Here is a 55,402-nt window from a genome sequence, read left to right as displayed (position 1 = left end):
GTCCATTTCCACCGACCCCGCCTATAACGCGCAGGTAGATCAGGCCGCCGACTGGTTGGTTGCCGACTTGCAAAGTATTGGCATCGCAGCCGAAAAGCGCCAGACATCCGGCCACCCGATGGTTGTTGGCCATGTCGGAGAAGACGGCAACACGCCACATGTCCTGTTCTACGGGCATTATGACGTACAGCCGGTCGACCCGCTGGAACTGTGGAATCGCGACCCTTTCGACCCGGCCATCGAAGACACCGACAAAGGCCCCGTCATTCGCGGTCGCGGTTCATCGGATGACAAAGGCCAGTTGATGACTTTTGTCGAAGCCTGCCGGGCGTGGAAAGCGGTGCACGGCACCCTGCCTTGCCGCATCACCTTTTTCTTCGAAGGCGAAGAGGAGTCGGGCTCTCCGTCCCTGGTGCCGTTCCTGCGTGAAAACGCGGCCGAGCTAAAAGCTGACCTGGCTCTGGTCTGCGATACCTCAATGGTGTCGCGTGGCGTGCCGTCGATTGCCTCGCAACTGCGCGGGATGCTCAAGGACGAATTCACTGTAATTGGTCCGCGGATCGACCTGCACTCGGGCCATTATGGCGGCCCCGGCCTGAACCCGCTGCGGGAACTGTCCAAGATTGTCGCCTCGTTCTATGACGACGAAACCGGGCGCGTGGCGGTCGAAGGCTTCTATGAAGGTGTTCACGAAGTGCCCGCCGACCAGCTGCGCCAATGGGAAAGCTGCGGTTTCAACGAGACCGAATACCTGAACTCGGTCGGATACTCCCAGCCACATGGCGAAAGAGGTTATTCGACGCTGGAACAGCAATGGGCCCGCCCGACGCTTGAGGTCAACGGCCTGTGGGGCGGCTATAACGGCGCAGGCTCGAAGACCGTGATCCCGTCGCAGGCGCATTGCAAGATAACCTGCCGTCTGGTCGGTGACATGGACCCGGACGCCCTGCGCGACAAGGTCCGCAAACATGTTGAGGACCGCCTGTCGCCCGACGCAAAAGTCGAATGGGACAATGACTTGGAAGGGTCCCCTGCCTCGGTCATGAACCTCGATCGCCCCGAGTTCGAAGCCGCCCGTGGCGCGCTGTCCGACGAATGGGGTCGTGAGGCCGTGTTCACCGGTATGGGCGGCTCGATCCCTGTCGTGGGCTATTTCAACACAGAACTCGGACTGGATTCGATGCTGGTCGGCTTTGCCAATGACGACGACGCCATCCACTCGCCAAACGAGAAATACGACGTGAAGAGCTTTCACAAAGGCATCCGGTCCTGGGCCCGCATTCTGGAAGCTCTGACCCGCTAAAGAAAAAAGGCACCGCCGAAATGGCGGTGCCTTTTACTCGGGCAGTTGCCCCTGATCACATATGGATAACCTTCCCATATGCGTCCAGAACGCTTTCATGCATCATTTCCGATAGTGTCGGGTGCGGGAAGACCGTATTCATCAGGTCTTCTTCCGTGGTCTCCAACTGTCGGCCAACGATATAACCCTGAATCAGTTCGGTCACTTCCGCGCCAATCATATGCGCACCCAGCAGTTCGCCCGTTTTGGCATCAAAGACCGTCTTGATCAGCCCTTCGGGCTCACCCAGCGCGATGGCCTTGCCGTTTCCGATGAACGGAAAACGGCCCACTTTGATGTCAAAACCCAGTTCTTTGGCTTTCGCTTCGGTGTACCCAACCGACGCGACCTGCGGCTGGCAATAAGTGCAGCCTGCGATGCTTTCCGGTTTCACCGGATGCGCATGTTTGCCTGCGATCAATTCCGCCACCATGACACCTTCATGGCTTGCTTTGTGTGCCAGCCACGGCGCACCAGCGATGTCGCCGATGGCATACAGACCTTCAACGCCGGTACGGCAGAATTCATCTGTGACCACATGGGTGCGGTCGATTTTGACACCCAGAGCCTCAAGCCCCAGGTTTTCGACGTTGCCCACAATCCCGACGGCCGAGATCACGGTGTCAAAGTCGTGTTTCTCGACCTTCCCTTTTACCTCTATATGCGCGGTGACCCTGCCTTTGGCGCGGTCCAGTTGCTTGACCATCGCCTTTTCCATGATGGTCATGCCCTGCTTGGTAAACGCCTTCTTGGCCAAACCGCTGATCTCGGCGTCTTCGACCGGCAGCACGCGGTCCATGACCTCGACCACGGTCGTATCGGCGCCCAGCGTGTTGTAGAAGCTGGCGAATTCGATGCCGATCGCGCCCGAGCCGATGACCAGCAGTTTCTTGGGCATCCGCGGCGGTTGCAGCGCGTGCTTGTAGGTCCAGACCAGATCGCCATCCGCCTCTAGTCCCGGCAACTCGCGCGCCCGGGCACCAGTAGCCAGAACGATGTTCTTAGCGGTCAGCTCTTCGGTCCCCTTGTCGGTTTTGACCGAAACCTTTCCCTTGGCGGGGATTGTCGCCTCACCCATCACCACAGTGACTTTGTTTTTCTTCAGCAGATGACCGATACCACCTGAAAGCTGTGCCGCCACACCGCGCGAGCGCTTGACGACCGCGTCCAGATCGTAACCGATCTTGTCCGCCTTCAGGCCGAAATCCTTGGCGCGTTCCATCAGGTGGAATACTTCGGATGACCGCAGCAGCGCCTTGGTCGGGATGCAGCCCCAGTTCAGACAGATACCACCCAGATGCTCACGCTCAACCACGGCTGTTTTCAGGCCCAGCTGTGCAGCCCTGATTGCCGCGACATAGCCGCCCGGACCGGCGCCGATTACGATCAGATCAAAAGATTGTGCAGCCATGGTTTCCTCTCGGCACAGGTCGAATGAAATTTAGTTTACCATTAAACTAAATTTCACAACGCATCAACACACCATCCCCGCGACAAAAGCGACGCAGGGTCAACGGCATCTGTTTCTGCAGCTTTCAGCCTATACCGAGCACTTCTCAATGGCTAGAACATAGGTATCGGGCCCGCCCGCTCATTCCTTAACACAAGTCATTCGAAAGGCTTACCATGGCCAAAACACTCAAGGATCTGCTGCTTGCTCTGCTCAACGCCACCCTCATTCTGGTGGCGCTCTGCCTATTTCTGGGGTGGAAACTGGCATCGACCGTGGAAGGTATCACCACGGTCTTTGAAGAAAAAATAGAGATCGTCGCGCCTCTCAAGGATGAAATCCGCGGTGTTCGGGGTGAACTTGCCGCCCTGCGCAGCGATCTTACCAATCTTCAAACAGGCGGCAATGTGACAGACATCGCCGAGAAAGTGCGGATTTCCACGGCATTGGTAACGCTGGAAAATCTGGAAGCCAGAATGCAGGAATCGCAATCCCGCATCGCGGAAATCACCGAGTCTCCGGATGCACTGATCAACACTGCCATAGAAAAATCGGCCGACGTGATTGCCAACCGAATTATTGCTGTTCGGGGATGCGTGCCGTCGTCCTAGCCAGCGGACTGCAGTTCCCGCACGGTGGCACCGTACCCGCCCATATCGACATAGGCCGCTTCGTGCGCGGTCATCGGGCGTTCAAGCGCTTCGTTGCGATAAGGGAACCGCCCGAACTTGCGGATCACCTCGCGATGGGCCCGTGCGTGTAACAGGTTGCTTGGATCGCTGTCCTTCATATTCTGGCACATCAGACGGACACAACGTTCCTGATCGCACAGGTTTTCCGAGTGCATCATCGGCAGATAGAAGAACTGCCGCGCTGGTTCGTCAATCTTGAGGTCCCACCCCTTGTCCACCGCGCATTTGGCCGACGACAAGGCCGCGCGGTCCGTCGAGAATGCCTTGGCGCTGCCGCGGAACATGTTTCGCGGGAACTGATCCATCAGAATGATGTAAGCCAGTGACCCGCTGGGATAGGTTAGCCAAAGAGAAAACTTGCCTTCACTCGCGGCTTCCCAGGTGGTCAAAAACCGTTCGCGAATGTCTGCATCCAAGGCGTCGTCTTGTAGATACCACCCCTCGGGGCCAACCTCATCTAACCAAAAACTCAATACGTCTTCAGGCCCTACCATTGCCCTAACTCCGTCGTGTTGCCCTCCCCAGGGACGTAAGGTTATTTAATGACGTTTTACAGATTTGTAACAGTAAAAAATTGCAACACTTGCGTCATAATCTTGTGTCCTAGGCAACATCTTGCGTTTCCTGCTCGGCTTCGGCCGCCTCGATGGCTACTTCTTGGGCTACTTCAAGAGCGACCGGAGAGGCCGTCGGATAGAACGTCGACATCGTTCCGGTCTCATAAACGGGGATCGCGGCACGCTGCGTCGTACGATAAAGCGCGTAGACCGCCATCGTGACCAACAGGGTTGCGATGAACAGGAAAAAGCCCGAAGGGCCAAAAACCGCGTCCCCCATGAGCCAGCCAGTGATAAGCGGACCGGCGATGGCCCCAAGTCCGTTGATGAACAGCAGACCACCTGAGGCCGCGGCCATGTCTTCGTGGCTCAGAAAGTCATTCACGTGGGCGATCAGCAGCGAGTAGAGCGGGTTCGACATGCCGCCAATCACAAAGGCCGCACCCAGCAGGATCGGGAAAGTGACGCCGAACAGCATACCCGCTGCAGCAGCGCAGGCCCCTACCCCTGCAGCCAGCATGATCAGAAAACGACGATCCATTCGGTCTGACATCCAGCCCAGCGGGTACTGCAGCACCAATGCACCGACGTAGAAAGCAGCAATAAACGTGGAAATCTCAACAAGCGTCAGACCTGCGCGAGCGCCGTATACCGACGCCATACCGAACTGCGCCGAGAACACACCCCCCAGAAGGAACATGCCCACGCAGCCCAGCGGCGAACTATTGAACAGTTCGCGCAGTGTCATCGGCTTGGTCGTGTCGAAGGCCGGCGTTGGTGAGATCGATAGCAGAATGGGCGCAAAGGACACTGAAACCAAAATGGACGCGACGACGAATGTGTCAAATCCAGCCGGGTCGCCCAACACGACCAACCCCTGTGCAGTGATGATGCCAATCATCTGAAAAATCATGTACAGCGACAGGGCCTGACCTCGGTTTTCGTTGCTGGCAGCGTTGTTCAACCAGCTTTCCGCGGTGACATACACACCAGAAAAACAGAACCCGATTACAAAGCGTCCAAGAATCCAAACAAGTGGGTTGGTCATCAACGGATACAGGATCATGACCGCTGAAATGAACGAGGCCAGTGCCGCAAACACCCGTACATGCCCCACTCTTCGGATCATCTCGGGCGCAAAGCGTGAACCGCCTAGAAAACCCAAAAAATAGGCCGACATCACAAATGACATCTCAAGGGTTGAAAACCCCTCAATCTCGCCCCGAACACCCAGGATTGTACCCTGCAGGCCGTTGCCGACCATCAGAAGCCCCATACCAAGAAGAAGCGCCCACGCGCTGGAAAGGACCTGAAGCATTGGGGTCTCCGTATTATTTGCCGACCGGCATTAAGGATTCGTTTTATATGAAAAACGGCTCAGAACCCGCTTGTCTACGACATTGCGGGCGCGCGATCCCGCCATCGCGCCGTTTAGGGGATTAAAAGCGACGCATCCCCGTAGGAGAAGAACCGATATTTCCGTTCTATCGCATGGATATAGACATCGCGCATACGATCCCGCCCCATCAAGGCCGAAACCAGCATCAATAATGTGGATTTCGGCAGGTGGAAATTGGTCATCAGCGCATCCGCGACATGAAACTGGAAGCCGGGATAGATGAAAATGTCCGTTTCGCCTTCCCACGGCTCGATCTGACCCGAACGCGCTGCGCTTTCGATCAGCCGCAACGCCGTGGTTCCAACCGGAATGACCCGCCTGCCAGCTGCCTTGGTGGCGCGTATTTCTTCGGCTGCGGTGGCGCTGACCCGGCCCCATTCGGCGTGCATCTTATGCGTGGTTACGTCCTCGACCTTGACCGGCAGGAAGGTGCCAGCGCCCACATGCAAGGTCACATGACTGAACGTGACGCCGCGCGCGTGAAGCGCTTGCATCAGCGCCTGATCGAAATGCAACGAGGCTGTGGGGGCCGCAACCGCGCCCGAGTTGCGCGCCCAGATCGTCTGGTAATCAGTTTTGTCCTGCTCATCCGCCGGGCGTTTGGCGGCGATATAGGGCGGCAGTGGCATAGCACCCGCCTGCTCCAGGGCGGTGTCGAAATCATCACCCGTCAGGTTAAACCGTAGAAAAGCCTGCCCGTCCTCGACACGATCCAGCATGGCGCTAAGGTCGTCGGAAAACTGTATCTCTTCGCCCAGCTTGACCTTTTTCAGCGGTTTGATCAACGCTGCCCATGTGCCGTCGGCCTGCGGGTCCAGCAAGGTGGACTCAATCGCAGCAGACACCGGACCTTGCACGCTGTCGCGGTGACGGCGGCCATTCAGGCGAGCAGGGATGACGCGGGTGTCGTTCAACACCAGCCGGTCGCCGGGTTGTAGCCAGTCTGGCAGATCGAAGACACGCGCGTCCGACACCGCATCACCGTTGGCCACCAACATACGCGCCGAAGACCGCGGGTTGGCGGGCCGCGTGGCAATCAGGTCTTCGGGCAGGTGGAAATCAAAATCGCTGAGTTTCATGGCCGCGCCATACAGCGCCCGACTTCCCAGTTCAACGGTCTGATGCGGGTGCTCCGAAAGTTCGTTTCGGTTCATCCGGTTTGATCGGCAGCGCGTTTGGTCCGTCAGTGACTTTGGGTGCCGGCGGCCTCAGCAGGTTGCGCAGGAACAGCGGCGCCAATCCGGATAGTGGGTTGACCGACACTTTCGGCTGCCGCAGCGGCCCGGTCAGGGTATAGTTAAAGCCAATGATGCCCTCGCCCTTCTTGGTAAAGACACTACCAATCGCATTGACCAGATAGATCGGAGAGATTGCGCCGCGTAAGTTCAGCAATCCGTTGACCGTGTCGATGGTGCCGTCAAAGGACAAGCCCATCGACGGCCCGACCGCACTGCCGCTGAGAACCTTGACCTGCGTTGGCGTGATACGCATCCGGCTTTCGATGGTTCCGAAAAAGATTCCCTGCCCGGCCATTTCATCCAACAGACCAACAAGGCTGATGGCATTCAGCAGCGCGGCCATCGCAGGGGCGTCCTTGATACGCGTGTCGGAGATTTTCAGGTTTACATCGTAGTTGCCAGGGCCCGCGACCGGTTCCAGTTGCAGGTTCATCGATCCGCCGCGGGCCTGCGTGATCATACCGGCAGATCGCAAAACCGAACCCGCATCACCCGAAGTCAGCGTTACCGCACTGCGGCCTGCGCGCGGCGAGACCTGTCCACGCACCGCAGCCCCGCCGTTGACATTGGCAGTGAAGGCACCGTTAACGCCCCCGGTGGTCTGAAACGCGCCTTTGAACCCGGTCAGGGCTATGGTCTCGGTGACCTGAAGGCGATCCAGCGTCACATCAAGACGGGGGCCGGGTCCGGAGGTTCCGCCACTGCCGCCACTGCCAAATGTCGCGCGTCCAAGATTCATCACCCCGCCCAGCACACGGATATCCGGCACCACACCGCCGCTATTGACCAGTTCGGCCGGAACCGCCAGCCAATCGCCCAAGTCGAAGGAGCTGAACTGCACACGGTCGAAATCCCCGTCCCGGAACGAGATCGACGCGGTGGTGCGCAACCCGGCGGCGTCCAGCTTGAGTTCATCCACGCGCAGGTTGCTGCCCAGCGTCGCCGCAACGGTCATCGAACCGGTTGATCCCGCCCCCTTGCGCCAGCCCAACTCTGGAACGGCCAGCACGACACCTGCCAGATTGGACGACGCCGTCAGTTTCGGCGGTGTTCCCGCCCCAATACCCAGCGCGATTTCTGCGGTACCCTGCCCGGTCAGCATCCCCTTCGGAAGACCGGCCTTCAACTCGGTCATCAGGCGGGGGGACAGTTCGATCTGCCCCGTCAACTCGCTGCGTTGCGGTTCGGTGCCACCGATGGGTTGCCGCCATGTGGCCCGAAGCGGAACATCGCCAAACAGCCCCTCGCCCGAAACCACGACCGCCGTCTGATCACCCTGAAGATCAAGCCGATCCGCACTGACCGAAAACCCCGGAACAAGCTTGTCGCTTTGCACGTCATCAATCTCGCCCAGGAAATGGAATTCGGTGTCTTCGAATTTCAAGCCCTTCTTCATCGGCAGAGAAAGCGTTCCGGTCAGGCTCACCTCGCCGTCCGTCAAATCAACCGGCAGGTTAGCCTTGGTGAGCAACTCCAACGGCGGCCGGTCAAGAAGTGACAGCGCCGCCGTGGCACTGCCTTTGGCGGCGATCCGCGTGACCGACGGCGATATCCCCTTGATGCCGGTATCAGGGATGATGAAAGAAGTGCCGGTGGCATCAATCGCGCCGCCCTGATCGGCGATGACGTGACCCGATTCCGCCGTGGCAGTGAACCTGCGATTGATAAGGCTGGCCTGCCCCTGGGCGTCAACAAGTGGCGGCAAGGTTTTGGCAAATTTAATTTTTGCCTGATCGAACCCGAAATCCAGATAGATTTCCGGCTTGTTCTCGGGCTGCAGACGCAAGGCAAAATCAACGTCCGAGAACTGACCCTCATAGAGGTTCTCCGCAACCCATGTCCGCGGCTTCGGCGCCAGACGGTCTGGCCAGTAGTTCAACAGCTGATCCGCGTTCATGTGGTCCAGATGCGCATCCACTTGTACCGCCCAGCCTTCCGGCTCTCCGGTCAGCTTGCCCGAGCCCAGCAGCCGGTAGTTGGCATCTTGGACCATGATCTGTCCCAGGCGCAGATCGAAAGGCGCTAGTTTCATCTGCATATCCAGTTCGGCCCGTGCCAGCTTCAGCGACTCGGGGAACAGATTGGCCGGGTTGATATTGATGCTGCTGAAACTCAGCTGCGAGGTCAGGCTTTCCAGCGCACCGTTTTCTATCCCGTTCAAAAAGGCCTTGCCCTCGCCCTGAAACGCCCCCCAGGCGGAAACCACCGACACCTCGTTGAAATCCAGTTCCTGACGGCTGGGGGTGTAGGTGAAATAAGTGCTGGCGGACTCGAACGGGATCGGGCGCGTTTCCTGTGTCGGCTGCACCGCACCTGCCCCCAGATTCAAAGTCGCGAATACTGGCCCCAGCGCCGAGTTACTATCGACGCTGCCGCGCAGCGCGCCTGAGATCGGAGCTTTGAGAACCTGCAGCCAGGACAACGCGAGTGTCTGGCCAGCAAGGTCTTCGGCGGGCAAATCAGTGATCGCAACGCCAAACCGTGCCTCTGGCGTGCCCAGGACGCTGGTGTAGTTCGCCTCGATCGAGCTGGCATAGTCCCTCCCGGTCAGGACTGAGAACCCGGTAGCCAAGTGCATTTCATCACCGTTGCGGGTGGCCGTAATGTGGCCGCCGTCAAACACCCAGGCGCGGCCCAATCGCAGGTCTTTGTAGTCAAGCGTCAGGGATTCCAAATCGACCGAACGCAGCCCCGACAACAATGGCGAAAGAAACACATCGTCCGATTGCTCGATCAGTTGCGCCAGATCTGGTGCCTTCTGCACCGGGGCGCTTCCCGACCCGACGGTCAGCGATAGGGCGCCGTCCAGACCCCTGGTCAGGTCGAATTGCGCGCCCCGCACAGTAATGCGGCGCGGACGAATCTGCCCCCGCAGCAAACCGCGCATCGACAGCCGGGTCCGCAAATCCGAAACCCGCGCGATCTGCTGCCCGGCGGCGTCGCTGATCGTCACATCCGTCAGTTTCAGACGGGGGCGCCATTCTTCGTTGACGATGAAGCTGGCATCGCCAAAGCGGAACTTCAGACCGCCCAAGCTCTGTTCCAGCCGCTGCTCGACCTTTTTTCGCACCCATTCCGGCGCGTGCAGGTTCTGACCGAACAAAAAGAACCAGCCCGCGAACACCAGCAAACCCAGCGACAGACATGTCCAGATGGAAAAATGTGCAGCGATACGACGCTTCGAGCGACGGCGCCGGGGTTTCCCGGGCTGCGTCGCACTTTTGTCTTCGTGCTGCACCAATTTTCTATCCACGCCTTCCAACCCGCTTGCGCTGCCCTATGATCTCGGGCAGCCCTTAAAAAACTTTAGCGGAGTTTCCAATGCCCGACGTTTCAGACATCGCCCCTGATTTCACTTTGCCCCGCGACGGAGGCGGCGAGGTCACCTTGTCGGCCCTGCGCGGTGGCACAGTGGTTCTGTTCTTCTATCCCCGTGATGATACGCCGGGCTGCACCAAGGAATCCATCGGTTTCTCGGAACAACTTCAAGCCTTTGCCGATGCCGGTGCTCACGTTTTCGGCATCTCGCGCGACAGCGTCGCAAAGCACGACAAATTCGTCGCCAAGCACAACCTGACCACACCGCTTTTGTCGGATGAGAGCTCCTCGACGTGCGAGGATTATGGCGTTTGGGTGGAAAAGAACATGTACGGGCGAAAGTCGATGGGGATCGAGCGTTCGACCTTCCTCATCGACGCCGAGGGCAAGATCGCCCGTGTCTGGCGCAAGGTCAAAGTACCCGGCCACGTGGACGAGGTGCTGGAGGCCGTGCGCGCCCTGTGACCCCTCTCGACCACGGTCGCCATCCGGTCTAAGACCCGCACACCTGACCAAGCGGAGAGACCCGGTGTCGAAAACACTGACCCAGATGGCGACCGAAGTTCTGACCACGGCGGACGGGCGGGAAAAAACCGCCCTGTCCAAACGCCATGCGGCGGCGTGGTTCGCCTCGCGTAAGGAGGGCGTGCCCGCGATTGCGATCGGTACCGCGACACCTCCGCTGCAACCAGCGCGACCGGGCAGGCCGGAACTGCTGTCTCCGCGCGAGGTTCCGAAACGCAAGCCCGGAACCGAGGCGGGACGCATCGCCCTGCTGCACGCGGTCGCGCATATCGAACTGAACGCGGTGGACCTGCATTGGGACATCATCGCCCGCTTTGGTCATGTACCAATGCCGATTGGATTCTATGACGACTGGGTCAAATGCGCCGAGGAAGAATCGCGCCATTTCGAGATGATCTGCGATTGTCTGGAAGGCATGAGCAGCCACTATGGCGCCCTGCCCGCCCATGCCGGCATGTGGCGCGCAGCCGAGGACACCGCCGAAGACCTGATGGGTCGACTGGCCGTAGTGCCCATGGTGCTTGAGGCGCGCGGGCTGGACGTCACCCCCGGCATGATCGACATCTTCCGCAAGGCAAAGGACGAGAGGGCCATCGCGGCGTTGGAAGTCATCTATGCCGAAGAAGTGGGCCATGTTGCCTATGGCTCGAAATGGTTCCATTTCTTGTGCGGGCGTCAAAATGCCGACCCAAAGGACGTGTTTCACAAATTGGTGCGGTGCTACTTCCACGGGGCGCTGAAACCCCCGTTCAACGAGGAGAAACGCGCCGAGGCCGGGCTGCCGCCCGACTTCTATTGGCCGCTGACTGAAGACCTGCCACCAGCCGGTGCCGCGCAATAGGCCTGCTCAAGTTGACGTCATCGGCAATTTCCCGCCGAGAATTGGCGGGAATTACCTGCTTTGTTGTGTGAACTAGTTAACAAACTTGCCCAACGCACAAGTGCCCTCTATGCAGTTCGCCCAAGGGACGGACATCACTCACAACCGGTCCCGATCTTGGGGATGAGAGGTGAAGACGCGTGCGAACTCGTCTGGCAATCAAACTACACTCACTGCTCGAGCGGCAATTCCCGGAACGCCGGGTTTTCCTGAAATCTGACAACGACACGCGGTTCATCCGGCTCAGCTCGGAAACTCAGATCGCAGCCGTCGCCGGTGTGGCGGTGATCGTCGGCTGGACAGCGGTCGCCACGGCGATCCTGCTTATGGACAGCATCGGATCGGGCAACTTCCGCGAACAGGCCAAGCGGGATCAGGCGACTTATCAGGAACGCCTGAACATCCTGTCCGTCGAACGCGACGCGCGCGCTCAAGAAGCACTGGCCGCGCAGGATCGGTTCAACGCTGCGCTGAAACAAATTTCGGCAATGCAGTCTGAGCTGCTGGCCTCGGAAAACCGTCGTCGCGAGCTTGAGACCGGGATCGAAGTGATCCAGACCACTTTACGCGCTACGATGAAACAGCGCGAAGAAGCCCGTACCGAACTGGCCAGCGTCCAGGTCGAGGCAGATGACGGCGACATGTACGTGACCGCCGTGGCCACCCCCGAACAGATGACATTCATGACCGCGGCACTGGCCCGCACCGCGCAAGAGCGCGACCAGATCGCGGCCGATGCCAAGGACGCGCTGCACCAGCGCGATGAACTTGAGCTGGAAATCCAGCTGATGCAGGAACGCAGCGACGAGATATTCCGCCAGCTGGAAGAGGCGATGGTGATCTCGGTCGAACCACTGGACAAGATGTTCCGTCAGGCCGGTATGCCTACCGACCGTATCATTGAAGAGGTCCGCCGCGGTTACAGCGGTATGGGCGGACCCCTGACCCCTATCTCTTTCAGCACGCGCGGCGAGGACCTGACCCCCGACGAGATTCGCGCAAATGTTTTGCTGCAACAGATGGATCAGTTGAACCTGTACCGCCTTGCCGCCGAGAAAGCGCCGTTCGCCAATCCGGTGAAGTCCGTGGTGCGGTTTACCAGCGGATTCGGCAGCCGCCGGGATCCTAAAACCGGCGGGCGGCGCATGCATAATGGTGTCGATTTCGCCGGCGCTCAGGGCACGGATATCTTTGCCACCGCAGATGGTGTCGTCACACATGCTGGCTGGCAATCCGGTTTCGGGCGGCTGGTCAAGATCCGTCACGCCTTCGGGATTGAGACACTTTATGCCCATAACACCAAGATCCGCGTCAAGGTTGGTCAAAGGGTCTCGCGCGGGGATCATATTGCTGATATGGGTAGCACCGGACGGTCTACCGGCACGCATCTGCACTATGAGGTGCGCGTAAACGGAAAACCTGTAAACCCAATGACTTACATCAAGGCTGCGAGAAATGTTTTCTAAGAGCCGTAGTATCTGATTTATAAGGACTTTTCAGGCTGATCTCCTAAGTTATTGGGAGTAAAGCCGAATGTCATTGAAGCACAAGTTCACTGTCTCGTTTGTGAAGACAGCCAAAATCCCCGCCAAAGGCGAGGTAACTTACACAGCGACAGACCAGCCGGGGCTAACTTTGAGGGTGCTCGCCTCCGGTCAGCGCACCTTCTACGCTCGTATCTGGGATAGCCGCACACAACGCACCAAGCGCATCAAGATCGGGGATGCTTCCCTTGTCACTCTGGCCCACGCAAAACGGACTGTGAGCGCCCTGAGGACCGACGTCGAGACCGGACGACACACTGTCACCCAGAGGATATTCCTCCTATCAGACGCCTTCTCTGCGTACTGTGCGACCCTGCGCGCCAAGAACGTGTCGAGGGGCTATGAGTACCAGAATGATCGGGCATGGGCGCAAGTGCCGAAGGAGATGCGAGCTACCCCGCTGGACGAGATCACGCACTCGGAACTCTCTTCCCTGATCCAAACTCTATACCAGAAGCAACCCGGCACCGCTTACAGCCTGAGACGCCTCCTGCGAGGCTGCTGGCGCACTGCCCTGCGCGACCGCATGTGCATCTATGATCCTACCGCCGACTTACCTAAGACCAAGATCGAACCCAGACGAGAAGTGCTGTCCGACGCAGACCTACAAACGATCCTCTCCACCGTCCGCTCTGATGCTGCTGAGTTCCCCGAGCGCTCTGCGTGCTTCCTCCTGCTCGCGGCCACAGGCTAGAGGACGAACGAGGTCCGCACCCTTGAGTGGCGTGACGTGCATCCTGACCGCATTGTATTCCCCGGCCACAGACGCAAGCAGGGAACCGAGCACACAGTCTACCGCAGTCCATTGGCCGATGAGGCGCTATCTCATTTGCCCAGAGGTATCGGGGCAACGAAGCTGTTCCCTGTCGGCGGTCGGGGCTGGATGGCCTCCTATGCTGCTCGGCTCACTGAAAGGACGGGCATACCGTTTCACATGCACTTATTGCGCAAGACGCTCATCAGCCAGATGCTACGGGATGGAGTGCCTGTGCATATCGTGGCGGGCAAGCGCATGGGAACCCGCGCTGCTGCCGGGACCGAGGCATTCACCACAGAGATGAACACTGGCTATCTAGGCAGTCGCATCGGCGGCAAGTTGTATCTGGCGCATCGCGTCATCTGGGCGCTGACCTATGGTGAGTGGCCACAGAACCATATCGACCACATCGACCTCAATCGGCAGAACAACGCGATTGAGAACCTGCGTGACGTAACGCAAGCAGAGAACAACCAGAACAAGTCGATCTACAAGAACGGCAAGCTGGGCATCCCCGGCGTCTGCCAGCGGGACAACGGCACGTTCAAGGCACAGATAAATATCAAGGATCAGCGCGTCTATGTTGGCACGTTCGGAACCTTGGTCGAAGCTATCGCTGCGCGAACTGCCGCTGAGACTGTCAAGGAACTCATGGCTGCTTGACCGGACCACAGACACAGGGCATACACAGGGTTGAGAGATCGGCCCTGAAAGCCCTTACTATTAAGTCAAAAGGCTGCGAGAAATGTTTTCTAAGAGCAAAATCAACGAGCCCGGATCCAATGCACCCGAGGCGGCGAAACCTGCCGCTCCGGCCACACCGGCGACCCCTGCACCGGCAGAAAACAAGGCCAGCACCGCGCCCAAGCCCAAGCCTCCGGCGTCGGTACTGTCCTCGGACCTGCACATCACTGGTAACCTGAAAACCACCGGCGACATTCAGGTCGAAGGCACAGTCGAAGGCGACATCCGCGCGCATCTGCTGACCATCGGTGAAACCGCCACCATCAAGGGCGAAGTCACCGCTGATGATGTCGTGATCAACGGCCGCATCGTGGGCCGGGTGCGTGGTCTGAAAGTCCGCCTGACTTCGACCGCGCGTGTCGAAGGCGACATCATCCACAAGACCATCGCCATCGAAAGCGGCGCCCATTTCGAAGGTTCGGTGCAGCGGCAGGACGACCCGCTGAACCCGGGCCGCAGCGCCAAGGCTGGCGCCAACCCGGCGGCCGAGGTCAAGCAGTAACGCTGATCCGACAACCGAATGATCAAACGCCGCAGGTCATCCTGCGGCGTTTTTCTTTTGCTCTTGCCGCCGGGACCGGTCGGTATAGGGTTCTGACATGCTGATCTTTTTCTCGATCCTCCTGCTGATCGCGGTTTTTTTCCTGTACCGCCACTGGTCCAAGTCGCAGGCGCGACAAGAGTTGCTGGCCACCCCCCTGACCGACCACCAGCGCAGAGTGATCGAACAACAGGTGCCATTGATCCGCCGCTTGCCCCCTGATCTGCGGGCCAATCTGGACGGCAAGGTGAACCTGTTTCTAGATCAGGTCCAATTCCACGGGTGCGACGGGCTGGACGTCACCGAAGAGATGGAACTGGCCATCGCCGCGCAGGCCAGCCTGCTGCTGGTGAACAGCGACCTTTGGTATGATCACCTGACGACGATCCTGATCTATCCAAGCGCCTTTAAGTCCCGCCAACGCAGGCAGGACGGCTATGTTGTCAGCGAGAAGGAAATCGTGCGCACCGGCGAAAGCTGGGATCGTGGGCCGGTAATCCTGTCGTGGTCGCACAGCCGGAAAGGCGCCGCAAACGACCATGACGGGCAAAATGTTGTCCTGCACGAGTTTGCGCACCAGATCGACGACCTTTCCGGCGGTACTAACGGCGTTCCGATCCTCAGCAACGGGCAGAGCTTTGCCGAGTGGGAGCGCGTCTTTCTAACCGCATACGACGCCCATGTGCGCGCCGTGGAACACGGCCAGCACACTGTTATTGATCCCTATGGCGCGGTGGGTCACGAAGAGTTTTTTGCAGTCTCGGTCGAGGTGTTCTTCGAACAGCCACGGCAATTGAAAGCCGCCGTACCTGAGGTATACGAACAATTGTCGAAACTGTTCCGGCTGGACCCGGTCAGTTGGGGATAGCCGCCCGGCCAACATCGCCAGTTCATTTCTGAACAGCCGGTTTGAAATTTCCCCGTGCCCTGACGTTTCACAAAATGCGATTTTTAAATTAACCTTAAATCAGTGTTTTCAGGAGGGATTTTCATGTCATCAAAACTCATGGCCGAGTTTTTCGGCACATTCTGGCTGGTGCTGGGCGGGTGCGGCAGCGCCGTATTGGCGGCAGGAGTCGCGGATGTGGGCATCGGCTGGCTGGGCGTTTCCTTTGCCTTCGGCCTGACGGTTCTGACCATGGCTTATGCGGTCGGGCATATCTCGGGCGGGCATTTCAACCCGGCCGTCAGTCTTGGCCTGATGATGGGCGGTAGGTTTCCTGCCAGGGACTTGATCCCCTATTGGATCGCGCAGGTGATCGGCGCGATTGCCGCCGCGGCTGTCCTGTATCTGATCGTCAGCGGTGCTCCGGGATTCGAGGGTGTCGGCGGATTTGCCTCGAACGGGTATGGCGAAGCATCGCCCGAGGGCTATTCATTGATGTCCGCATTGGTGATCGAGATCGTGATGACCGCATTCTTCATCATCGTCATTCTTGGCGCGACATCCAACTTTGCGCCCGACGGCTTCGCCCCGATCGCCAGTGGTCTGTGCCTGACGCTGATCCACCTGATCTCGATCCCGGTGACAAACACGTCGGTCAACCCGGCGCGGTCCACCGGTGTGGCCCTGTTTGCGGATGCGCCGGCCCTTGGTCAGCTTTGGCTGTTTTGGGTCGCCCCACTGATCGGCGCCGCCATCGGAGCGCTGATCTGGCAGGCGATGGGCGACGACTGATCCTGAAAAAGCCCCGACGCTAAGCGTCGGGGCTTTTTAACTTATTCGGTGACGGTGACTTTTTTCATCATGTCGGGCTGACCGATCACAGCACCGTTGGGGCCATCGCCCCGCTTGATAGCATCGACCACGTCCATGCCCTCGGTCACCTGACCAACAACCGTGTACTGGCCGTTCAGGAATGGGCCCGGTTCGAACATGATGAAGAACTGCGAATTCGCGCTGTCGGGGTCCTGTGCACGGGCCATGCCCACGACACCACGGTCATAGTTGTAATCCGAGAACTCGGCAGGCAGATCAGGGCGATCCGACCCGCCGGTACCGGCACGGCGCATATCGCCGCCAATACGACCGAATTCAACGTCACCGGTCTGAGCCATGAAGCCGTCAATCACGCGGTGAAACACCACGCCATCATATTTGCCTTCAGCGGCCAAAGCACTGATCTGTTCGACATGTTGGGGAGCCAGGTCTTCGAATAGGTCGACGTTGACGATGCCATTGGCGCCCTCACCTTCGATCTCGATCTGAAGCCCGGTGGCCAACACAGGGCTGGCCAAAAGGGTGAAAGCTGCGGCCAGTTTATACATCCGAAGCCACCTTGACGCTGATCATGCGATCCGGGTTCGCAGGCGGCTCACCACGTACGATTGCGTCCACATGCTCCATGCCGTCAATGACGCGGCCGTAAACGGTATACTGACCATTCAGGAAGTGGTTGTCCTTGAAGTTGATGAAGAACTGCGAGTTGGCCGAGTCCGGGTTCTGCGACCGCGCCGCGCCCAGCGTGCCACGGTCATGCGGCAGTTTCGAAAACTCAGCCGGAACGTTCGGCAGCGACGAGCCACCGGTGCCCGCCATACGCAGGTTGAACCCGTCTTCCATATCGCCGTGCTGCACGTCGCCGGTCTGCGCCATGAAACCGTCGATCACACGGTGGAAGGCCACGTTGTCATACTCACCACCGCGCGCCAGTTCTTTCATTCGTGCGCTGTGCTGCGGTGCCACGTCCGGCAGCAGCTCGATGACGACATTGCCGCCCTTCAGTTCGATTATGATAGTGTTTTCGGGATCCTTGATCTCGGCCATGAGGCCCTCCTGTCGTTTGGTCTTGCGCAAATACCTATTCGCCACGCGCATGAATGCCAAGTGACGCATTGACCTGAGGGCAAAATGCAGGAAAAGAACCGCCTAAATCTGTTTCACATTTCCGAGGATTGCACGATGGGCTGGAAAACTCTCGACGACATGGACCTGAACGGCAAACGCGTGCTGGTGCGCGTCGATATCAACGTGCCCGTGGTGGACGGGGTCGTGACCGATGCAACCCGTATTCAGCGCATTGTGCCGACCGTCCGCGATATTCTGGCGGCCGGAGGTAAGCCCATCTTGCTGGCACATTTCGGGCGTCCGGGTGGTGAGCGCCGCGAGAACCTGTCGCTGAAGCAACTTATTCCCACGCTTCAGGATGCCTTTGGCACCACAGTTCTGTTCGCGGCCGATTGTGTCGGCACCGAGGCCGAACTGGCCGCTGAAGCACTGCAACCCGGTCAGGTTCTGCTGCTTGAAAACACACGCTTCCACGCAGCCGAAACCAGGAATGACACCGATTTGGCTGCGGGCATGGCCAAGCTGGGAGAGGTCTATTGCAACGATGCGTTCTCGGCCGCCCACCGCGCGCACAGCTCGACCGAGGCCATCGCGCGCCTGCTGCCCTCGTGCGCTGGCCGCCTGATGCAAGCCGAGTTGGAGGCACTGGAAGGTGCTCTGGGCGCACCCAAGCGTCCTGTAACCGCCGTGGTCGGTGGTGCGAAGGTTTCGACCAAGCTGGAACTGCTGGGCAATCTGATCACCAAGGTGGACTATCTGGTGATCGGCGGTGGCATGGCAAACACGTTCCTTGTCGCTCAGGGCCTGAACGTGGGCAAATCGCTAGCCGAAACAGCGATGAAAGACACTGCGGCCGAAATCCTGGGCAAAGCCGAAAGCGCGGGCTGCACCATCGTTCTGCCCACGGACATCGTTGTTGCGGAAAAGTTCGAGGCCAACGCCCCGCATCAGATCCTGCCCGCCGATCAATGCACCGATGACGGCATGATCCTGGACGCAGGCCCCCAAAGCGTTGCAGCCATCAACGAGATTTTCGCCAAAAGCCAGACCCTGATCTGGAATGGCCCGCTGGGCGCGTTTGAAATCGAACCCTTTGACGCCGCCACCAATGCCGCAGCACTGAAAGCCGCCGCGCTGACCCGCTCGGGCCAGTTGGTGTCAGTCGCGGGTGGTGGTGACACTGTCGCCGCGCTGAACGCCTCGGGTGCGGCCAAGGACTTTTCGTATATCTCGACCGCCGGTGGCGCATTCCTTGAATGGATGGAAGGCAAAACCCTGCCCGGCGTCGCAGCTCTGGAAGGTTAAGCCTCGCGCAAATTGGCCGGTTGTCGGAACACGTGGTAATCTCTCCGCTTACCGGTGGAGAGTATTGCCATGAGAGTTTTTGCGTGCCTGATCGTTGCCCTGTATCCCCTGCCCGCTGTTGCCCAATCCAGTTGCGGCGGGCAGACCCAGCTGGACGCAAATTTCTGCGCTAAGGAGAAATGGGAAATCGCCGACCGCGAGCTCAACCGGATCTGGAAAGAAGTCAAGCCGAGGGCGGACGCACGCGGAGACGGTCAGGCCCTGCTGAATGAACAGCGCGCTTGGCTGCAAACCCGCGATGCCACCTGCGAGCCCGAGTTGAAAAGCGACGGCAGTGCAGCGCCATTGTTCTACTGGGCGTGCATGGAAGAGCAGACCCTGACACGCAATCAAGTCCTTGAGGCATTGCGCTGACAAAGGCTGTCCAACATTTCCAAAAAAGTAGGAGCCAAGGGATTCACAACCCGAATCACCTGTGACATAGTGTGATCAGATGCTCGCAAAGGGCACATTATTGAGGCAATTCATACGGCGGTAAACAGAGTGTCCCGTTCCCATCGGCCCGGTTTGGGCGCAGTCGTTTTCTTCATGGTGGCATTTATGCTGGGTGTGTATTTCACCTTTGCCGCCGTGCAGGGCGACTATGGCCTGTTCCGACGGGTCGAGATTGCCGCGGAACGGGACGCCCTGTCACGCGACCTGGCCACACTCAAGGCCGAGATCGCCGAAATGGAAAACCTGACCCGTCGACTTTCGGACTCCTATCTGGATCTCGACCTACTGGATCAGCAGGCACGCTCGGTTCTAGGCATGATCCGCTCGGACGAGATTGTCATTCGCTGATCCGGATCAGGTTTTTCGACAAGAAATCTCGGCCCGACAGCATCTTACACAACAAGTATTTGGCCTGTTTCCGCAGGATCGGACGCTGCGTCACATTTACCCTCGCCAGAAAGCCGCAAATGCTTTATGAGATAGTTTAACGCTAAACTATCTGTCCGGAAGGGGGAGATCGCCACGATGGCTGCGCGAAAAACCACAAAGAAACCAAATGTTTCTGCGGAAGAGCTTAAAACCTACTACCGCGAAATGCTTCTGATCCGCCGATTCGAGGAAAAGGCCGGTCAGCTTTATGGCATGGGTCTGATCGGTGGATTCTGCCACCTCTACATCGGGCAGGAAGCCGTTGTTGTCGGCCTCGAGGCCGCGGCCAAGGAAGGCGACAAGCGTATCACTTCGTATCGCGATCACGGACACATGCTGGCCTGCGGGATGGAGCCGGGCGGCGTGATGGCCGAATTGACCGGGCGCATCGGGGGGCTGTCCAAGGGTAAGGGCGGCTCGATGCACATGTTCTCGAAAGAGAAGCATTTCTACGGCGGCCACGGCATCGTTGGCGCGCAGGTTCCGCTGGGCGCCGGTCTGGCTTTTGCCGACAAGTACAAGGAAAACGGCGGTGTGACCTTCACATATTTCGGTGACGGCGCGGCGAACCAGGGTCAGGTCTACGAGACCTTCAACATGGCCGCCCTCTGGGATCTGCCGGTGGTCTTCGTGATCGAGAACAACCAATACGCGATGGGCACCGCTCAGGCGCGTTCGACCTCGACCAAGGACATCTACCATCGCGGCGAGGCCTTCGGCATCCCCGGCGAGATCGTCAACGGCATGGATGTTCTGGCAGTCAAGGAAGCCGGCGAGAAAGCCGTCGCCCACTGCCGCGCGGGCAAAGGCCCTTATATCCTGGAGATCAAGACCTACCGCTACCGCGGCCACTCGATGTCCGACCCGGCCAAGTACCGCACCCGCGAGGAGGTTCAGAAGGTTCGCGAACAAAGCGACCCGATCGAACACGTGCGCGAGTTGTTGCTGACCGGCAAACACGCCACTGAAGATGACCTGAAGGCGATCGACAAGGAAATCAAAGAGGTCGTCAATCAGGCCGCTGAATTCTCGAAAGAAAGCCCCGAGCCTTCGGTTGAAGAGCTTTGGACTGACATTTACGCCTGAGAGGACGAATAAGACATGGCAACCGAAATTCTCATGCCCGCCCTTTCACCCACGATGGAAGAAGGCACACTGGCCAAGTGGCTGGTAAAAGAAGGCGACACCGTATCCTCGGGCGATATCCTGGCCGAGATCGAAACCGACAAGGCAACGATGGAATTCGAAGCGGTCGATGAAGGTATCGTCGGCAAGATCCTGATCGTCGAGGGCACCGAAGGGGTCAAGGTCAACACCCCCATCGCGGTGATGGTCGAAGACGGCGAAGACGCCTCCGCTCTGCCTGCAGCTGCCCCCGCAACCGCTGCGGTGGCCGAGGCTGCCCCGGCGGCGGTTGAGGCCCCTGCTCCTGCAGCAACTCCCGCTGCTCCGGTCGTGGACCTATCGCCCGATTGGCCCTCAGATTCCGAAATGAAATCCGAAACCGTCCGCGAAGCTCTACGCGACGCGATGGCCGAAGAAATGCGTGGCGACGAAGATGTCTACCTGATGGGTGAAGAAGTCGCCGAATATCAGGGCGCCTACAAAATCTCACAAGGCCTGCTGGACGAGTTTGGCCCTAAAAGGGTGATCGACACCCCGATCACCGAGCACGGTTTTGCCGGCATCGCGGTTGGCTCGGCCTTTGGTGGCCTGAAACCGATTGTCGAGTTCATGACCTTCAACTTCGCCATGCAGGCGATTGACCACATCATCAACTCCGCCGCCAAGACGCTTTATATGTCCGGCGGTCAGATGGGCTGCCCCATCGTGTTCCGTGGTCCCAACGGTGCTGCGGCCCGCGTGGCGGCACAGCACAGCCAGGACTACGCGGCTTGGTACATGCAAATCCCCGGCCTGAAAGTTGTGATGCCCTATTCGGCCGCCGACGCCAAAGGTCTGTTGAAATCGGCGATCCGCGACCCCAACCCGGTGATCTTCCTGGAAAATGAAATCCTCTATGGCCGCTCATTCGACGTGCCGCAGGTGGACGACCTGACCATCCCGCTGGGCAAGGCCCGCATATGGCGTGAAGGCTCGGACGTGACCATCGTCAGCTTCGGCATCGGTATGCAATACGCTCTGGAAGCCGCCGACAAGCTGGCCGAGGAAGGCATCAGCGCCGAGGTGATCGACCTGCGCACCATCCGCCCGATGGACACCGGCGCGATCATCAACTCGGTGATGAAAACCAACCGTCTGGTGACCGTCGAAGAGGGCTGGCCGCAAGGCTCGGTCGGCAGCTACATCTCGTCCGTCGTGATGCAAGAGGCGTTCGATTACCTCGACGCGCCGGTCATTAACTGCACCGGCAAGGATGTTCCGATGCCCTACGCCGCGAACCTCGAAAAGCTGGCGCTGATCACCACCGAAGAGGTGATCGCCGCCGTCAAACAAGTGACCTACCGGTAAGGAGCGACAGACAGATGCCCACCGAAATTCTGATGCCCGCCCTTTCACCGACCATGGAGGAAGGCACGCTGGCCAAATGGCTGGTCAAGGAAGGCGACACTGTCTCCTCCGGAGACCTGCTGGCCGAGATTGAAACCGACAAGGCCACGATGGAGTTTGAGGCCGTCGACGAAGGCACCATCGGCAAGATCCTGATCCCCGAAGGATCGGAAGGGGTCAAGGTCAACACCGCCATTGCGGTTCTGCTGGAAGATGGAGAAAGCGCCGATGATATCGCGGCTGCACCTGCCTCAGCTCCCGCGGCTGCCCCCGCAGCCGCTGCGGGCAACGAGGTTGTCGCGCCAGCGGCGTCCGAGGCGCCCGCCCCTGCCCCGGCAGCTCCGGTCAAGGCAGATGGTGGTCGGATCTTTGCCTCGCCTCTGGCCCGTCGGATCGCAGCGCAAAAAGGCCTCGACCTGTCGCAGATAACCGGCACAGGTCCGCATGGCCGCATTGTCAAAGCGGATGTTGAAGGCGCGACTGCGACTGCACCGGCAGCAGCACCTGCCTCGGCGGCTGCAGCACCTGCACCCGCAGCCGCTCCGTCGGGTCCATCAGCGGACGCGGTGGCCAAGATGTATGAAGGTCGGGAATTCGAGGAAATCAAGCTCGACGGTATGCGCAAGACCATTGCCGCGCGCCTCAGCGAAGCCAAGCAGACCATCCCGCATTTCTACCTGCGCCGCGACATCAAGTTGGACGCGCTGCTGAAATTCCGCAGCCAGTTGAACAAGCAACTGGAAGGCCGTGGAGTGAAGCTGAGCGTCAACGACTTCATCATCAAGGCCGTCGCCAACGCGCTGCAACAGGTCCCAGCCTGCAACGCGGTTTGGGCTGGGGATCGCGTTCTGCAACTGAAGCCGTCGGATGTGGCGGTCGCCGTAGCGATCGAAGGCGGTCTGTTCACACCAGTCCTGCAGGATGCCGACACAAAATCCCTGTCCGCACTGTCGACCGAGATGAAAGACCTCGCCTCCCGCGCCCGCGAGCGCAAGCTGGCACCGCACGAATATCAGGGCGGCACGTTTGCGATCTCGAACCTCGGCATGTTTGGCATCGACAATTTCGACGCCATCGTGAACCCGCCCCATGCCGGTATTCTGGCCGTGGGTTCCGGTGTCAAAAAGCCGGTTGTTGGCGATGACGGAGAGCTGACCGTGGCCACCGTCATGTCGGTTACCATGTCGGTCGATCACCGAGTGATTGACGGTGCGCTTGGTGCAGAGCTGCTGCAGGCCATCGTCGACAATCTGGAAAACCCGATGGTCATGCTGGCCTGATCCATCGCTAACAAAAAAGCCGCCTCAGCCCCGAGGCGGCTTTTTTCGTTCATTAGTACCGGTTTACTTGTCTTTGCCCAGCATGTGATCCATCGAGATCGACGGCTGATCGCACCCGGCTTCGCCCACGATCTTGGCCGGTATACCGGCAACTGTCGTGCAGGCGGGCACCTCTTGCAGAACTACTGAACCGGCAGCAATGCGGCTGCAATGGCCGACCTCGATATTGCCCAGAACCTTGGCCCCGGCCCCGATCAGAACACCGTCGCCGATCGTGGGGTGGCGCTGCTCTTCTTCCTTGCCGGTTCCGCCCAGCGTAACCGAATGCAGCATCGAGACGTTATCGCCTACCACGGCCGTTTCGCCGATCACGATAGAGTGGGCATGGTCGATCATGATGCCCTTGCCGATACGAGCAGCGGGATGAATGTCGATCCCGAAAATCTCGGACGAGCGCATCTGGAAGAAATACGCCAGATCATGGCGGCCTTTGGTCCACAGCCAATGTGCCACACGATAGGCCTGCATCGCCTGATACCCTTTGAAGTATAGGATTGGCTGCAGCAAACGGTGGCATGCCGGGTCGCGCTCATAGACAGCCATCAGGTCCGCGCGCGCGGCCTCAATCAGCGACAGGTCATCTGCATAGGCTTCGTCCACGATTTCGCGCAGTACCATCATCGACATTTCGTTCGAGCACAGCTTGGCCGACACCCGATAGGACAGGGCCCGCTCGAGGCTGCGGTGGTGCAGGATACAGGCGTGTACCAGACCGCCCATCAACGGCTCATTCTCGACGGCTGCCTGAGCTTCGGTCGTGATACGGGTCCAGACCGGATCAACCGGTCTCACGTGACTGCGCTTTTCCAACATGGTTTTTGATCCTTTGCTGCGCCTAGAATGCCATTTAGTGGTAAAAACACCAAACGCAAACCCGTGATCTGCAGGGTAACGAAAATGAATGACACTGAATTGGCAGGCTTTACGGCAAGGATAAAGGCGCGATTGGCCGAGATTGCAGATCACTCGGCAACGGAAAAAGACGCGCAGGCCATTGTTGAACTGGACCAGCAGGCCGTCGGGCGCCTCAGCAGAATGGACGCGCTGCAGAATCAGGCGATGGCCAAGGCGCAGCAGGCCAATCGGGATATCGAAACGTGGCGTTTGCAGGCCGCGCTGATCCGCATTCAAGAAGGGGATTTTGGGTATTGCGAGGATTGCGGCGACGAGATTCCCAAAGGCCGGCTGAACCTCGATCTCGCCGCGACCAAGTGCGTCAGCTGTGCGTCCGGCTAATCTGAAACCGGATCAGATGGTGCAGAACCGTCTCAAAACACTGACAATATTGCAGGTCGTCAAAACCCGGCTCATCCGCCAACCGCCTGTTGCGCGCCGCTGCCATCAACGAGCCATTGCCGAACAATGGATGAAGCCGCCCGGTCTGGCCGACATGTTTGTCGGCCAGTTCCGCTTCGTGGATCATGCGGGTGCAGAGACGATCTCGGTCCAGCGGCGGCGTGGCCAGCAGGACACGCGCTGCGGCGCTGACATCTCCGTGCAAGACAGGGCGCATGACGTGGATTACCCGACTGTCAGGTTGGTGGTCAGCCCCGGTCCATAGCTGGCCGAGACCTGAGCCACCCGGACCTCATAGGCCCCGCTTACCCCATCCGCCGCTTGTGCCGCGGTCGAATAGAACCACGACGGTTCACTCACAACCTGTTCCCGCACAAGCGTGCCGTTGACGCGAATTTGAACAAAGTAGGATTCGCTCTCTTCCGCCAGTGGCACGTCCAGACCCGCCCAATCGTCCCCGTCCAGCCGGGTGCGGCGTATCCATGACACCTGGTCGCCTATGCCCGAGCGAACCGCCCCGAGATGCGCCGGCGCATAGGGGCGCAACCCGTTGCCATCGAAGGCGTCGACAATATGCACAAAAGACGGGTCGTCATACCCTCGCGTCGCAGGGCCGATTCGATAGTGTTTTGACACCCGCCGCTCCGACCGCAGCAGGCCGGTCTGATAGACCCGTTGATCCAGCAAAACGAACATCGATCCTACGGGCCAGTTATCGGGCATGGCTGCATCAGTTCCCAACTGGCCGCGCAATCGCCCGGACAAGGTATAGATGCCTGCATCCTGCAGGGTTGCGTCAGCGAACTGGAAAACCTCCCAGTTGCCTGAAGTGCCATCGCCGATTGCAGCCAGATTGGCGCCGTTCAACAGAGCGTTACGCGGGCGCGATTCCAGCAAGCCATCGACCAGATTGACACGCAGCGGCGCACCTTCGTCCCAGATACCGGCACTGGCCCGCATGAGCGGCGTTTCGGTGAACCCGATGACCGCCTGCCCCGAGATGACCTCTTGCAATGCATAGTCTTCGTCACTGGCTGCCGAGTAGACGGCAACGCTGCCGGGCCAGGGGTTTGCAGAGGCGGCCAGATAAGGGGCGTGCGGTGCTTCCGACCCGGTGATCAGAGGCAAGTCCATAAATACGGGCAAAACAGGAACCGGCGCGAAAAAGGGCTTTGCGGTTACCTCGTCGTCAGGCAGGTCAGACGGCGCATAGACACCGGGTTCGATCCGCACGGCCTCGGCCAGTTGCAGATCGGCTTGCTCAAGACGGTCGATTCGGTACCGCGCACCCTGTCCATCTTTGGTCAGAGTGACGACGTCACCCGCACCCAGATGCAACATTGACGGCGGTAACGCAAATCGGGCCGTCTCGCGTGAAACTCGCGCTTCGCTCAACCAGCGTTCGGCCGTCTGACGACCTTCGGCCCGCGTCATCGACAGAGGCACCTCATTCACCGACACGGAATGCGTGCGTGTATCCGGAAGAACGGCCTCTTCTGACACGACGTCATGGTCGGAATCCGATTGCACAAACCGCAATCGTACACGGCCCGTCAGTTCGGCCTCGGCCTCACGACGGTACTCGATACGGCCTTCAATGTCCGCGCTGTCGGCCAGCAGATCACTGTCCAGTTCAATCGCTCTGCGACCATCGCGCATTTGAAACAGCAACACACCGTCCCGTTCAATCGCGTCAAAACCATAGCGCAGCATCAGCGGCTGCAGCGCCGCACGCGCGCTGGACACGTCTTCAATCGCGTATCCCCGCACCACGCCATACAGGCGCGATACATCGATATGAGTCACCCCAGCACCGTGGCAGATTTCCGTGACAACCGAAGCCAGCGTGCGCGTTCCAGAACGCCCGTTCAGCCAGTGCCCACGGGGGTAGTTCACACCATCGCTCCACTGGCTGCGGAGGTTGGGAAAGGTGGGAAAGGGACGCGCGTCCCAGGCCCAGACATAGGCGTTCGTCATGTCCACCATCGGGCCGCCATATTCGTCCGAAACCGGGTTGATCGCCGGATCCGACCAATAGCCCAACATCGCTTTCAGGTATTGCACCTGCATGAAATCGTCGCGCAGGCCGTTGGAGTATTTCGGCAGACTGGATTCCGAGGATTTGGGGTCCAGAAACTTGTTCGGCTGGTTGGACCCTTTGTCGATGGCGGCGCAACCAAGTTCAGTGAACCAGATCGGTTTGGACCCGGGCGCCCAATCCGTCGGGTTTTCTTGCCGAACGCCTCCGATGCGCTCGTGGTGCCGGTTTGACCACCAGTTGCGCAGGTCCTTGTATCGCCATATCCACGGCTCACCGTGATCCTCATCTGTGATCGGCGCCCTGATCTGGGCTTCAGCCTCCTCCGGTGTGGCATAGTACCAGTCATAACCCTCACCGCCTTCGATATTGCCACGAAGGTAATTGAGGTCATAGATCGCATCAGCCCTGGCCTTGGCGTCCAGATGGTCCACCCCATCGCGCCAGTCGGACAACGGCATGTAGTTATCGATGCCAACAAAATCGATGTTGCCGTCAGCCCACAGCGGATCGAGATGGAAGTAGCGGTCGCCCGAACCATCATTGGGTTGATAGCCGAAGTATTCGCTCCAATCCGCCGCATAGCCGATTTTGGTTTCTGAGCCCAAAATCGCGCGCACAGCGGCGGCAAGCGCCCGCAATTGTGCCACGGCGGGGAAACCGGACGCGCCGCGGATCTGTGTCAAGCCGCGCATCTCGGACGAGATACAGAAAGAGTCTACTCCACCGGCAGCTTTGCACAGGGCCGCATAGTGCAGAATGAACCGTCGCAAGCCCCATTCCTGCGGTCCCGTATAAGACACCTCACCGTCGCCAACGACAAAATCACTGGCCTGCGCGTAACCAAAGAACGCGGCGACCTGCGCGTCTGCTGCGGCGGTTTGATCCGGTGACCCGACGCGTCCCGGAGCCTCGCTTAGCGTGATCCGGCCGCGCCACGGCAGGTGCGGCTGGCTGCCGGCATCGGACCACGGGTCGGGCAGGACGTTGCCTTCAAGCTGATCCATCAGAATGAACGGATAGAACATGACACGTTTGCCGGAGCCCTTCAGGTGTCGGATCGCCTGTACCACGGATTGGTCTGCGGGCGTTGCGCCATAGACAGGCAAGCCATCCTTGTGCTGAACCTGCTTGGCAGTGTTGCGATACACCCCGGCCACTTGCCAGGGCATATTCTCGCCCTCGACGTCCTTGTGCAGAACCTTCGGCTGCAGCTGACAGGTTCCACACCGCAAATCATCGCCAAACCAGGACACGATCAACGAGGCCGCATCGCAGGACCCCAACTCTGTTTGCAGGGATCGGGTGGCGGTTACCAGATCCGGCACCCCCGAGGCAGAATTGACATTTGCAGCCCAGCTTTGCCCCGCCCCTTTGGTGTAGTTGACCTGTTCGCTCGCCAACGCGTATTCGCCAGTGCCCGGCATAAGTGCAACGCCGCGGATCGTTCTGGACAAGGCGTCCGGCGTATCCGGTAAACCCGGCTGTTCCTGACGCACGACTTCAAAGGAAAACTGCGGCACGCGGTTTCCGAATTGCGCCAGTTGCAGGTTCTCGATCACCACATAGGCCGTACCACGATAGGCCGGAACATTGCCCGGGCCCTCAATGGCCTCGATCAATGGGTCGGGCAATTGAAATTGATCGCCGGGGTACGCCCGCATGTGCAGGCTTGCGCGCTCAAGTTCTTCTCCGTCGGCCCAAATACGCGGAACATCCGAAATCTGACCGGAACCCACCGCGATGGCCAGAGAAATCGAGTAGCTGTAGCTGTGCGTGGTCGTCGTGACCTCGGGCGCTTTGGGAGAGCCCTTGCCGCCGCCTCCACCGCCACCGGATTGCGTGGTTGTGCTGGTACTTTTGGTTTCCAGAAAGTCCGACGCCCATATGACCTGACCGCCTACCCGCATACGTCCGAAAACCGTGGCGACGGGGGCGCCTTCCCCGGTTTCGGTCAGACGAAACCGGTCCAGACGTCCGGTTTCAACAACTTCGCTGCCGCCCCCCATGACTGATTGGCTCATCAGCCTTTGATCGATAACCCGTCCCAGCGTTGCACCCACAGCACGGCCGATAACAGCCGTTGAAAGCCCCGCAACGGTACCGCCAACCGCTCCGCCGATCGCGGCCCCTGCTGCGGACAGAACTATTGTAGCCATTCACTTATCCTCCAGCGGGAATTCAAAACAGGCGACGACCCGGCGGCGCCAGGGGTCGCTCAGCGTGTTTTCGACAACGCCATACCCGGAATAGGCGTGAATGAATCGCGGTAAGTTCCCTGTCGCGCTGACGATGCCGACGTGTTTGGCCACGCTTCCATCGCGCATCCGGAACAACAGGACGTCACCCGCAGCCGCATCGTGTGGGATCTTTTCGATCAGGTGACGGCGGGCTGCGGACCACATGCGTTCCTCTCCCTGAGGTTCGGACCAGTCCATACTGTAGGTTGGAACCGCCTCTGGTTCATGCCCAAGCAGCGCGCGCCAAACACCCCGCAGCAAGCCCAGACAATCCGTCCCCGCCCCCTTGACCGACGCCTGATGCACATACGGAGTCCCCAGCCAGCTGCGTGCCTCATCCACAATATCCTGCCTGCTCGTACTCATCGTCTGCTTCCCCCGGTATTCGGATTGCCTTGTTTTGGCACCGCCATCATCCAGTCTTCACCCGGAAGATCAGGAAATCCTTGGAAATTCAGCACATTATTGAATTTCAAACGACAGGTAGACATGCTCTTGTCGCATCCGGCCGTCAACCTGACCCGATCTCCGACAGCCAGTCCTCCGGTGATCCCGGACCAAAGCGAAACACTGCGCCCACCAGTGATCTGCTCATCCTGTTTGATCGTGTCCCATAGCCCGGCTGCCTGTCCTGACACCACGTCCAATCTGCCGCGTTTGAACCAACCCGTGTCCCATCCGCTGGCGCCTTTCAGTTGCAGGGCGCTGCCAGCGATCAAACTCACAACTTCGGCCTCGGCTCTGAAACCTGAAATGCCGAGGTTGAACTTGCAGGCGTTGTCGCCAAGAACTGCTGTGCAAGGTTTCTGGTAGATCCTGCCCATGGGTTGGTTGAGCAAATCCGTAAGGCCACGCAATTCGGCGTGAAACGCGCCCCCTGCGCGGCGCATCTCTCCGATCGATCCCCTGAACTGCAGCGCACGCTGTTCGGGCGCGGTCCAATTGACCAACCAAGCACACACCTTCGCGCCGTCGAACCGACCGGATTCGATATCCTCTTCCATGATGGCGGCATCAGACAAAGCGCCCATTGCTTCGGAATTATCGATGGACAATCCGGTCGCCTGCTCGATTGCCGAGGCCGTCAGGCCAGTGCTGGCCTTGAAGGTCATGCCGTCAAAGCTCAGTTCCATGTCATGATCGGTAAAGCCATATTCCTGCCCGTCGGAACGGCGGATCAACCAGCACCGGCAGGTCGTGGTCAGCCCGCTTTGCAGATGGGTCTGCAGCCCTTGCTTATCGCCGCTCATCAGACACGTACCTCGACCACAGGAACATTGGGCACGTCGCCGGCCTGAAAACTGGCGACGCTGGTCTGAATCCTGTCGGTATCGAAACGAACCGGAACGTCGAACTCGAACCCCGCGGTGATTTCTACCTGCTCGGGCGGCGGGGCGGAAAACAATATCCTGCCAGTGGAGAGGTTTGCCTCGAAATCGACACCCTCGCGCATTTGGTCCTGCTCGAGGCCGATCTTGATTGTGCCGAGGACAGGTTTGATGATCGGACGGACATAGCTGAAGCCGCCGGAACTGTAGGACTTGACCAATTGGAACTCGGTCGTCGTGCCATCGCCGCGGGCAATGACCTGATCGTCTTGGGACACGTTTGCCGTTGCCGCCCCGGATTTGTAATCGGACCAGTCTTTCCAGCGAAAGCCGAACATCTGACCCTGACGGGCCTCAAAGAACGCCACCAGCGTTTCGATATCGTCCAACGAACGCATCCCCAAACCGGCATCATAGCGCCGCCGGGAATGCGCCCAAGGCGTGTTGCGCTCTTCAAACCCGTTGGCCAGCGTCACGATATCGGTGCGCCGTTCGGGGCCGCCAACCGAGCCGAAGCTCAGGCTGGCGGGAAATCTGACTTCGTGAAAATTCATGACCTGCTCCCTCGTATTACCTGTTTCGATTACCGCGGCCCAAGGCGCGGCTCATCTGGGCGGCGATCTGGCCCTGGCTGCGCCGGAACCCCTGAACGTCGGGGGTTGTGATGTTCATCACCACATTCACCCCGCGCCCACCGCCAGAGGTGCGCACACCCAGTTTGCCATCCGGACCGCGCGCCAGGGGCATGATTGCCTCAGGGCCGGCCTCACCCATCAGTCCGGTGCCACCCCGCATTGGAAACGTGGTCGGCCCGCTGACCACACCGCCGTTGGCGAAAGGCATTACCCGCCCCTGAGAAAAACTGCCGCCATCGGCAAAGGGAAGAATACCCTGCACCAACCCTCCAACCGTGTTGGCAAGCATCCCGCCGAAATGATCTGTCACCGGCTTGATCGCAGCCGAATAGGCCGTCCGGATCATCGAGTTTTTCAGAATGTCCAACGCATCCGAAAGGTTCATCCCATCCAGAACCACACCGTCAAAGGCTTTGCGTAACCCGCCGGACATGCCGCGTTCCAGTGTGGCGACATCCTTGCCGGTCTCTTCAAACGCCGCGCTGATCCGTTTCATCTGGTTGTCGAAAGCCGCCGCCATCGACGCCGCATCCCCCAGCGAGTCGCCCAGCGCCTCGCCCCGTTCCTGCAGGTCGTCCAACCCGTCACGATCCGTCATCACGCTCTCCTTGTGTCTTGTCCGGGTAGGCCTCCAGCAAGGCATCCAAACCCGACCGGTTCATTGACGACATCCCCGCGCCCTGCCCCAGCATCAACTGCAGCTCTGCCGGAGTCAGACGCCAGAACTGATCCGGCGTCAGGCGCAGGCCGATAAACCCGGCCCGCATCAGTGCGGGCCAGTCAAACCCGCTCATGTCTGCTTCGGCATCATGAAGGCCCGTGCCAGCAGCTCTGCCGCTGCGCGCGCGCCCGCCATCGGGCCGCCCTGGATCTCGGCGCTCAACAGATCGGCCCGTGCCACATCGGCCCCACCGCCCCGCAGCCCCGCCACGATCAGCGCCAGAACGTCGCCGCTGGAATAGGCGCCAGCCTCGAACCGTTGCACCAGATCCACCAAGGAACCTGTCCCCAATTCCTGTTCCAACTCCGCCAAAGCGCCCAGCGTTAACTTGAGCACCCGCTGTTCCCCATCGATGGTCAAAGCCACCTCGCCCGTCCACGGATTGGCCATCGGATTACAACGCCGTAAAGGCCAGCGCGCCGGCACTGGCCAGGCTCATCTCATAGGTCGCCTCACCATTGTGCGAGCCCGCATATTCGATGCCTGTCACCTGAAACGCGCCCTCGACGATGCCGAAATCGGGAATGATCACCTGAAAATTCGGTGTTTCACCATCAAAGAACAGCTGTCGCGCGCGCTCATCGGTATCTGCATCCTTGAACACACCCGAACCCGAGATCGCAGCGGACTTCACCCCTGCCCCCGACAACAACTCGCGCCAGCCACCCTGGCTTTCAAGGCTGGTGACATCCACACTTTCCGCGTTGAAACTGACCCGCGTGGCCCGAAGCCCCGCGATGGTCTCGAACAGGCCCGAGCCGTTCATATCCACTTTGACCAACAGGTCTTTTCCGTTCTGGGCAGCCATATACTCTCTCCGTTGATTGCTTAGTCGTCTTCCACGCGGGCGCGGAATCTCAGGTCGATCTGGCGGATCGCACCGCCCGTTCCGGTTCGCCGGGCCGAGGCCCGTTCGAACCACAGCCCCACAAGGCGGCCCCGATCCATCGTCAACGCGGCCTCTTCCAGTGCGTCGCACACCGCGCCCGCCAGCATCTTGGCGGCACCGAACCCGGCGGCTTCGGACATCACCGACACCGTGAAGCGATGCACAGCACCTACGCCTGTCCGGTCCGAGGCGTCCTTCACCTCTTCCGGGCCCAGCGTCACATAGGTGTGGGGCACCGATCCGGTTGGAACCGCGTCATAAATTGCGCCACTGGAAAGCGTGCTGACCTTCGCATCGCCAGAAAGTTGTTGATACACCGCCGCCTGCAAAGCGGCTGAAACGCCATAGCTCATGCCGCCACCTCTTCATCTGCAAAACAGGTCAGGTACTGGCCGCGCGGGTCGCGTTCGGCGACGGCACGAATGACAAAACGCCGTGTGCCTTCCGCAAAACGCTGATCCGGCGAGGGGCGCATCACCGATCCTTCCGGCGCGCCGCGCACTACGATGCGGTATCCAACGCGCGAGACGGGTACTCCGGCCACCTGCCGCTCGGACCCGCTGCGCGCGGTGACCTCGGCCCAGACTGCTCCCAACGCCTGCCAGGTCTCGGTGTACCCACCTGCACCATCAGCGCTGCGCACCGGCGCCTCGAGCACCAGCTTTCGGTTCAGTCGCGGCGTCTTCATTGCGCTACTCCTGCGCCGAAACGCACGGTGCGGTAGCGCTGGATCAGGCTGGTCACGCCAAAGGGCATACAACCTGCACCCAGCGACGTTTCATCGCGATATTCGTAATAATGCGCCGCCAACAGCAGCACCGCCTGCCCCAGATCAGCGGGCAAACCGCCCCAATCGGGCGACATGCCGGCGGTGAATGCGATCTTTACAGCGCCGCCCGTCGCAATCGCCGGCAGGTTTGAGCCCGCTGGGCGCAACCGGGGGCGCTGGCTGTCTTTTTCCAACTGGTACACGCCCGCGTCTACGATGTTTTTGCCACCCGCCGCATCCGTCACGGTCACCGCGTCAACCGACGCTACCGGAGCCACCGGAAGAACCTCGGCCGCCTGATCCCGCCAACTGTTCAGGCTCCACGAAAAACCGCGCTCGATCAGAACCTTGCCGGTGCGCGCTTCGATCGCCGCGATGGCGGCCCGCAAAAAGCCCTTCAACACCTCGTCCTGCACATTGTCCTCGGCAAAGCCAGTGCCCAACCGCAGATGCGCCTTGAACTGATCCACCGGCAGCGCCGCATCCGCGATGGCGGTTTCTTCGATCAACATCATCCATTCACTCCGCAATCTCGGCCCCCTCCGGGGTCGTCACTTCAGGAATTTGGCGGGCACGCGCCGCCCCACGTTGCTCGGACGGAGGGGAGCAGCTAGACAACGCAGGGGATCTCACCCCGGCCCGTACCCGCCGCCCGGAGGGCCAGTTACCCAGCGCCCCGGGATCCGCCACCGCTTAGGCAGTGCCGAATTTCACCAACTTGATCGCGGCAAAGTCGCTCACGTCGCCGCCGACGCGCTTGGTTGCGTAGAACAGGACATGCGGCTTAGCGCTGAAGGGGTCGCGCAGGACGCGCAGGTCGGGACGCTCGGCGATGGTGTATCCGGCCTGAAAGTCACCAAAGGCAATCGAGAAGCTGTCGGGCGCCGCGTCCGGCATGTCCTCGGCGATAAGCACCGGATAACCCATCAGACGCGCAGGTTCACCTGCCGCCAGACCATCCGACCACAGGAAGCGGCCATCGCTGTCCTTCAGCTTGCGGATCAGACCCGCGGTTTTCGAGTTCATCACGAAGGTGCCATTCACCCGGTACTGCGCACCCAGCGCATAGACTACGTCGACAATCGCGTCCGCCTCGACACTACCATCGATACCGGTCGGCACATAACCGATATTGCCCCAGGCCCAGACATCATTATCGACCTTGGTGTGGTTCAGGATGCCCTTGGGCTTGTCTGCACCGTCGCCGTTGATAAAGGCCGACGCCTCGGCGCGGGCGAACTTGTCGGCGATACGACCGGCCAGCCAGCCTTCGACGTCAAACGCGCTGTCGTCCAGCAGACGCTGCGAGGCTTTGGGAAGGGCGCTCAGCTCGTGCAGTGCAATCGAGATGCGATCGATCGACGGGGTCGCGGTCTCAGTCGCGGCCGCAGTCTCTTCGGCCCAGCCTGCGCCCACATCAGTGTGGTCGATCAGCACGTCGAACGAGTTCGCCTCGACATTCACCACCGACGCAATCGAGCGGATCGAGGCAGTGGATTTCAGAACCGACTTGATGATCTCGGCGGTTTGCGGATCGACCAGATAGCCGCCATCACTGTTGACCGCGCTGGACAGCGATTTCGACTCCATCTCAAGCCCGCGCAGGCCGTCATCTTCGCCCGAACGCACGTAGGCATCAAAAGCCTTCTGATGCGGTGCGCCGTCTTCGATCGAGGCCGCAAGGTGCGGACGCGCCGCGATGGTTGATTTACGATCCAGCATGGTCAGTCGCTCTTCTGTCTGTTGCAATTTAGTTTCAACTTCAGCCTTCAGGCCCTTGAATTCATTCACGAAGCCAGCCATCGCCTGCTTCACCTCCTGAACCAGGGGCGCACCCTCTCCGGTCAAGGCCGGCGTTTCGGTCTTGCTCATCAGCACTTCCATTTCTTGGGTGGGGGTTGAGGCGCGCTAGGTCCGCGCCAGCTCCTGCCGAGCGGATTTGAACACCTCGGCAATACTGCGCAGGGTCTCGTCGGTGTCGAGCTCATAGCCCTTTGCCGCCACCCGCGCACTGGACAGCATCGGGAAGGTTACCAACGACACTTCCCACAGCTCCAGTTCGGTCAAGAGCCGCTGGCCCTTGTCATTCTTCACAGCCCGCTTGGTGCGATAGCCAATCGACAGCCCGTCCATCGCACCTGCTCGGATCAGTTCTGCCGCCTCACGGCCTTTCTGCGTGCTTTCCAACAGGCGTCCCTTTACCCAAAGACCCTTGTCGTCTTCGCGCACTTCATCCCAGACACCGATGGGTTGTGCCGGGTCATGCTGCCACAGCATCTTGACCCGCTGGCCCGCCTTTTCCAGCCCGGCCAGCGAGCCGCGATAGGCGCCTTTCTGCACCACATCGCTGCCCTGATCGACCTGCCCGAACAGGCTGGCATACCCTTCGATCACCGCATCCTCGGATACCGAGAGCCCGTCTCCGAACCGTGCGAACTTGTGCTCCAAATCCATGAACACCTCCTCGTAAGCCTCTGATTTCACGGCGATGCCGCAAGGAACGATTGAAACACTTGCGCCAGGATTACCGCCGCGACGCCGTAGACCGTCAGCCACAACCGCTTTTCCAACCGCTCCATCATCTCTTCGATCTGATCCAGCCGACGGCACAGATGCGCGTGCTGAATCTCGGCGACCCGCTCATGCGCGGCCAGGCGCAGGCCCGGCGCACAATCAAATGGCGGATATCCCTCACTCATCCGCACCCTCCGCCAGCGCCGGAAGGCCCAGCAGAGACCGTTTTTCCGCATCGGTCAGGAACTCGGCCCGGCTGACCCGCACCCATTGCGCATCCCGCTCGGCAGCCAATGCGGGTACCTGATCCAAATCAGGTTTCAACATCAGGTCCTCACCGGTATAGCCCGAGAGCCATTCAGACACCGCAGCCGCCACCCGCGTCACCAGGGGCAGCACGGTCAGGCGGTAAAACGCCCGGTTGGCCTCCTGATAGTTCGAATAGGTCGCGTCACCCTGGATCCCCAGCAACATCGGCGGGACCCCAAAGGCCAGCGCGATCTCGCGGGCGGCGGCTTCCTTAGTCTTTTGAAACTCCATATCGGACGGAGAGAACCCCATCGGCTTCCAATCCAACCCCCCTTCCAGAACCATCGGTCGGCCAGCATTCCGCGCCCCGCGATAGTTCTGCTCAATCTCGTCTGACAGACGCCGGAATTGATCCTCGGCCATTACCCCATGGCCATCACCCTTCCACACCAGCGCCCCCGAAGGCCGCGCCGCATTATCGAGTAGCGATTTCGACCACCGCGATGCGCTGTTGTGCACGTCAATCGCCATCGCCGCCGCCTGCATCGGCGAAAACCCGTAATGGTCGTCCTGCGGATGGAAGGACTTGATGTGGCAGATATTTTCCACCGCGAACCGGTGCTTCTTACCGCCGACCTCATAGTCATACGCCTTGGGCCAACCGTCCGCTCCCGGTACGACGCTCATCCGGTCGGATCGCAGTACATGCAGTTCTACCGGCAGGCCCTCTTCGGCCTGCACAGCCTCAACATATGCATTGCCCGACAGCAGCAATTGCCCGAAAAGCGCCTCCATCAACTCCGCTCGCCCCTGTGCCGCATTCGGACGGCGCATCAGCGACAGCATCGGATGCACATCGAACCGATGCGCCTGATCCTGCAACACCAAGGGCAGTGCCGCCGCCGCCTCGGCAATCAGCTTGACCGAGCGGAACCCCACCGGGTTTCCCGAAAACCCCGTCCGTGTCAGCGTTACCGTGTCCCGAGGGCTCCACGCCGCGCGCCCGCCCGTCTGCCAAGCCACCACGGGGCCCGCCGCGCTGGCCTTTGCCTCGGGTGCTTCCCCGACCGCTCCACGACGCAAGAAATCGAATACCATGTCCAGATGCTCCTTTCTGTCGCCGCTGTGTCCGGCTCGTTGAAAGGAGTTATGAGGGAAAGAAGTTTAAGCCTCGGGAATGGGGCGTACGGGGGTTAGGCAACGGGTTGGTCTTGGTCTACACATAGGTACCGGCAGACTGTAAAACTCTTGAAAAATTCGACGTCGAGACCAATTTGCCAACAATTCATCATGCCAGCTTAGTGATCGACCTGAATTGGCCATGATGTATAAACTTCAATTTTTGTTAGTCTGAAGGATCAAACCAAAGTAGGAATTGCTCGCGGCAACACCTGGTGCATCGAAAACGAACCCATAAAACACCGCCGGGACACGATCCTCGAACTCGGTTTTGCTTACGAACGTTTTTCGGGTCACCCCACCAAGAGGCATTTCGTAACCTTTTTGGTCAAAGAGACGACGAAATTCTTTTGTGGAGATTTCTCTGGCGCTGAATGGACCTTTCATGTGACCTTCAAAGTCAACCTCAGACTGGCTTGAAGTAAACGCGAATTGACATGTTCTGTATTCTTGATGATCACGTGTGACCAAGTCTAACGAATAATCCGAGTGTTCAAGCCAACCGTTTAGCGCGCGTATGTAGCTGCCAGACAACGCTTTTTCTTCCAAACCCAAAAAGTCTGGTGCTGATCGGTAGCAGAATTCGACAAAAGTTCCGATAGCCAGTTGCATTTCAACCGGCTGCCTAGTCTCCAATGAAGCTACTTCGACTGAGGATTTCTGCGCACATCCATGCAGACAAAACCCCAAAGCCAATGCACCGGCGGTCGTCTTAACAACTGAAGAAACTGACATAAATTCACCGAAGCAGCAGGTGCCCAACGTTCCGATTCTGCAAGGCACCCTACGATTTTGGGCTGAGCAATAAAGTTATACTTTCAATTACTTCCCAAAAGTAACCCCTTACAAGAACGAATGCGCATTAGCCTGCCAATAGCGAGACACTTGCGCCCCAGCTATACCTCACAAACTCCGCACTCTCGGTCGCCGATACGCCCCCGCTGGCCCCACAATCAACTCATGCAGCGCCCAGACCAGCGCATCCACCCGGTCGGGCGAACCCTGCCCCTCGAACCCGCGCGCGGTCAGCTGGCACATCTGCTCCTCCAACGCGTCCAGCCCGTCCACATGGGCCACTCGCCCCTGCTCGTACAATGCCGCCACTGGTTCGGCCCGCGCCACCTTCCCGCGGGACGCCCGCACCGCGCGGAACGGGACCAAAGGGGCCACCTGCCGCACGACCTCTTCCACCAGTTGCCCGCCCTGATTGACCTCGGCCACCAGCCGTTCGGCCCCGAATTCATCCATCGCGTCAATCGCCGCCTGCGCCCAGCCCGCCGGGCCAATGCCCTGCACCGTCCGGTCAGCCAGCACATAGGCGCGCCACTCCTCGGGCGGTCCCTGTAGCTGCGCGCCGACAACCACGATCCCGCAAGCATCCGCGCGTGAACCGGACGTCACCGCCGGGTCTAGCGCCACCACGATGCGATCCAATTCGGGCACCTGCGCGCAGCGCGCTGCCTCCAGCATCGACCCGGTCCACAGCGCCCCCTCAGCATCCGACAGCAACACTCCGTCCAACTCCTGCCGCCCCAGCCGCGTGCCAGCGTAACGCGCGCGGACTTCTTCCAAGAAGGAGTCCGCCAGATTGGCCCGGTTCGCCTCGGTCGGCGCATGGGTCTGTACCGTCGACGGAGACGCCAGCAATTCCTTCAAAACCTTCACATTGCGCGGTGTCGTGGTCACGCAGACCCGAGGCCTGTCCCCCAGCCGCAACGCGAATTGCAGCATATCCCAAGTCTCGCTGCCCTTCTTCCACTTCGCCAGTTCATCCACCCAGGCCGCATCGAACTGCGGTCCCCGCAACCCTTCGGGATCATGCGCCGAGAACGCCTGCGCTTCGGCGCCGTTGGGCCAGATCAATTTGCGTTCCGAAGCCTTCCACTGAGGTCGTCGATCTGGCGGTGAACACTGCAGGATCCCGCTATCGCCAAAGATCATCACATCGCGCACCTGGTCGAAAGTCTCACCAACCAAAGCAACGCGGCCGGCTTCACCACGATCCAGCGGCCTAGCCCCCTCAACCAACGACCGCACCCACTCGGCCCCGGCGCGCGTCTTGCCAGCTCCCCGCCCCCCCATGATCACCCAGGAACGCCAGTCGCCCTCGGGCGGCAACTGGTGCGGTAGCGCCCAGAATTCAAACAGGAAAGGGAGGGCGCACAGCCCCCCCTCCCCGATCTCACTCAGAAATCTGTCCCGCACCGCAGCATCTTCGGAGGCGAGCCAACCTGCACCCGATCTCAAATCGAGCGCGCTCAAGGTCGAGCGCATACCCCCCTTGGGCAATTCCGGCTTGTCTGTGATGTTGTTCGACAAAGCTTGTCTCCACTTTCTGACAACTTCGGATCAGCCCCTCTAACTGCCCAAGTTGCTTGCCTGCTCCGGCAAGGTCTGCATCCTCCCCGGCTCCGATCTGCCTGCGCAGTTCTTCCGCTGCCTGGCGCAAACCGCGAATGGATGTCTCAAGCGACTGCAAAAGTTCTGCCGTCTGGGACATCCGCTCTTCCGGGGTAATCAAAGTCATGTTTGCCTGTGACCTCATGCGTGAGTTTTTCCGCACGAGAGAAACGAAAAACGGCCACCGGGTCGCCCCGGGGCCGTTGCCCACTTCTTCTAGCATGACACAACTTATACGAGAATAAGAACGCAAAGTCAAGATTTCACGCAACACGGGCGCAACGGGCTACGCACGGAGATTGTAAAAGACCTCGTGCGGGTTGGACCGAGCCGTCAGTGATCGTACCCCAACAAGAGTACCTTACGTATCACCGAGAAACCGAAATGGCTGGGAAGGCTCAAAGCTGGCTGAGACCTCACCGGCAAGGATAGGCTTTTCACCAAGCTCCAGCTTCAGTGTTGATGCCCCTTCTGAAAGATCAAGGTTTTCGATATCCACCCAAAACAGCGTCGGGCTGAACACGCTCTCGTAATAATACCGCCCCAGCTCATGGTCGGCGACCGTGCGCCATGTTGTTGACGCGATGTTAGGACGATCGGGGTCTGTCACACCAAACGGCACGGAAATAGAGCGAACCAAAGAAAAAACCGCCGCCGTTGCGTCGTTCTTGTCTTCGAATGAAGGCACCGCATTCAGGTTCCAGCTCAACCGTGCAAACCGATCGGAAGACCGATGCGTTCCCGGCAAAAACGAGAGGCCGTTGACTTCGCCCCAATAGGTCGTGATGGCAAGTTGTTCGTCAAACGTCGGAGAGTTCGTCATAACCGTAAACTCGCGGCCATGATGGATGACTAACTCGCCGTCGAGATATTCGAAAATTGCGCTGTCGCCGGACGCGTCGGATAGCGCCACATGCCCGCCTGCTTCATGTCCGCTTGGCAGCATCGGAGCCACAATCACGAACGGGTCCTGTTCCATTGCAGCCACGGCTTCTTCGACCGTTGCGAAATTATCAAAGAAGTACTGCAACCAGCCGCCAACAGACAGGCGTGGCTTATCCCCGGCAGTCTCGGTGCCGTAATCGGCTTCGGCAAGATAGAGTGCGTTGCCAACCAACCCGGCATCGTTCATTCCATCAACAGTTGCACCATCATAGATGGTCGCAACGACCGACCCGTATTTGGAAGTCCACTTTATCGAGTTTTCACCGGCACCGCCATTGCGCTCCATCCCGCGAGGAAAAGCCCAAAGGTCTGTCGCGGTATCTTCAAACCAATCAAGCGTCCGCCCCGTAAGGAAGGATCCATCTGCGGTTTCATAGACGATCCGGGAACACGCGATTGCAGAAGACGCGGCAAGTGCCACAGACAAAATGGAGGCCCCAAGTACCTTTACATTCATTGCAGGAAATCCTTTTGATAGTTTGCCCATGATGAACCAATGTCTCTGAAATTTGGTAGTTTTATAGGCAATTTGAAGCCAAAACCGTCTTGGAATTTCAAAGTTACGCTGCGTACAGGATTCTGAATTTCGTCGGCCAACCCCAGGTGGAAGCGGCCGAGCCTACCCCCTCATTTCAGACCAACCCTTGACATTCCCACACTAAACCAGCATGTGCCCCACAGGACAGCGCTGACGCGTGAGCATACACGGTCGACAATCCGGCCCCACAGCGCCCCACTATTTTCCAGTTCCCCTTCACGCAGGGTTCTTGATGCGACGACCGGATGCACAGGACTCGCCTGTGCGCCGCGAGGCTTCGCAAAAACCCTGCCGGTCGCGCAACTTGCGTGGCTAGTCTCACTTGTCCGTGGTGACCAGTCATCACGGGTTGTAAAGGAATGATACTTGTTCGATTTTGACATGCTGGGCCTTGCCCCGGCCCTGAATGACGCGCTGCAACGCGCAAACTTTACCCAACCCACGCCGATCCAGAATCAGGCAATCCCGCTGGCCCTGCAGGGCCACGACATACTTGGGCTGGCCCAAACCGGCACCGGCAAGACGCTGGCCTTCGGCCTGCCGCTGATTGACTACCTGCTGGCTCAGCCGGGTAAGCCTGCGCCTAAAACGGTAAAGGCCCTGATCCTGGCGCCGACCCGCGAATTGGTGAACCAGATCGCCGAAAGCCTGCGCAACCTGACCAAGAAAACAAAACTGCGCGTGGCCACCGTTGTCGGCGGGCAATCCATCGGCAAGCAAATCTCGTTCCTGTCGCGCGGCACCGATATTCTGGTCGCTACGCCGGGCCGCCTGATCGACCTGATGGAACGTGGCGCCGTCGACCTCAGCACAGTCCGCCATCTGGTGTTGGATGAGGCCGATCAGATGTTGGACATGGGCTTTATTCACGCATTGCGCAAAATCGAGCCCGCTTTAGGCACGCCGCGTCAGACCATGCTGTTTTCGGCGACAATGCCGAAGCTGATGGAGGAACTCAGCCAGTCCTATCTGACCAACCCGCAACGGGTGCAGGTTTCGCCCCCGGGCAAGGCCGCAGACAAGATCACGCAGTCTGTTCATTTCCTCGACAGGGCTGAAAAACCGCGGAAGCTGCGCGAAGTCCTTTCGGCAGACATGAACGCCCTGACGCTGGTCTTTGCCCGTACAAAACACGGGGCCGAGAAATTGATGAAAGGCCTTGTGGCGGACGGGTTCAACGCCGCCTCAATCCACGGGAACAAAAGTCAGGGCCAGCGCGACCGCGCGATCAAGGCGTTCCGCGCCGGAGAGATCAACGTGCTGGTCGCCACCGATGTCGCCGCGCGTGGCATCGACATTCCGGGTGTTGCCTATGTAATCAACTATGACCTGCCCGAGGTGCCAGACAACTATGTCCACCGCATTGGTCGCACGGCCCGCGCCGGTCGTGAAGGCGAAGCCATTGCCTTCTGCGCGCCGGATGAGCTGGACCAGCTACTGCAGATTCAAAAGCTAATGAAGATTGAAATTCCAGTCGCCAGCGGCACCATGCCTGAATACGCCGAACCCAAAAAACCGCGCAATCGCAGCGGGTTCCGGGGGCGTAGACCGCACGGAGCGAATTCGACGTTGAAACCTGTGTCGTCAAAACGTCGCCGTCCACGCAGACGTCCCGCTGCATAAGAAAAAGAAAGGGCCGCGTTTTTCGACGCGACCCTTTTCTTAGTTGCCCGAGCTATTTCTCTCGGCTTCTATTTCTCGCCATTTGGCGACGTTGCGGTTGTGCTCATCCAGAGTTTCCGCAAACGCGTGCCCACCAGTTCCATCCGCAACAAAGAACACATAGTCTGTATCCTCCGGTGCCACCGCGGCCTCAAGGCTTGCGAGGCCGGGGTTGGCGATTGGTGTGGGCGGCAAACCGTCAATCACATAGGTATTCCAAGGAGTTGCGCGGCGCAATTCACTACGGCGCAAACCGCGGCCCAGAACGCCCTGACCTTTAGTGACACCGTAGATCACGGTCGGGTCCGTCTGCAGCTTCATACCTTTCTCAAGCCGGTTCACAAAGACACTGGCCACTTGGCCGCGCTCATGTGGAACACCGGTCTCCTTCTCGATGATTGAGGCCAGGATCAGCATCTCTTCGGGGCTGCTGATCGGCAAATCGTCCTGTCGACTTTCCCAAACCGCGTTGATCCGTAACTGTTGCTTCGCCTGCATGTCCTGCAGCACGGCAGCTCGGTCATCACCCGGGGCCAGCTCATAGCTGTCGGGTGCCAGCATGCCCTCGGCTGGAACTTCGGACACCTCACCGGTCAGAGCGTCAATGCCCCTAAGCGCCTCGACTACCTGCCACGAGGTCACGCCCTCGGCCACCGAAACGCGATATCGTGTGTCGGCATCTTGACGTTTTTCAGCATATTCTGCGGGGGCTTCCTCTTCACCGGCCTCGAAACTGGCAATCTCAACAAATTCCAGAGTGGCTGGGTTCAACTCACGCACCCGGGTTTGTACCCTAGTTACACCAACGCGATATTCAATCTCGGACCCGCAGGTGCTGGCACCGCTGCTGGTAATATCTTCGATGATCTGCGCCATCGACGCGCCTTCGCGAACCAGAAAACTGCCCGCTTTCAACTGCTGCGCCTTGTCGGTGTAATCCGCGCCCATCCGGAATATCATGGCGCTGCTGATGGCACCTTCATCTTCCAACTGCTGGCTGACGCGAGTCATGTTCGACCCGCTTTTCACCTGTAGGCATATGGCGGTTTCCAGCGGGCCTTCGGCCTTGTACTGCGATTGCCCCCAAAGGATCAGACCGCCGATAAGAAACAGGCCGACCACCAGGATGGTCAGCGCGTTTGATGCCAAAGCCCGCCACATTTAGCTAGCCTTTCCGAAAATCACGCTGGCATTGGTACCGCCAAAACCGAACGAATTCGACAAGGCAACGTTGATCACACGTTCGCGTTTGGCATTTGGCGCCAGATCAATCGGCGTTTCAACCGCCGGGTTGTCCAGATTGATCGTCGGCGGGGCCACCTGATCGCGGATCGCAAGGATTGAGAAGATCGCCTCTATCGCGCCAGCCGCGCCCAGCAGGTGGCCCGTGGCCGATTTGGTCGACGACATGGTGGCGTTGCCCGAATGATCGCCCAGCAGACGCTCCACCGCGCCCAGTTCGATCGTATCCGCCATGGTCGAAGTCCCATGCGCGTTGATATAATCCAGATCCTTTGGCTCTAACCCGGCACTGCGCAGGGCGGCCTTCATGGAACGCTCTGCCCCATCACCATCCTCAGACGGCGCGGTGATGTGATAGGCGTCACCGGACATGCCATAGCCCAGAACCTCTGCGTAAATCTTCGCGCCACGCGCCTTGGCATGCTCGTATTCTTCCAGCACAACAATGCCCGCACCCTCACCCATGACGAACCCGTCACGGTCGACATCATAAGGGCGGCTCGCTTTCTTCGGATCGTCGGCGTACTTGGTCGACAGCGCCTTGCACGCGTTAAAGCCCGCGATACCAATCTCGCAGATGCAACCCTCGCCGCCACCTGCAACCATCACGTCAGCGTCACCAGCACGGATGATACGGCTGGCGTCGCCAATGGCATGTGCGCCGGTCGAACAGGCGGTCACCACCGAATGGTTCGGACCTTTGAAACCATGTCGGATCGAGACCTGACCCGAGGCGAGGTTGATCAGCGCGCCGGGAATAAAGAAGGGCGAAACGCGGCGCGGACCCTTGTCGCGGATCAGATTGGCCGTGTTCGCGATGGAACCCAGACCACCGATACCCGAACCAATCAGAACGCCGGTGCGCAGGCGATCCTCTTCATCCTCGGGCAACCAGTTCGCATCCTGACAGGCCATATCTGCCGCTGCGATTGAATACAGGATAAAATCCTCGATCTTGCGCTGCTCTTTCGGCGGCATCCAATCGTCGGGGTTGAACGTTCCGTTCGTACCGTCTCCGCGCGGCACTTCGCAGGCATAGGTCGTGGTGACCCCGCTTGCCTCAGCGTCGAACTGAGTGATCGGGCCCGCACCGGATTCTCCGTCCAGCAGCCGCGACCAGGTTTCCTCGACCCCGCTGGCCAACGGAGTGACCAATCCCAGACCGGTTACAACGACTCTGCGCATGAAATGCCTCTTGCCTGCTTCCTGTTTGAGAACCGCTCATACCCCGGCCCGGGGTCCGGGGGCAAGAGCCACGGTATATTCCCTTCCGGCATCAACCTGCCGAAACAGAATGAAACACTGCTCGCCATCACGAGAACGGTTCTAAATGCAAAAACCGCCTGCCGCCGCAGTGGACGACAGGCGGTTTCCTTCTTGTCAGCCCATTACTGGAATTGAGCAACCGGTTCGTGTGCTGCCTGAGCCGTTTCCAATGCCTCGGCCAGATCAATCGATTTGTGGAACAGTGCACGTCCGACAATTGCACCCGCAATGTTCGGAATATACGCCAAGCGAGAGATATCGTCAGCAGTACGCACCACACCGCTGGCGATAACCGGCGTACGGGACTTCTCAGCCAGCCCAGAGATCAGGCCCAATTGCGCCTCGACATCCTCCATGTCGCTGTCGATATCCGTCACCAGAATAGCGGCAAACGGAGTGTCGGCGAACGCCTCGATATATGCTTCCGGGGTGAACGCACTTTGGCTGCGCCAGCCTTCGGTCATCACCTGCCCTTGCCAGACATCCACAGCCAGAACGATCTGATCCGGATAAAGTTTGGCAAGTTCCTTGACCAGGATCGGATCCCAAGCTGCAAGCGTACCCAAGACAATACGCGCTACACCTTTGTCAATCCAATGTTCGACTTGCTCACGGGTACGCATGCCGCCCGCCAGTTGCACCGACATCTCAGACGAGCGGATGATCTCTTCAATCAACTCGGCATTGGTGTCCCGGCCTTCAATCGCGTCAAAGTCAGTCAACTGCATCCAATCCGCACCAGCGGCTGACCACCCACGCGCAGTTTCGACGGGGTCCACGTGCCAAATCATAGCTTCGTCCAGACGGCCTTTTTCCAGTGATACACACCGACCGTTCTGCAGTTCCATAGTGGGATAAATCCTCATGAGCACGCTCCTCCGCTCAATCGCATTGCAATTCAGTATATCATACAGACCTGCATAGTCTCTAATGCCGCCAGTTTCGGCAAACTGAGATCATTTTGCGGCATTGCACCCAAGTTGAGACTACATGCGAGCGGGTGGCCCGTTCCGGCGCAGCAGCACAACCGGAGCGCCATTGTATTCGCATTCACGCGTCACTGTGTAACCCAGCTTTTGGGCCAGCTTCTGCGAGACTGCATTCGCCGAATTTACCATTGCTACCAATGGACCGGGCATGATGCGATCAAACCAGTCATGCGCTGCTTGGGCCGCCTCAAACCCCAACCCCTGCCCCTGCGCCTCGGGCACCAGAATCCACCCGGCTTCGGGAAAACTGTCGAAATCTTCTCCCAGCGCACGGTTGCCATAGAAAAATCCCGCCTGACCGATCATCAGCCGATTCGATTGCTGCAACACGGCCCATTGCCCGAACCCGGCCATCTGCCAATGCCCCGCGTTGCGCAAAAACGAATCCCACGCCTCACCGCGCGAACGTGGCCTGCCGCCGATATGGCGCACGATGCAGGGGTTACGCCATATCTCGGCGAACCGGTTGAAATCCTCGGGCCGCATGCCGCAAAGCATCAGGCGCGATGTGTTTATCGTCGGGGTGGATCGTATCATGCCCTGCCCGCTCAAGTTTTTTTGCCTCAGAGTGATCGTTGCGAACGCAGCCTCACCCTGGCAAGTCCGAAATCCAGACAGGCACAAAAAAACGGCGCCTCCGTTGCCCGGAAGCGCCGTTTTTAAAGATTTCGAAGCGATTAGGACGCTTCAGAGATGAATTTGACGGCGTCGCCAAAGGTCTGGATGGTTTCGGCTGCGTCATCCGGGATTTCGATGCCAAACTCTTCTTCGAAGGCCATGACCAGTTCAACGGTGTCCAGGCTGTCTGCACCCAGATCGTCGATGAACGAAGCGTTCTCGGCTACTTTGTCTTCTTCAACACCCAGGTGCTCAACAACGATCTTTTTAACGCGATCTGCGACGTCGCTCATGTCTATTCCTCATTCCATTTCAGGGCTTAATGCCCGGTTCAGCCCTTGCCCGCTCAGGCTGGCTTTGATTTGCCCGGTCTGGGCGGTTTGGGTCCCCGATTACCGGGAAAGTAGAAGGCCGACCGTTTGGCCGACCCCTGCATACATGCGCCGCCTATAACACAGACAACGCCCGAGGCAAACGCTTTCGCGCCTGTCTCGGTCTGCGATCACAACATGGCCATACCGCCATTCACATGCAAGGTTGTTCCTGTGACATAACCCGCTTCGGGGCTGGCAAGGTACAGAACTGCCGCGGCAATTTCCGATGGATCGCCCATGCGGCCAGCTGGAACCTGCGTAAGGATGCCAGATTTCTGATCGTCGGTCAGCTTATCGGTCATGGCCGTAGTGATGAAACCCGGAGCCACCGCGTTGGCCGTGATTCCGCGGCTTGCGACCTCATAGGCCAGCGACTTGGTCATGCCGACCATGCCCGCCTTAGACGCGGCATAGTTGACCTGACCCGGGTTGCCGGTTGCACCCACCACAGACGAGATGTTTATGATCCGGCCCCAGCGCGCCTTCATCATGCCGCGCAGCACGCCTTTGCACAGCTTGGCGGTGGCGGTCAGGTTCACGTCGATCACGCTCTGCCATTCCTCGTCTGACATCCGCATGAACAGGTTGTCCCGCGTAATGCCCGCGTTGTTGACCAGAATGTCGACCGATCCCATCGCATCCGCCGCCTGTTTCGGCAGCGCTGCGACGGCTTCGGGGTCGCCCAGGTTACAAGGTAGGACATGGGCGCGTTCGCCCAACTCATCCGCCAGCGCCTGCAGTGGCTCGATCCGCGTACCAGACAGCCCGACAGTGGCCCCCGCCGCGTGCAGTGCGCGCGCGATATCGCCCCCGATACCGCCAGAAGCGCCGGTGATCAGCGCATTCTTACCTGTCAAATCAAACATTCGGTTTCCCTCTTGGTGCGTCCCAACGAGACGTTTTCAACTTACGATTTGGCCTGGGTGACCTTTTGCACGTCTTCCGGCGTGCCAACGGCCTTGCCTGCGATGTCGCGGTCAATTTTGCGGATCATGCCCGACAACGCTTTACCCGCGCCGATCTCCCACGCCTCGGTCACGCCCTGCGCGGCCATGTACTGCACGCTTTCGCGCCAGCGGACCGAGCCTGTGACCTGTTCGATCAGCAACTGACGGATCAGGTCTGGGTCGGTAACGGCTTCAGCACGCACGTTCGCAACCAGCGGCACGGCGGGTGCCTTGATTTCAACGGCGGCCAGAGCTTCAGCCATCACATCAGCTGCAGGTTGCATCAGCGCGCAATGGAACGGAGCGCTCACCGGCAGCATCACAGCGCGCTTGGCACCCTTTTCCTTGGCGATTTCTGCCGCACGCTCGACGGCAGCTCTGGAGCCCGAAACGACAACCTGGGTCGGGTCGTTGTCGTTTGCGGCCTGACAGACCTCTCCCTGGGCCGCCTCTTCGGCAACTGCGCGCACGGCGTCCAGATCAAGGCCGAGAATTGCGGCCATTGCGCCCTCGCCTACTGGCACGGCGCTTTGCATGGCCTGACCACGTGTGCGCAGCAGACGCGCCGTGTCAGCAACCGACAAAGCACCAGCAGAAGCCAATGCCGAGTATTCACCCAGCGAGTGCCCCGCAACAAAGGCCGCATCGGTAACCGAAACGCCTTCGGCTTCCAGCGCGCGCATCGCGGCGATCGAGGTTGCCATCAGCGCCGGCTGCGCATTTTGCGTCAGCGTCAGGTCCGCGATGTCACCTTCCCAGATCAGGCTGCTCAGCTTTTCACCCAGCGCTTCGTCGACCTCGTCGAACACAGCCTGAGCTGCCGGGTAAGCCTCGGCCAGAGCTTTGCCCATCCCGATGGTTTGGGCGCCCTGCCCCGGAAAAACGAATGCGCGTGTCATTGCGACCTCTTGGATGACGTTAGGTTGCCGGGGGGTGTAAACCGAGTGTGGACGCGGCACAAGCATTGCATGACCTCTGCACTGTGGCACTTTTGATGTGCGCATCCCGCTATTGAGTCCTGATCCCATGGCTTTAGGTTGAACCCAGCTACCCCAGCCCGGAGCAACAGATGCCCTCAACCAATACCTTTTCCAGCTATGGCAGCGTGACCAAGACGTTCCATTGGCTGACCGCCCTGCTGATCTTTACGGCGCTACCTTTGGGATGGATCGCCAATGATCTGGCCCACGCGATCTATGACCCCTCAATCCCGACCACCGAGGACGATATCGCTCGGGCAACGCGCCTGTTCTCGCTGCACAAGACCGTGGGTGTCACAGTTTTCTTTGTCGCCCTTGCCCGTATCCTGTGGGCCGTGACGCAGACCAAGCCGGGCCTGCTGAACGCAGAGAATAAACCCGAAGCCTTCGCCGCCGAAACCGTTCACTGGATGCTCTATGCCTCGCTGGTTCTGGTGCCGCTGACGGGCTGGCTGCACCACGCTGCTTCAGAAGGGTTCGCGCCGATCCTGTGGCCCTTCGGGCAAAACCTGCCTTTCGTGCCCAAATCGCCCTTTGTTTCCGAGGTGACGTCCGGCCTGCACTGGCTGTTCATCTGGGTTTTGGCCGGGTCCTTGGTCATGCATATTGCCGGGGCTCTTAAGCACCATGTGGTCGACAAGGACAGCACCCTGCGCCGCATGCTGCCCGGCAAATCGGACGCGCCCGAGCCTCCGGCTCAGCATCATTCAATGATCCCCGCCATTGCGGCGCTGGCGGTCTGGGTGGCGGTTTTGACCGGTGGTTGGTCCATCGGCGTCTTCTCGGACCACTCCGTCGCGGCGACCGATACCGCTGAACTGACCGAAGTGCAGTCGGACTGGCAAGTGCAGGACGGCGACCTGTCCATCACAATCACCCAGTTGGGCAGCCCGGTGACCGGCCGTTTCGCCGAATGGACCGCCGCAATCGCCTTTGAAGATCCGGCGGAACCGGGGCTGGCTGGATCCGTGGATGTAATAGTTTCCATCACGTCACTGACATTGGGAACGGTGACAGATCAGGCCATGGCCGCCGATTTCTTTGACAGCGCCCAGTTCCCGACCGCCCAATTCAAAGCTGAAATCTACAAGACAGACACCGGGTATGAGGCGCGTGGCCCCCTGACAATCCGCGACAAATCGGTGGACGTCGCGCTGCCATTCACCCTTGACCTGCAGGAGAACACCGCCGCGATGGTCGGAGAATTGGAACTGAACCGTCTGGATTTCGACGTTGGCACCTCTCAACCAACCGAAGAATCGCTGGGCTTTGGGGTCGCAGTCTCAGTCAACCTGACAGCCGAGCGCGAGAGCTAAGAAAAACCGCCGGGGCAATACCCCGGCGGCTTCGTTTCAGAGGATCGAAACTGGCTTATTCAGCCTTCTGTGCCTCGATCGAAATCCGAACTTCAACTTCGTCGCCGACGAACGGTGCGAATTGACCCAGTTCGAAATCGCTGCGCACCAGCGTGGTGGTCGCATCGAAGCCCGCCCAAGGCTTGTTCGCCATCGGGTGCTCAGCTACCTGGTTAAGCTTGGCATCTAGCACGACCGATTTGGTTACACCGTTCATGGTCAGGTCGCCAGTAATGTTGGCGGTGCCTTCGCCGGTGACCTCGATACCGGTCGAGGTAAAGGTGATCATGTCACCTTCGGCCACACCGAAGAAATCTTCGGTCATGAAGTGATCTTCGCGCGGTTTCCAACCGGTGAAAATCTCGACTACGGGCATCGAAACGGAAACGCTGGATGCGGTGGGGTCTTCCTGATCGAACATGATCTCGCCTTCAAAGCCCGAGAACATGCCGGTTGTGGTCGAGAAACCGAGGTGGTTATAGCTGAAGACAACCTGACTGTGGCTGGGGTCCAGAGTGTATTTCTCGGCGCTTGCAAACGCCGAGGTCGCCGAAACGGCCAGTGCAGCAGCAATAAGGGTGGATTTCATGACAAACTCCGCAATTTTGTGAATGCAAACCTGTTGGGTTGCTCGATAACAAAAATGTGCTGCCTAAAGGCAGCACACAAGTATCATTCTCTCACAGTTTCTGTTCTTTAGTGAACAGAATAAATCTTAGGCGAAGATTGTTACACTTCCGCTCAATTGACCCTTTAGCGCTCGGCTGACATCCGCCGATTGCAGCGGCAGCTTCATCAGCAAGCTACCATCGACGTCGAACAACTCGACCTGTTCGTCGGCAAAGCGCGCGCCACCCAGCGTGTCATAGCTGCGGCGCAGAACGGTTTGCGGACGTCCGTTTTCATTCTTTTGCAGCACCCTAACTTCACGGCGGATTGGGTCGAAATAGGCGTCAGGACGGGCGTCGAGGATTTGGACCGTCAGCAGGCTGACCCCAACCAGCAGAAACAACAGCGATGCGGCCAGTTTGATCGGCCAGACCTCGGTCGCCATGGCGGAACTCTCCATCAGCCACATTGAAAACGCCATCACGATCAGAAACGCCCCTGCAACGCGCGCCAGAACCATTCGGACCTTCCAGTTCGGCTCGAACCCGATCAGCACTGGTACAGATTTCTCATAGTTCGCGGTGTTTGCGGACTCTTCGAATGTATTCGTATTCATCGCGGTCATATCTCTCACCCTGTTTTCAGGTTGCCGTCCTGGGTCCGGTTTCTCCGGATAATCCCCGGTATGAAAACAACTTTGAGCCGAAAAACGTCAGGATTTGGGCAGCGCAATGGAAATAGCGCGACTTCACCAAGGCACCTGTGGCAGGGCTTGCCCCTCAGGCTGAAACGTGTATATGGGGCCATCCTTCGCAAATCACATGAATCGCGCAGCCTCTCGTGGCAGGGTCGCGAAGGATAAAACGGCCCCGCCTATGAAATGCGCCTTGATAAAAACAGGAGTGCACATGCCACTGTATGAGCATGTAATGATCGCGCGTCAGGACCTGTCCAACGCGCAGGCGGAAAGCCTCGTCGAACATTTCGGCACAGTTCTGGCTGACAACGGCGGCAACGTCGTCGACAGCGAGTATTGGGGCGTCAAGACGATGGCCTACAAGATCAACAAGAACCGCAAGGGTCACTATTCCTTCCTGAAAACCGACGCCCCCGCTGGCGCCGTTCAGGAAATGGAGCGCCTGATGCGCCTGCATGAAGACGTCATGCGCGTTCTGACCATCAAGGTCGACGAGCATGCCGAGGGCCCCTCGGTCCAGATGCAGAAGCGCGATGAGCGCGAAGGCCGCCGCGAGCGCCGCTGATCAACGCCTGACGAAAGGACATAAACCATGGCCGCAAAACCATTTTTCCGCCGCCGCAAGGTCTGCCCGTTCTCGGGTGAGAACGCGCCGAAAATCGACTATAAAGACACCCGTCTGCTGCAGCGCTACATCTCTGAGCGTGGCAAGATCGTACCTTCGCGCATCACCGCCGTTTCGGCGAAAAAGCAGCGTGAACTGGCCCGTGCTATCAAGCGCGCCCGCTTCCTCGCCCTGCTGCCCTACGCCGTGAAGTAAGGAGAGACTGACATGCAAGTTATCCTTCTGGAACGCGTTGCGAAACTGGGTCAGATGGGCGACGTCGTTGACGTCAAGCCCGGCTACGCCCGCAACTTCCTGCTGCCCCAGGGCAAAGCGCTGAGCGCGTCCGAGTCGAACATCGCCTCGTTCGAAGCCCAGAAAGCGCAGCTTGAAGCGCGCAACCTGGAAACCAAGAAAGAAGCTGAAGCGCTGGCTGAAAAGCTGGACGGACAGCAGTTCATCGTGATTCGCTCGGCATCGGATGCCGGTGCTCTGTACGGCTCGGTCACCCCGCGTGACGCCGCAGACGCCGCAACCGAAGCTGGCTTCTCGGTCGACAAGAAACAGATCGCCCTGATCGCACCGATCAAGGAACTGGGTCTGCACTCGCTGGCAGTCAAACTGCACCCCGAGGTCGAAGTTGAGATCAAGATGAACGTCGCCCGTTCGGAAGAAGAAGCCGAACTGCAGGCGTCGGGCAAATCGATCCAGGAACTGGCCGCTGAAGAAGAAGCCGCTGCCGAATTCGAGATCGCAGAACTGTTCGACGACATCGGTTCCGCCGCTTCGGAAGACGAAGAACTGGTCGCCGAAGAAGCCTCGGCTGAAGAAGACGAAGCCAAAGCCTGATCCGGCTGAAGTGAGATTTGCGAAGGCCGCACGAATTGTGCGGCCTTTTTTTGTACACACGCCCAACGGGCGAAATTCAGCCAGAAATTGGACCTGCGCTTGCATGCAGCTTCGTGTTTCCTATCATCGCCGCCTGAATTTCGGAGTACACAGATGACATCATTCTTGCGCCGCAGCGTCTTGGCCATTTTGTTGACAGCTCCCCTCGCTGCCTGCGGCGGGCCGGGCACGCAGACACAGGATACGTTCGATCCGCCGCTATACCCCAACGAGACGCCCGAGTTGCGCGCATCAATCAACCGTTGGGCGGACCACTACGAAGTTCCGCGCGAGCTGGTGCACAAGCTCGCGATCCGGGAAAGCACCCATCGCCCCTGGGCTGTGAACCGTCCCTATTACGGCCTGCTGCAGATTCTACCCGCCACCGCGCGCTCGATGGGCTATTCTGGGAATGCACAGGGGCTGCTGGACGCGGACACCAACCTCGAATTTGCGGGTAAGTACCTGCGCGGTGCGTGGTTGCTGTCGGACGGTGACCAGCAACGGGCGATATTTCTGTATGCCAAAGGGTATTATCCAGAGGCCAAAGCACAGGGCATGTTGGTCGAAACCGGACTGCGACCTCAATAGCAGCCATTGCCTCTTGGGCAATAATCATGGACATCCGACGCGAATTCGCGTCAAATTAGGTGGATTTCCTCCGAAATTGGGAGGATTCGCTGTTTTCTGTTGCGCGAAGCACGCATTAAGCCTGTGCGATACGAACATTACCCTTGCACTTAATGCATCGGTTGACGCAACGTGGACATGAATTCGGACGGACTTGGCACTTTGGGGGATGAGAAGTGCCGCACAAAGGTTGGACAGGTGAAACTCATAGACTTGGCCGCGCTCGACCATCAGGAGAAGTCGACCGCAGATATTATAAACTCTGTCTGCGAGGAACTCGGCTTCGACTATGCGTCTTATGCCACAATGAACCCTGTCAAAGGGGACGTTCAGGGGTATGCGAATTATCCTGACGAATGGAAGATTCATTATGGAAGCCACGGGTATCACCATTTCGATCCGACGATTTATCAGTCCGTTCTCAGCATCGCCCCGGTCGATTGGAATCGCTTCAACCACGATGAGAAATTCAACGCCGTCTTCCGTGACGCCCACGATTTTGGTATTACGCCGCGTGGGCTGACGGTTCCGGTCCGTGGCCCTTATGGCGAATGCGGAATACTCAGCGTCACGCGCGACTGCTCTGACCATGAGTGGGAGTCACTCAAAAAGCACGTTATGGGCGATCTTCAAATGGCCGCCGTACATGCACATGACACGACTATGCAGTCAGGCGTGCTCGCCAAAGCGCTTTACTTGCCGTCTCTTTCCACGCGCGAAAAAGAGATCTTGCAATGGGTGGCCGAAGGTAAATCGCAGCAGGATATCGGCGATATTCTGTCGATTTCGCACCGAACGGTCGAGGTTCACATGCGCTCGGGTCGCGAAAAACTGGGTGCGTTGACCACGCCGCAGGCCATAGGCAGGGCCATAGGTCTGGGCCTAATTGCGCCTGGGTAAGCGAAAAAAACGCAAAAATACGGGAAATCCCCAATAGTTTCTGTC

60 protein-coding genes (1 of these 60 only partly in view) are annotated in these 55,402 nt (G+C 59.2%); 24 read left to right on the top strand and 36 right to left on the bottom strand.

Annotation, left to right across the window (positions count from 1 at the left end; genetic code table 11):
• Positions 1–1,303, top strand: partial view of a M20/M25/M40 family metallo-hydrolase gene (locus ACR0IK_RS01110; protein ID WP_480593497.1) — the 3' portion only. Its footprint begins 83 nt before the window's first position; only the last 1,303 of its 1,386 coding nucleotides appear in the window; its start codon lies beyond the left edge, outside the window; the stop codon is at positions 1,301–1,303.
• 55 nt (positions 1,304–1,358) lie between these two features.
• Here the strand turns inward: ACR0IK_RS01110 and lpdA are convergent, their stop codons facing one another.
• Entirely contained in the window at positions 1,359–2,753 is a 1,395-nt protein-coding gene (lpdA, locus tag ACR0IK_RS01105) for a dihydrolipoyl dehydrogenase (RefSeq protein WP_480593494.1), read from the bottom strand.
• A gap of 215 nt (positions 2,754–2,968) precedes the next feature.
• On the opposite strand from lpdA, the gene ACR0IK_RS01100 reads away from it, so the two are divergent.
• The gene (locus ACR0IK_RS01100) at positions 2,969–3,403 is read left to right on the top strand and encodes a hypothetical protein (protein ID WP_480593491.1); all 435 of its coding nucleotides are present in this window, start codon (positions 2,969–2,971) and stop codon (positions 3,401–3,403) included.
• Here ACR0IK_RS01100 and ACR0IK_RS01095 read toward each other — a convergent pair.
• The 4 genes from ACR0IK_RS01095 to ACR0IK_RS01080 all read right to left on the bottom strand — a co-directional run bounded on the left by ACR0IK_RS01095 (position 3,400) and on the right by ACR0IK_RS01080 (position 9,931).
• Positions 3,400–3,978: a DUF924 family protein gene (locus ACR0IK_RS01095; RefSeq protein WP_480593488.1), complete on the bottom strand. Its 579-nt coding sequence runs from the start codon at positions 3,976–3,978 to the stop codon at positions 3,400–3,402. The two genes, ACR0IK_RS01100 and ACR0IK_RS01095, sit on opposite strands and share 4 nt — an antisense overlap.
• 109 nt (positions 3,979–4,087) lie before the next feature.
• Complete coding sequence (locus tag ACR0IK_RS01090) at positions 4,088–5,359, bottom strand: MFS transporter (protein ID WP_480640175.1); 1,272 nt, start codon at positions 5,357–5,359, stop codon at positions 4,088–4,090.
• A gap of 113 nt (positions 5,360–5,472) precedes the next feature.
• Positions 5,473–6,519, bottom strand: a complete 1,047-nt coding sequence (gene queA / locus ACR0IK_RS01085; protein ID WP_480640771.1) for a tRNA preQ1(34) S-adenosylmethionine ribosyltransferase-isomerase QueA — start codon at positions 6,517–6,519, stop codon at positions 5,473–5,475.
• Between the two features lie 31 nt (positions 6,520–6,550).
• A complete protein-coding gene (locus ACR0IK_RS01080; RefSeq protein ID WP_480640173.1) occupies positions 6,551–9,931 on the bottom strand; it encodes a YhdP family protein in 3,381 nt (1,126 codons plus the stop codon).
• Between the two features lie 68 nt (positions 9,932–9,999).
• On the opposite strand from ACR0IK_RS01080, the gene ACR0IK_RS01075 reads away from it, so the two are divergent.
• The 8 genes from ACR0IK_RS01075 to aqpZ all read left to right on the top strand — a co-directional run bounded on the left by ACR0IK_RS01075 (position 10,000) and on the right by aqpZ (position 16,665).
• Positions 10,000–10,461 (top strand): peroxiredoxin, encoded by a 462-nt coding sequence (locus ACR0IK_RS01075; protein WP_480640171.1) that lies wholly within the window; start codon positions 10,000–10,002, stop codon positions 10,459–10,461.
• Positions 10,462–10,546: 85 nt separating this feature from the next.
• Positions 10,547–11,362 (top strand): ferritin-like domain-containing protein, encoded by an 816-nt coding sequence (locus ACR0IK_RS01070; protein ID WP_480640769.1) that lies wholly within the window; start codon positions 10,547–10,549, stop codon positions 11,360–11,362.
• Positions 11,363–11,541: 179 nt separating this feature from the next.
• Positions 11,542–12,867, top strand: coding sequence for a DUF5930 domain-containing protein (locus ACR0IK_RS01065; protein ID WP_480640169.1), 1,326 nt, complete (start codon positions 11,542–11,544; stop codon positions 12,865–12,867).
• 67 nt (positions 12,868–12,934) lie between these two features.
• Positions 12,935–13,639: an integrase arm-type DNA-binding domain-containing protein gene (locus tag ACR0IK_RS01060; RefSeq protein WP_480640167.1), complete on the top strand. Its 705-nt coding sequence runs from the start codon at positions 12,935–12,937 to the stop codon at positions 13,637–13,639.
• 240 nt (positions 13,640–13,879) lie between these two features.
• Positions 13,880–14,365, top strand: a complete 486-nt coding sequence (locus ACR0IK_RS01055) for an HNH endonuclease (RefSeq protein ID WP_480640165.1) — start codon at positions 13,880–13,882, stop codon at positions 14,363–14,365.
• Positions 14,366–14,447: 82 nt separating this feature from the next.
• On the top strand, positions 14,448–14,948 hold the full coding sequence (locus ACR0IK_RS01050; protein ID WP_475209009.1) for a bactofilin family protein: 501 nt from the start codon (positions 14,448–14,450) through the stop codon (positions 14,946–14,948).
• Positions 14,949–15,045: 97 nt separating this feature from the next.
• Positions 15,046–15,855, top strand: coding sequence for a M90 family metallopeptidase (locus tag ACR0IK_RS01045; RefSeq protein WP_480640163.1), 810 nt, complete (start codon positions 15,046–15,048; stop codon positions 15,853–15,855).
• 123 nt (positions 15,856–15,978) lie between these two features.
• Positions 15,979–16,665, top strand: coding sequence for an aquaporin Z (gene aqpZ / locus ACR0IK_RS01040; protein WP_480640161.1), 687 nt, complete (start codon positions 15,979–15,981; stop codon positions 16,663–16,665).
• Positions 16,666–16,706: 41 nt separating this feature from the next.
• Here the strand turns inward: aqpZ and ACR0IK_RS01035 are convergent, their stop codons facing one another.
• Entirely contained in the window at positions 16,707–17,255 is a 549-nt protein-coding gene (locus ACR0IK_RS01035; protein WP_480593463.1) for a peptidylprolyl isomerase, read from the bottom strand.
• Positions 17,248–17,754 carry a peptidylprolyl isomerase gene (locus ACR0IK_RS01030; RefSeq protein WP_480593461.1) on the bottom strand — a complete coding sequence of 169 codons (507 nt, stop codon included), beginning with the start codon at positions 17,752–17,754 and terminating at the stop codon, positions 17,248–17,250. The genes ACR0IK_RS01035 and ACR0IK_RS01030 overlap by 8 nt, the downstream gene beginning before the upstream one ends.
• 135 nt (positions 17,755–17,889) lie before the next feature.
• On the opposite strand from ACR0IK_RS01030, the gene ACR0IK_RS01025 reads away from it, so the two are divergent.
• From ACR0IK_RS01025 to ACR0IK_RS01000, 6 genes are all read left to right on the top strand, one after another.
• Positions 17,890–19,080 carry a phosphoglycerate kinase gene (locus ACR0IK_RS01025; RefSeq protein WP_480640768.1) on the top strand — a complete coding sequence of 397 codons (1,191 nt, stop codon included), beginning with the start codon at positions 17,890–17,892 and terminating at the stop codon, positions 19,078–19,080.
• Between the two features lie 69 nt (positions 19,081–19,149).
• Positions 19,150–19,494, top strand: coding sequence for a lysozyme inhibitor LprI family protein (locus ACR0IK_RS01020; RefSeq protein ID WP_480640158.1), 345 nt, complete (start codon positions 19,150–19,152; stop codon positions 19,492–19,494).
• A 129-nt stretch (positions 19,495–19,623) separates the two neighbouring features.
• Positions 19,624–19,923, top strand: a complete 300-nt coding sequence (locus ACR0IK_RS01015; protein WP_480593459.1) for an FtsB family cell division protein — start codon at positions 19,624–19,626, stop codon at positions 19,921–19,923.
• Positions 19,924–20,100: 177 nt separating this feature from the next.
• Positions 20,101–21,090 (top strand): pyruvate dehydrogenase (acetyl-transferring) E1 component subunit alpha, encoded by a 990-nt coding sequence (gene pdhA / locus ACR0IK_RS01010; protein ID WP_480593457.1) that lies wholly within the window; start codon positions 20,101–20,103, stop codon positions 21,088–21,090.
• 15 nt (positions 21,091–21,105) lie between these two features.
• Positions 21,106–22,476, top strand: a complete 1,371-nt coding sequence (locus ACR0IK_RS01005) for a pyruvate dehydrogenase complex E1 component subunit beta (protein ID WP_480640156.1) — start codon at positions 21,106–21,108, stop codon at positions 22,474–22,476.
• Positions 22,477–22,490: 14 nt separating this feature from the next.
• Positions 22,491–23,795 (top strand): pyruvate dehydrogenase complex dihydrolipoamide acetyltransferase, encoded by a 1,305-nt coding sequence (locus ACR0IK_RS01000; protein WP_480640154.1) that lies wholly within the window; start codon positions 22,491–22,493, stop codon positions 23,793–23,795.
• 63 nt (positions 23,796–23,858) lie between these two features.
• On the opposite strand, the gene cysE is transcribed toward ACR0IK_RS01000, so the two are convergent.
• Complete coding sequence (gene cysE / locus ACR0IK_RS00995) at positions 23,859–24,668, bottom strand: serine O-acetyltransferase (protein WP_480593451.1); 810 nt, start codon at positions 24,666–24,668, stop codon at positions 23,859–23,861.
• Positions 24,669–24,752: 84 nt separating this feature from the next.
• Between cysE and ACR0IK_RS00990 the strand changes: the two genes are divergently transcribed.
• A complete protein-coding gene (locus ACR0IK_RS00990) occupies positions 24,753–25,091 on the top strand; it encodes a TraR/DksA family transcriptional regulator (protein ID WP_480593449.1) in 339 nt (112 codons plus the stop codon).
• Here the strand turns inward: ACR0IK_RS00990 and ACR0IK_RS00985 are convergent.
• The 19 genes from ACR0IK_RS00985 to ACR0IK_RS00895 all read right to left on the bottom strand — a co-directional run bounded on the left by ACR0IK_RS00985 (position 25,072) and on the right by ACR0IK_RS00895 (position 41,515).
• A complete protein-coding gene (locus ACR0IK_RS00985) occupies positions 25,072–25,368 on the bottom strand; it encodes a DUF7742 family protein (RefSeq protein WP_480593447.1) in 297 nt (98 codons plus the stop codon). The genes ACR0IK_RS00990 and ACR0IK_RS00985 overlap by 20 nt on opposite strands.
• An 8-nt stretch (positions 25,369–25,376) precedes the next feature.
• Positions 25,377–29,348, bottom strand: a complete 3,972-nt coding sequence (locus tag ACR0IK_RS00980; protein WP_480640151.1) for a baseplate multidomain protein megatron — start codon at positions 29,346–29,348, stop codon at positions 25,377–25,379.
• Positions 29,349–29,795, bottom strand: coding sequence for a C40 family peptidase (locus ACR0IK_RS00975; RefSeq protein WP_480640149.1), 447 nt, complete (start codon positions 29,793–29,795; stop codon positions 29,349–29,351).
• Positions 29,792–30,679 carry a DUF2163 domain-containing protein gene (locus ACR0IK_RS00970; RefSeq protein WP_480640147.1) on the bottom strand — a complete coding sequence of 296 codons (888 nt, stop codon included), beginning with the start codon at positions 30,677–30,679 and terminating at the stop codon, positions 29,792–29,794. Before ACR0IK_RS00970 ends, ACR0IK_RS00975 begins: the two co-directional genes overlap by 4 nt.
• Positions 30,679–31,311, bottom strand: a complete 633-nt coding sequence (locus ACR0IK_RS00965) for a phage distal tail protein, Rcc01695 family (protein ID WP_480593438.1) — start codon at positions 31,309–31,311, stop codon at positions 30,679–30,681. Before ACR0IK_RS00965 ends, ACR0IK_RS00970 begins: the two co-directional genes overlap by 1 nt.
• A 16-nt stretch (positions 31,312–31,327) precedes the next feature.
• Positions 31,328–31,990: a phage tail tape measure protein gene (locus tag ACR0IK_RS00960; protein ID WP_480593436.1), complete on the bottom strand. Its 663-nt coding sequence runs from the start codon at positions 31,988–31,990 to the stop codon at positions 31,328–31,330.
• A complete protein-coding gene (locus ACR0IK_RS00955; RefSeq protein WP_480640145.1) occupies positions 31,977–32,186 on the bottom strand; it encodes a rcc01693 family protein in 210 nt (69 codons plus the stop codon). Before ACR0IK_RS00955 ends, ACR0IK_RS00960 begins: the two co-directional genes overlap by 14 nt.
• Positions 32,183–32,503, bottom strand: coding sequence for a gene transfer agent family protein (locus ACR0IK_RS00950; RefSeq protein ID WP_480640143.1), 321 nt, complete (start codon positions 32,501–32,503; stop codon positions 32,183–32,185). Before ACR0IK_RS00950 ends, ACR0IK_RS00955 begins: the two co-directional genes overlap by 4 nt.
• Positions 32,504–32,507: 4 nt before the next feature.
• Positions 32,508–32,921 carry a phage major tail protein, TP901-1 family gene (locus ACR0IK_RS00945; RefSeq protein WP_224889277.1) on the bottom strand — a complete coding sequence of 138 codons (414 nt, stop codon included), beginning with the start codon at positions 32,919–32,921 and terminating at the stop codon, positions 32,508–32,510.
• Positions 32,922–32,941: 20 nt separating this feature from the next.
• Positions 32,942–33,355, bottom strand: coding sequence for a DUF3168 domain-containing protein (locus tag ACR0IK_RS00940; protein WP_480593430.1), 414 nt, complete (start codon positions 33,353–33,355; stop codon positions 32,942–32,944).
• Complete coding sequence (locus tag ACR0IK_RS00935; protein ID WP_480640140.1) at positions 33,352–33,690, bottom strand: phage head closure protein; 339 nt, start codon at positions 33,688–33,690, stop codon at positions 33,352–33,354. Before ACR0IK_RS00935 ends, ACR0IK_RS00940 begins: the two co-directional genes overlap by 4 nt.
• Entirely contained in the window at positions 33,687–34,286 is a 600-nt protein-coding gene (locus tag ACR0IK_RS00930) for a head-tail connector protein (protein WP_480640138.1), read from the bottom strand. The genes ACR0IK_RS00935 and ACR0IK_RS00930 overlap by 4 nt, the downstream gene beginning before the upstream one ends.
• A 178-nt stretch (positions 34,287–34,464) precedes the next feature.
• Entirely contained in the window at positions 34,465–35,643 is a 1,179-nt protein-coding gene (locus ACR0IK_RS00925) for a phage major capsid protein (RefSeq protein ID WP_480640137.1), read from the bottom strand.
• A 36-nt stretch (positions 35,644–35,679) separates the two neighbouring features.
• The gene (locus ACR0IK_RS00920; protein ID WP_480640135.1) at positions 35,680–36,225 is read right to left on the bottom strand and encodes an HK97 family phage prohead protease; all 546 of its coding nucleotides are present in this window, start codon (positions 36,223–36,225) and stop codon (positions 35,680–35,682) included.
• 26 nt (positions 36,226–36,251) lie between these two features.
• Positions 36,252–36,470 (bottom strand): GTA head formation protein, RCAP_rcc01685 family, encoded by a 219-nt coding sequence (locus ACR0IK_RS00915; protein ID WP_480593420.1) that lies wholly within the window; start codon positions 36,468–36,470, stop codon positions 36,252–36,254.
• A complete protein-coding gene (locus tag ACR0IK_RS00910) occupies positions 36,463–37,632 on the bottom strand; it encodes a phage portal protein (RefSeq protein WP_480640133.1) in 1,170 nt (389 codons plus the stop codon). Before ACR0IK_RS00910 ends, ACR0IK_RS00915 begins: the two co-directional genes overlap by 8 nt.
• Positions 37,633–37,869: 237 nt before the next feature.
• On the bottom strand, positions 37,870–38,448 hold the full coding sequence (locus ACR0IK_RS00905; RefSeq protein ID WP_480640131.1) for a hypothetical protein: 579 nt from the start codon (positions 38,446–38,448) through the stop codon (positions 37,870–37,872).
• A gap of 168 nt (positions 38,449–38,616) precedes the next feature.
• Positions 38,617–39,987 carry a DNA-packaging protein gene (locus ACR0IK_RS00900; protein ID WP_480640767.1) on the bottom strand — a complete coding sequence of 457 codons (1,371 nt, stop codon included), beginning with the start codon at positions 39,985–39,987 and terminating at the stop codon, positions 38,617–38,619.
• A gap of 487 nt (positions 39,988–40,474) precedes the next feature.
• Positions 40,475–41,515 carry a linear amide C-N hydrolase gene (locus ACR0IK_RS00895; protein WP_480593415.1) on the bottom strand — a complete coding sequence of 347 codons (1,041 nt, stop codon included), beginning with the start codon at positions 41,513–41,515 and terminating at the stop codon, positions 40,475–40,477.
• A 447-nt stretch (positions 41,516–41,962) separates the two neighbouring features.
• Here ACR0IK_RS00895 and ACR0IK_RS00890 point away from each other — a divergent pair, with 447 nt between their 5' ends.
• A complete protein-coding gene (locus ACR0IK_RS00890; RefSeq protein ID WP_480640129.1) occupies positions 41,963–43,219 on the top strand; it encodes a DEAD/DEAH box helicase in 1,257 nt (418 codons plus the stop codon).
• 39 nt (positions 43,220–43,258) lie between these two features.
• Here the strand turns inward: ACR0IK_RS00890 and mltG are convergent, their stop codons facing one another.
• The 7 genes from mltG to fabD all read right to left on the bottom strand — a co-directional run bounded on the left by mltG (position 43,259) and on the right by fabD (position 49,593).
• Complete coding sequence (mltG, locus tag ACR0IK_RS00885) at positions 43,259–44,419, bottom strand: endolytic transglycosylase MltG (protein ID WP_480640127.1); 1,161 nt, start codon at positions 44,417–44,419, stop codon at positions 43,259–43,261.
• On the bottom strand, positions 44,420–45,685 hold the full coding sequence (fabF, locus tag ACR0IK_RS00880) for a beta-ketoacyl-ACP synthase II (RefSeq protein WP_480593410.1): 1,266 nt from the start codon (positions 45,683–45,685) through the stop codon (positions 44,420–44,422).
• 203 nt (positions 45,686–45,888) lie between these two features.
• Positions 45,889–46,632, bottom strand: a complete 744-nt coding sequence (locus tag ACR0IK_RS00875; RefSeq protein WP_480593408.1) for a 1-(5-phosphoribosyl)-5-[(5-phosphoribosylamino)methylideneamino]imidazole-4-carboxamide isomerase — start codon at positions 46,630–46,632, stop codon at positions 45,889–45,891.
• 120 nt (positions 46,633–46,752) lie between these two features.
• On the bottom strand, positions 46,753–47,292 hold the full coding sequence (locus tag ACR0IK_RS00870) for a GNAT family N-acetyltransferase (RefSeq protein WP_480593406.1): 540 nt from the start codon (positions 47,290–47,292) through the stop codon (positions 46,753–46,755).
• Between the two features lie 140 nt (positions 47,293–47,432).
• Positions 47,433–47,666 (bottom strand): acyl carrier protein, encoded by a 234-nt coding sequence (locus ACR0IK_RS00865; RefSeq protein ID WP_008756330.1) that lies wholly within the window; start codon positions 47,664–47,666, stop codon positions 47,433–47,435.
• A 209-nt stretch (positions 47,667–47,875) separates the two neighbouring features.
• Complete coding sequence (fabG, locus tag ACR0IK_RS00860; RefSeq protein ID WP_480640124.1) at positions 47,876–48,613, bottom strand: 3-oxoacyl-[acyl-carrier-protein] reductase; 738 nt, start codon at positions 48,611–48,613, stop codon at positions 47,876–47,878.
• Positions 48,614–48,654: 41 nt separating this feature from the next.
• A complete protein-coding gene (fabD, locus tag ACR0IK_RS00855; RefSeq protein WP_480593400.1) occupies positions 48,655–49,593 on the bottom strand; it encodes an ACP S-malonyltransferase in 939 nt (312 codons plus the stop codon).
• A 170-nt stretch (positions 49,594–49,763) separates the two neighbouring features.
• Here fabD and ACR0IK_RS00850 point away from each other — a divergent pair, with 170 nt between their 5' ends.
• A complete protein-coding gene (locus ACR0IK_RS00850) occupies positions 49,764–50,990 on the top strand; it encodes a cytochrome b/b6 domain-containing protein (RefSeq protein ID WP_480640121.1) in 1,227 nt (408 codons plus the stop codon).
• A gap of 55 nt (positions 50,991–51,045) precedes the next feature.
• Here the strand turns inward: ACR0IK_RS00850 and ACR0IK_RS00845 are convergent, their stop codons facing one another.
• Both ACR0IK_RS00845 and ACR0IK_RS00840 read right to left on the bottom strand, forming a co-directional pair.
• Complete coding sequence (locus ACR0IK_RS00845) at positions 51,046–51,618, bottom strand: YceI family protein (protein ID WP_480593394.1); 573 nt, start codon at positions 51,616–51,618, stop codon at positions 51,046–51,048.
• 126 nt (positions 51,619–51,744) lie between these two features.
• Positions 51,745–52,263, bottom strand: coding sequence for a hypothetical protein (locus ACR0IK_RS00840; protein WP_480593391.1), 519 nt, complete (start codon positions 52,261–52,263; stop codon positions 51,745–51,747).
• Between the two features lie 283 nt (positions 52,264–52,546).
• On the opposite strand from ACR0IK_RS00840, the gene rpsF reads away from it, so the two are divergent.
• From rpsF to ACR0IK_RS00815, 5 genes are all read left to right on the top strand, one after another.
• Positions 52,547–52,900 carry a 30S ribosomal protein S6 gene (gene rpsF / locus ACR0IK_RS00835; RefSeq protein WP_039529890.1) on the top strand — a complete coding sequence of 118 codons (354 nt, stop codon included), beginning with the start codon at positions 52,547–52,549 and terminating at the stop codon, positions 52,898–52,900.
• A 27-nt stretch (positions 52,901–52,927) separates the two neighbouring features.
• Positions 52,928–53,155, top strand: coding sequence for a 30S ribosomal protein S18 (gene rpsR, locus ACR0IK_RS00830; protein ID WP_005608650.1), 228 nt, complete (start codon positions 52,928–52,930; stop codon positions 53,153–53,155).
• Positions 53,156–53,167: 12 nt separating this feature from the next.
• Complete coding sequence (gene rplI, locus ACR0IK_RS00825) at positions 53,168–53,788, top strand: 50S ribosomal protein L9 (protein WP_480593389.1); 621 nt, start codon at positions 53,168–53,170, stop codon at positions 53,786–53,788.
• A 153-nt stretch (positions 53,789–53,941) separates the two neighbouring features.
• Entirely contained in the window at positions 53,942–54,418 is a 477-nt protein-coding gene (locus tag ACR0IK_RS00820; RefSeq protein WP_480593386.1) for a transglycosylase SLT domain-containing protein, read from the top strand.
• 237 nt (positions 54,419–54,655) lie between these two features.
• Positions 54,656–55,357 carry a helix-turn-helix transcriptional regulator gene (locus tag ACR0IK_RS00815; RefSeq protein ID WP_480593384.1) on the top strand — a complete coding sequence of 234 codons (702 nt, stop codon included), beginning with the start codon at positions 54,656–54,658 and terminating at the stop codon, positions 55,355–55,357.
• Positions 55,358–55,402: the final 45 nt, after the last annotated feature.

The sequence above is a fragment of the Ruegeria sp. BF7 genome, assembly GCF_056538605.1.
Note: the sequence above shows the minus strand (reverse complement) of the source record. Positions and strands in the feature narration are given on the sequence as shown.

What these genes read in the sequence shown, in the direction of transcription:
- pdhA (WP_480593457.1), top strand. Translation starts at nt 20,101, where the DNA reads ATGGCTGCGCGAAAAACCACAAAGAAACCAAATGTTTCTGCGGAAGAG.
- ACR0IK_RS00950 (WP_480640143.1), bottom strand. Translation starts at nt 32,503, where the DNA reads ATGGCCAATCCGTGGACGGGCGAGGTGGCTTTGACCATCGATGGGGAA.
- ACR0IK_RS01095 (WP_480593488.1), bottom strand. Translation starts at nt 3,978, where the DNA reads ATGGTAGGGCCTGAAGACGTATTGAGTTTTTGGTTAGATGAGGTTGGC.
- ACR0IK_RS00945 (WP_224889277.1), bottom strand. Translation starts at nt 32,921, where the DNA reads ATGGCTGCCCAGAACGGAAAAGACCTGTTGGTCAAAGTGGATATGAAC.
- ACR0IK_RS00900 (WP_480640767.1), bottom strand. Translation starts at nt 39,987, where the DNA reads ATGCGCTCGACCTTGAGCGCGCTCGATTTGAGATCGGGTGCAGGTTGG.
- aqpZ (WP_480640161.1), top strand. Translation starts at nt 15,979, where the DNA reads ATGTCATCAAAACTCATGGCCGAGTTTTTCGGCACATTCTGGCTGGTG.
- ACR0IK_RS00925 (WP_480640137.1), bottom strand. Translation starts at nt 35,643, where the DNA reads ATGAGCAAGACCGAAACGCCGGCCTTGACCGGAGAGGGTGCGCCCCTG.
- rpsF (WP_039529890.1), top strand. Translation starts at nt 52,547, where the DNA reads ATGCCACTGTATGAGCATGTAATGATCGCGCGTCAGGACCTGTCCAAC.
- ACR0IK_RS00975 (WP_480640149.1), bottom strand. Translation starts at nt 29,795, where the DNA reads ATGAGTACGAGCAGGCAGGATATTGTGGATGAGGCACGCAGCTGGCTG.
- ACR0IK_RS01030 (WP_480593461.1), bottom strand. Translation starts at nt 17,754, where the DNA reads ATGGCCGAGATCAAGGATCCCGAAAACACTATCATAATCGAACTGAAG.
- ACR0IK_RS00985 (WP_480593447.1), bottom strand. Translation starts at nt 25,368, where the DNA reads ATGCGCCCTGTCTTGCACGGAGATGTCAGCGCCGCAGCGCGTGTCCTG.
- ACR0IK_RS01100 (WP_480593491.1), top strand. Translation starts at nt 2,969, where the DNA reads ATGGCCAAAACACTCAAGGATCTGCTGCTTGCTCTGCTCAACGCCACC.
- rpsR (WP_005608650.1), top strand. Translation starts at nt 52,928, where the DNA reads ATGGCCGCAAAACCATTTTTCCGCCGCCGCAAGGTCTGCCCGTTCTCG.
- ACR0IK_RS01025 (WP_480640768.1), top strand. Translation starts at nt 17,890, where the DNA reads ATGGGCTGGAAAACTCTCGACGACATGGACCTGAACGGCAAACGCGTG.
- ACR0IK_RS01060 (WP_480640167.1), top strand. Translation starts at nt 12,935, where the DNA reads ATGTCATTGAAGCACAAGTTCACTGTCTCGTTTGTGAAGACAGCCAAA.
- ACR0IK_RS00910 (WP_480640133.1), bottom strand. Translation starts at nt 37,632, where the DNA reads ATGGTATTCGATTTCTTGCGTCGTGGAGCGGTCGGGGAAGCACCCGAG.
- ACR0IK_RS00990 (WP_480593449.1), top strand. Translation starts at nt 24,753, where the DNA reads ATGAATGACACTGAATTGGCAGGCTTTACGGCAAGGATAAAGGCGCGA.
- ACR0IK_RS00980 (WP_480640151.1), bottom strand. Translation starts at nt 29,348, where the DNA reads ATGGCTACAATAGTTCTGTCCGCAGCAGGGGCCGCGATCGGCGGAGCG.
- ACR0IK_RS01070 (WP_480640769.1), top strand. Translation starts at nt 10,547, where the DNA reads ATGGCGACCGAAGTTCTGACCACGGCGGACGGGCGGGAAAAAACCGCC.
- ACR0IK_RS01020 (WP_480640158.1), top strand. Translation starts at nt 19,150, where the DNA reads ATGAGAGTTTTTGCGTGCCTGATCGTTGCCCTGTATCCCCTGCCCGCT.
- ACR0IK_RS00850 (WP_480640121.1), top strand. Translation starts at nt 49,764, where the DNA reads ATGCCCTCAACCAATACCTTTTCCAGCTATGGCAGCGTGACCAAGACG.
- mltG (WP_480640127.1), bottom strand. Translation starts at nt 44,419, where the DNA reads ATGTGGCGGGCTTTGGCATCAAACGCGCTGACCATCCTGGTGGTCGGC.
- ACR0IK_RS00820 (WP_480593386.1), top strand. Translation starts at nt 53,942, where the DNA reads ATGACATCATTCTTGCGCCGCAGCGTCTTGGCCATTTTGTTGACAGCT.
- ACR0IK_RS01045 (WP_480640163.1), top strand. Translation starts at nt 15,046, where the DNA reads ATGCTGATCTTTTTCTCGATCCTCCTGCTGATCGCGGTTTTTTTCCTG.
- ACR0IK_RS01005 (WP_480640156.1), top strand. Translation starts at nt 21,106, where the DNA reads ATGGCAACCGAAATTCTCATGCCCGCCCTTTCACCCACGATGGAAGAA.
- ACR0IK_RS00960 (WP_480593436.1), bottom strand. Translation starts at nt 31,990, where the DNA reads ATGACGGATCGTGACGGGTTGGACGACCTGCAGGAACGGGGCGAGGCG.
- ACR0IK_RS00865 (WP_008756330.1), bottom strand. Translation starts at nt 47,666, where the DNA reads ATGAGCGACGTCGCAGATCGCGTTAAAAAGATCGTTGTTGAGCACCTG.
- ACR0IK_RS00840 (WP_480593391.1), bottom strand. Translation starts at nt 52,263, where the DNA reads ATGACCGCGATGAATACGAATACATTCGAAGAGTCCGCAAACACCGCG.
- ACR0IK_RS00935 (WP_480640140.1), bottom strand. Translation starts at nt 33,690, where the DNA reads ATGAAGACGCCGCGACTGAACCGAAAGCTGGTGCTCGAGGCGCCGGTG.
- ACR0IK_RS01090 (WP_480640175.1), bottom strand. Translation starts at nt 5,359, where the DNA reads ATGCTTCAGGTCCTTTCCAGCGCGTGGGCGCTTCTTCTTGGTATGGGG.
- fabG (WP_480640124.1), bottom strand. Translation starts at nt 48,613, where the DNA reads ATGTTTGATTTGACAGGTAAGAATGCGCTGATCACCGGCGCTTCTGGC.
- ACR0IK_RS01000 (WP_480640154.1), top strand. Translation starts at nt 22,491, where the DNA reads ATGCCCACCGAAATTCTGATGCCCGCCCTTTCACCGACCATGGAGGAA.
- rplI (WP_480593389.1), top strand. Translation starts at nt 53,168, where the DNA reads ATGCAAGTTATCCTTCTGGAACGCGTTGCGAAACTGGGTCAGATGGGC.
- ACR0IK_RS00870 (WP_480593406.1), bottom strand. Translation starts at nt 47,292, where the DNA reads ATGATACGATCCACCCCGACGATAAACACATCGCGCCTGATGCTTTGC.
- ACR0IK_RS00845 (WP_480593394.1), bottom strand. Translation starts at nt 51,618, where the DNA reads ATGAAATCCACCCTTATTGCTGCTGCACTGGCCGTTTCGGCGACCTCG.
- ACR0IK_RS01075 (WP_480640171.1), top strand. Translation starts at nt 10,000, where the DNA reads ATGCCCGACGTTTCAGACATCGCCCCTGATTTCACTTTGCCCCGCGAC.
- ACR0IK_RS01055 (WP_480640165.1), top strand. Translation starts at nt 13,880, where the DNA reads ATGCACTTATTGCGCAAGACGCTCATCAGCCAGATGCTACGGGATGGA.
- ACR0IK_RS01035 (WP_480593463.1), bottom strand. Translation starts at nt 17,255, where the DNA reads ATGTATAAACTGGCCGCAGCTTTCACCCTTTTGGCCAGCCCTGTGTTG.
- ACR0IK_RS00895 (WP_480593415.1), bottom strand. Translation starts at nt 41,515, where the DNA reads ATGAATGTAAAGGTACTTGGGGCCTCCATTTTGTCTGTGGCACTTGCC.
- lpdA (WP_480593494.1), bottom strand. Translation starts at nt 2,753, where the DNA reads ATGGCTGCACAATCTTTTGATCTGATCGTAATCGGCGCCGGTCCGGGC.
- cysE (WP_480593451.1), bottom strand. Translation starts at nt 24,668, where the DNA reads ATGTTGGAAAAGCGCAGTCACGTGAGACCGGTTGATCCGGTCTGGACC.
- ACR0IK_RS00915 (WP_480593420.1), bottom strand. Translation starts at nt 36,470, where the DNA reads ATGAGTGAGGGATATCCGCCATTTGATTGTGCGCCGGGCCTGCGCCTG.
- fabF (WP_480593410.1), bottom strand. Translation starts at nt 45,685, where the DNA reads ATGCGCAGAGTCGTTGTAACCGGTCTGGGATTGGTCACTCCGTTGGCC.
- fabD (WP_480593400.1), bottom strand. Translation starts at nt 49,593, where the DNA reads ATGACACGCGCATTCGTTTTTCCGGGGCAGGGCGCCCAAACCATCGGG.
- ACR0IK_RS00875 (WP_480593408.1), bottom strand. Translation starts at nt 46,632, where the DNA reads ATGAGGATTTATCCCACTATGGAACTGCAGAACGGTCGGTGTGTATCA.
- ACR0IK_RS00965 (WP_480593438.1), bottom strand. Translation starts at nt 31,311, where the DNA reads ATGAATTTTCACGAAGTCAGATTTCCCGCCAGCCTGAGCTTCGGCTCG.
- ACR0IK_RS00955 (WP_480640145.1), bottom strand. Translation starts at nt 32,186, where the DNA reads ATGAGCGGGTTTGACTGGCCCGCACTGATGCGGGCCGGGTTTATCGGC.
- queA (WP_480640771.1), bottom strand. Translation starts at nt 6,519, where the DNA reads ATGAAACTCAGCGATTTTGATTTCCACCTGCCCGAAGACCTGATTGCC.
- ACR0IK_RS00930 (WP_480640138.1), bottom strand. Translation starts at nt 34,286, where the DNA reads ATGATGTTGATCGAAGAAACCGCCATCGCGGATGCGGCGCTGCCGGTG.
- ACR0IK_RS00970 (WP_480640147.1), bottom strand. Translation starts at nt 30,679, where the DNA reads ATGAGCGGCGATAAGCAAGGGCTGCAGACCCATCTGCAAAGCGGGCTG.
- ACR0IK_RS00905 (WP_480640131.1), bottom strand. Translation starts at nt 38,448, where the DNA reads ATGTCAGTTTCTTCAGTTGTTAAGACGACCGCCGGTGCATTGGCTTTG.
- ACR0IK_RS00940 (WP_480593430.1), bottom strand. Translation starts at nt 33,355, where the DNA reads ATGAGCTATGGCGTTTCAGCCGCTTTGCAGGCGGCGGTGTATCAACAA.
- ACR0IK_RS01050 (WP_475209009.1), top strand. Translation starts at nt 14,448, where the DNA reads ATGTTTTCTAAGAGCAAAATCAACGAGCCCGGATCCAATGCACCCGAG.
- ACR0IK_RS00920 (WP_480640135.1), bottom strand. Translation starts at nt 36,225, where the DNA reads ATGGATTTGGAGCACAAGTTCGCACGGTTCGGAGACGGGCTCTCGGTA.